Origin of the sequence: Micromonospora sp. NPDC001898, assembly GCF_042891255.1 — a bacterium.
GTDB lineage: Bacteria > Actinomycetota > Actinomycetes > Mycobacteriales > Micromonosporaceae > Micromonospora.
Window position 1 is genome coordinate 115,066 of sequence record NZ_JBIATC010000014.1, and the last position, 44,726, is coordinate 159,791.

Below are 44,726 nucleotides of genomic sequence, written 5' to 3' on the forward strand. Positions count from 1 at the left end.
CGTCGTCCCCGCCAACGACACCCTCCGCACGATCACCCTCACCGGCGGACCGACCAGGATCGAGCACCTCGCCTGGAGCAGCTTCAACCCCAGCCCGGCCGCCACCGCATTCCTCGGACTAATCCACACAGCAGAACCGTCGGCCTGATCCACCGGCAGACGGACCTGAGCTGCATCGGTCGCTCGCTGTTGCCTCCGGCGTCCTTGAACGACTCGGCACCGACCGCGACGGGAACCCCGCATCCGGAGCGCACAAGGATACCCGTGAATGACAAACCTGGTCGCCGGACCCGGTGATTGAGGGGGTTTCGGGGGAGGTTCGAAAGTTCATAGGCAAACATCAAAGTCCTGGCCAGCATTTCTGCTGGTCAGGACTTTGCATCTGTCAGGTCGACCGGATTCGAACCGACCACCCTTGACCCCCAGGACGATTTGCTAAGCGTTGCCGCACGTCACGCACGCTATCCCCATGATCAGACCGTTCAGCCGACGGCCCATCGTCCGTCATCACGCATCACGTGTGATCCCCACGTGGTCCCCGAGATTTGCGCAGACGGCTGCACGTCGCACGGTTCAGAAAAGAACACCATCACGTATAGCAAAAGATTGTATAAGGGTTGTAGTAGTCGTGGTAGCCCCAATGCGGGGTTGAACGCTGCGTCGCACAAGCAGTAGTGAAATTAACGTACGAGTCGCTAGTCGTCGGGCCGCTGGTACACCGCCATCCGTTGATGTTGTTGTACCGGATCACGGAGTGCATTCCATAGGTTCCTTGACAATAACTCTCGACGTTCACTCCACCGACTATGCCAGCATGTGCGGCAGAAGCGCCGACCACGGGGGCCACGGCCGCCGTGGTCGCGATCACTGCGATGTGCAGCGCTGTGCGGATCTTACTCATCAAACCCACACCCCTTCCATCAGTGAGCCGAAATACCCTTGATTGCCAGAACAGTGATCAGTGCATCTTCTCACAGGGACGGGCTGACCGGCAAGAGCCACGCATCGATGTGTTCGGGCCGAGTGGGCCCCGAATGATCCCCAACCATGGTATATTTTTGGACAGCTTCACTTCACCAGGCCGAACGGCCCATCACGGTGGTAGCGCGCTGTTGAGCTAACGCGAACCCGGCCAGCACGATAATGATTTTCGAGGCCATTGGCCACCGCCTGACGCCCCCGGACTATCACCGAGACTCGAACCTGAGTCCGCAGTTTAATACGCGCCGAGTGGCTGCGGTGACGGGCCAATGAGGGCGGTTGCCTTTCCATCGTGCTGCTTGAATAGCGCCACGCCCCCGGAGGTGAACGGGCTATAGATCCTCTTGTCAAGCACCACGCCCCGGTCCACATGCGGGCGCAACTCCGACACGAGATCAATATCGGGGAAGACTGAAGTCGCTGCCAGCCAAAGAAGCGCTCGAAGGGAATGCCAGGATAGTTCAGGTAGCGGGAAAAAGCGTGTCGCCGCCGGCTGCCCGCCAGTGGCGTACAAGGTCGACAACGACAGGAACGATGTGCGCTGACTACTCCCGCACGAATCCTTTTTGCATGTCGGTCACGACAAGCACATGGCGATCCGATGTCATTTGACTCAACCGCGGTCCGTGTCACGGAGAGTTTCGATGGCTTGGTCCAGGGCTGGCATTAGGTCACACGCCCGCAGGATCACCCGGCGCATCGCCTGATGCTGTCCGGGCTTCCTCAGGCGAGAAACAGTGAGCCATTTTCATCGTGGCGGGCGGTGCTTCGTATCGATAGCTTGAGACAGGACGACTGGGCGGGCTACAGCCCGGTGAACGGGAAGATTCATTTGGCGTGCGCTGCGGAGATCACCTGCACCCAGGCATCCTCGACGATCGCCCCTATCCGACAGGAACTGGGTGCGGGACTTCCCGTGGTGGCACCGTTAGAGGTCGAGCCGGATCTGCCGGATCGCCTGCTGAATCCAGCGGTTCCCGTCGGATGCTTCCAACCGCGCGAGCTCCCGCTGGAACTCTGATGCCCTGGGCTCGGGGACGTTCAGGAGTTCCAACGCACCGATCCTTGCTCCGACATGTGATGAACACAGCCAGGGGTAGTAGGCCGCCCGACCGCTGTGGATGATGGCCCGGGTCCGGGTGACGAACTCGGACAGGTGCGTGTCATCAGGGCGCAGGGGCGCGGGGTGGAACGGGCCGTCGTCGCCGACACAGCTCAGCAGGAGGCTGAGCGCCTCGGCGGCCACCTCGGGCCGTTCACTGCGGCAGAGTTGCCGGCGTGGCGGAGGCCGTCTTCGGCATAGGCGAGGGCGTCGCGGTGGTTGCCGGTGTAGAAGGCGATCAGGCTTTGGGTGGCGCGGGCCCAGGCCCGGGTGTCGGGTTGTCGGGCGGCGTGGGCGAGGTCGAAGGCCTCGGCGGCGTAGGCGTGTGCGACGCGGAAGGCGCGTAGGTCCAGGGCGAGGGCGGCGAGGAGCCCGGACAGGTGCGCGGCGGCGCTGTAGAGCCGGACGCGTTGTGGAGGGTGCTGCCGGGCGGCCATCAGCTGGTCGACGCAGGCCCGCAGTGGACGCAGCCGGGCGACGAGGGTGGCTGGTGGGCAGCGTTCGTTGTCGGCGATCGCCTGCCGGATCTCGTGCTCCAGGCGTGCCAGCCGCGCGTCGTCGTCGGTGGCGGTGGTCAGCGTGGTCCGGCGGGCGGTGATGGTGTCCTCAGGCTCCCACCACACCGCTGCGCTGTCGCTGATCCTGCTGTCCGGAGCCGCCGGGCGGCGGCGGTGGTTCAGGTCGGCGATGCGGTCGTACTCGGCGGTCAGCACGCCACCGGTGCGCAGCGCCTGGTCGCAGCGGGTCCAGAATGGCCGTTCGGGGTGCTGCCGCCCGGTTTCGGTGTTCGCCACCGAGCTGCGCCCGTACTGCACTAGCCGGGCGAGCCGGTGCTGGGTGTGGCCGGCGTCTTTACGCAGGTGGGCGAGGTGGCGGCCGAGCGCGCGGCGGGCGGCGTTGATCTCGTCGTGGTCGGCCATCGTTGCCACCCCCGTCGCCGCGGTCACGATGAGCGAACACCATAGCCGCCCCCGGTGACAATTTCCGAGCTGCCGGAGACGGCCCCGCCCCGCCGTCGGCGGTGGTCGCGTGGTTCTCGGCGCCGGTGTCGGCAGGTCGGGGCGGCGGTGCTATCGACGTCGGGGTGGCGTCGGAGATGGCGTCGGCATCTGCCGACAATGTCGGCGCACGGCGCTGCGGGCGTGTCGCCCCTGCCGCGCCCTACCGTCCCTGCATGCCCTCCGAACGCCGCGATGTCACCGCAGACCTGCCTCGTAAGCGGATGGCCGCCGGGCTGCTGATCACCGACGCGGACGAGCGGGTTCTGCTGGTCGAACCGGTCTACAAAGCCGAGTGGGAGATCCCCGGCGGATGCGTCGAGGCTGACGAGTCGCCGTACCAGGCCGTGATCCGGGAGTGCCGGGAGGAACTCGGTCTGGCCCTGTCGCCAGGCCGGCTACTCGTCGGGGACTGGGTGCCGGCACGCGAGGGGCGTACCGAGGGCCTCATGGTCATCTACGACGGCGGCACCCTCGACGCCACCGAGGCTAATCGGATCGTGGTGCCGCCGGGCGAGTTGAAGGGTTGGGCGTGGTGCGACCCGCCACGGACCGGCCAACTGGTACGGCCGCTGCTAGCCCGCCGGATCGCCGAGGCGCTGCGCGCCCGCGCTGACGGGTGTTGCTACTACCTCGAAGACGGCGTCAGGGTCACCTGACCGCAGGCAACCTGGGGCTCTTCCTGCGAAAGGCGCAGCTTCGGCGGTGCCAGCCGAGATCGCCGACGGGGCCTGTGCGTCCCGCCGTCCGCCATCGAAACACCGCCGCCGTCGTTCACCCTGCTCACCTCCGGGAGGTACCGCCATGACCAAAACCGTTAACCCCGATCGGACGTCCGCCCGTCTCGAACCGCCACAGCGGGATTCGGTGCTGCCGGAGTTGCGGGAAGTGTGGTGGGAGACCGGGGTGCGGGCCAGGGCGCAGGCCGGCCTGTTCGCCGTCTTCTCCGAGCTGCCGCGGCTGGTCTGGGCCGCGCTCGTGGTGAGCTGGCGCGCCGACCGGGTACGGACGTCGGTGGTGGCGGCCACGACGGTGGGCGCGGGCGTGATGGCGGCGTTCGGGCTCCTCGCCACCCAGCGCGTGCTGGTGGAACTGTTCGCCGGCGGACCGACCGCCGACAAGGTCACCGCCGCGCTGCCCGCCCTGGCCACGCTCGCGGCGGTGACCGCGTTGCGCGCCGGCATGGCCACGGCCATGGGGTACGCGCAGAACGGCCTGACCCCGAAGGTGGACCGGGAGGTCGAACGCGGCCTGTTCGAGGTGACCACGGCGGTACGGTTGGAGGCTTTCGACGCCGACGCGTTCGCCGACGACATGGAACGCGCCTCCCGCGGCGCGAACTCCACCACCGGCCTGGTGCAGGCGTCGATGAACCTGCTCGCCGGCCTCGCCGGTGTCCTCGCCGTCGCCGTCGCCGTGGTGGTGGTCCACCCGCTGCTGTTGCTCGCCCTGCTCGTGGCGACGGTGCCGAACGGGTGGGCGTCGCTGCGCGCCGGGCATCTGCGCTACCAGACCTACGCCGCCGGGTCGGTACGCCGCCGGCGGTTGTGGCTGCTGCACCGGCTGATGGCCGAACGTGACTCCGCCCCCGAACTGCGCTCCTACGGGCTGCGCGGTTTCCTGCTCGACCAGTACGACCGGGTCATGGCCGTCGAGACCGGCATCCAACTCGCCCTGGCGCGGCGGGTCACCACGACCACCACCGTCGGCGCGATGATCGGCGGGATCGCCACCACTGCGGTCTACGTCCTGCTCGGCCTGCTGCTCATCGACGGGCAGATTCCCCTCGCCGCCGCCGCGACCTGTGTCATCGCCGTCCAGTCCGCGCAACGCTCGCTGTCCGTGGTCACCTTCCAGGTCGACCGCGTCTACACCGAGGGCCAGCATTTTCGCGACTACACCGGCTTCATGACCCGCGCCGCCGACTACCTGCCACCACACACCGGCCCGGCCGCCGAGACGCCGGCGACAGACCGGCTGCGGGAGATCACCGTAGACGCGGTGAGCCTCCGCTACCCCGACCGCGACACCGCCGCCGTCGACCAGGTCACCCTGACGATCGAGGCCGGGCAGACAGTGGCGTTCGTCGGGGAGAACGGCTCCGGCAAGTCCACCCTTGCCACCATGATCGCCACTCTCCGCACGCCCACCGGAGGCGGCGTCCGTTACAACGGCCGACCAGTCGACGAGTGGGGCGTCGACGCGCTGCGGGCGCGGATCGGGGTCGTGACGCAGGAGTACCACAAGTGGCCGTTCACCGCCGCCACGAACATCGCCATCGGCGACATCACCACCACCGCCGAGCAGGACCGGATCGAGGCCGCCGCCGACCGCGCCGTCGCCCACGACATGATCACCGAACTGCCACACGGGTACGAGACGCTGCTCGACCGCACCTTCGCCGGGGGCCAGGACCTCTCCGGCGGTCAGTGGCAACGCATCACCGCCGCCCGCGGGTTCCTGCGCGACGCCGACCTGCTCATCATGGACGAACCGTCATCCGCCCTCGACCCCCGCGCCGAGGACGCCCTGTTCCAGGCCATCCGCGACCGGCAAGGACGTGGCATCACCATCCTGATCACCCACCGGCTGGCCAACGTCCGCCACGCCGACCGCATCTACGTCCTGCACCACGGCCGCCTCGTCGAGGCCGGCACCCACGCTGACCTCATGAGCGCCGACGGACGGTATGCCGAGCTGTTCACCCTCCAAGCCGCCGGCTACGACACCACCGCGCCAGCCGCGACGGTGCCCCGACAGACCGCAACCGCCTGACGGAGCACGCCATGACGACGTCGAACCCCACGAAGCTCGTGCCCCCAACGTTGGTGATCATTCGGGGAAACTCCGGCAGCGGGAAGACCACGGCCGCCCGCGAGGCCCGACGCCGCTTCGGGCGCGGTGCGGCCCTGCTGGAGCAGGACTACCTGCGGAGAACCGTCCTCCGGGAACACGACAGTGCCAGCATCGACCCGGTAGCCCCGGCGTTCATCACCGCGACCGCCCGCACCGCACTCGACCTCGGCTACCACGTCATCCTCGAAGGCATCCTGCACACCGAACGCTACGCCACCGCGCTGCACCAGCTCATCACCAGCCATCCCGGACCGGTCGCCGTCTTCTACCTGGACGTGTCCTTCGACGAGACCGTCCGCCGCCACCTCAACCGGGCCGAACCCATCCCCGTAACCCCCGACGAGATGCGCCGCTGGTACACCCACCGCGACCTGCTCGACATCCCCGGAGAAACCGTCATCCCCGAGACCAGCACCCTCGCGCAGACCGTGACCACGATCCTGCACGCCAGCGGCCTCACCGACGCCTCCCCGCAGACGCCCTGCCCACGACGGTGCCGACACTGCGTGGGCAAAGCCGACCAGACGACCCGGACGACAGGGAGGCAGGTCATACCGGGCCGGGCGACCGAGGTCCCCGGCTGGGGACGGTCAAAAAGGTAACGGGGCTACCACATCACACGATGCGGGCACCCCCGGCACCTCCCTCGCTCCGTAGATCATCATGCCGATACGACCCGAACGGGTTCAGAAGAGTCCCTCCCGAGAAGCTCACCGTGATCAAGGCCTCGTTGCACCGGTCTGTCGGGGGTGTTGCTGCAACGATGCAGGACGTGGGAACTGCGGAAACTACGATGCCTGCCATCTCGCCCCTTGCTGGCGAGCCGATCAAGCGTGCCGATGCCGAGCGGCTCGCGGGAGTGCTGAAGGCCTTCGCCGACCCGGCCCGGCTGCGACTGCTCAGCCTGATCCAGTCGTCTCCGGAGGGCGAGGCGTCCGTGACTGACCTCACCGCGCCGCTTGGGCTCTCCCAGCCGACCGTGAGTCATCACCTTCGGATCCTCACCGAGGCCGGCCTGCTCGAGCGTGAGAAGCGCGGTGTCTGGGCGTACTACCGCCTGGTGCCGTCCGCGATCGCGGCGATCGCCGACCTGCTGACGCCACCGCGCAAGCGGGCGACGAAGAAGACCCGCTGACTGGCGCCGTCGAAGACCGGTGCCATGCCGCCTGACCCGGGGTCGTGCTCGCCTGCTCCCGGGCCTGGCACCGTCAGACGGAGGCTACGCCGCAGAACGCCGCAGGGAGATCGCAAATGACCGTCGGAGGCCGTCCCGCGATGCTCGCGGGACCAGGCGAACCAACGGCGTTCCGCCGTGCCGCCTCGGCAAGCAGCATCCGCAGGCCTCCGGCGACGCCGGCCCACCCGGTGACTGGGCTCGCGAACGGCAGTCGGACGTCGGTGTGACCGCCGACCGCCTCGGCGCGGAGCACGATGCCGTCGGCGTCGACAGCAACCGGGATGACTCGCGTCGACCTGGCTGTCAACACCGGATCGATCAGGGTCGCGAGTTGGTCGAGAACGTCGTTGTGCTGTAGGGCGAGGTGCGGTAGATAGACGGCTTCCATGGTGGCGAGCGGATCCGGTCGCGCAGCACGGTAGGCACTGACGCTGACGTTGGCCTCGTCGAGGTTGCGGAGGAGGCCGACCTCGACCGGTTCCACCGCCCACAGCGCGACAGGAGGCAGATCGAGCAGGGACATGACGGTGTCGCCGTCGCACGCGTCCAGGCTGACCGGATCGAAGCGATGGGCCGTGCCCAACACCCACACCTTGGCCCGTACCCGGGACCGCGCGGCGACCGGAACAAGCTGGGTCACGTCGAGCCGTACCGCACCCGGCCGACCACGCGCGGCGACCAGCAGACCGCCGGTTCGGGTCATCGCATCGACCGCGAGGATCACCGTGCCGTCGGGCAGGACGGCATGTGCCCCCATGAGGTCAACGGCGGTGTCGCCGAGCCGGAGTCGCAGGGAGGGCGCAGCGGACAAGGCAGAACGGGCTGTCACCGCGCCTGAATCAGTCAGTACGGCGCGTGCTGCTGGCACCCCTGCTGTCGCGTTGGCGGCACCAGCGGAAGCGCCCGCCAGTGCCGCCGGCCGCCCGGCTGGATGGAACACCATGTCGGGCCCCCTTGGCCATGACGTGAAGAAAAACCTGACCCAGGGGGACGACATTAGTAGGTAAGGCTAACCTTGCCAAGCCGCTGTGTGCCGTGGAACTCCGCCTGCCGGCCGTCAGGCAGGCTGGTAGGTGAGGCAGTCGCTGACGGTGGCGCCGGGACCGACGGTGATGGACTTGGCCTTGCAGGCGAGGTTGGTGTTGTAGACGCACTCGGAGCGCGCGCACGCGCCCACGGAGCCGGTCACCTCCGCGATCCCGGCGGACACCGAGGACTCCACGAACGTCGCGCAGGAGGCGGCATCACCCGCCGAAGCCACGGTGATCGCTGGAGCGTGACAACCGTTGTCATTGAAACTGCACGCCGTGGCGGTGCACTCCTGCACCGGGGGCGACTGTAGCAACGTTTTCATTGGTGCCTCCTTCATCTGATCCTGGACAACGGAACATTCCACCCCGGCGCATGCTTGGCGGTTAGTCAGTCTTCGCCGCGCGACCGGGAGGTAAACCATCGCCGGTGCCCATCAATCCGCACCTGAGTTGCTCAGTTGCCACCTTAGCAGCGGACCGTCGACCGGGCAGGCTTGTCTCAATTCCAGTCGGGTGCCGCAGTCGGCAAGATAAGCCTTACCTTTGTTAGGTCAGGCTTGCTTTGTTTTTGGTATTGAAGCCTTGCCGGCCACCCAATTCAAGGAGGAAAGCGATAACTCGGCGGAGGCCGCCACCGACGCAATGGCCAGGCGACGTCGCCGGGATCCGCGTGGCGCTGGGCCCCTGGCAGTGGCACCGAGGTGCGGCTGCGGGTGCTTCAGGCCGGCCCGGACGCTGCCGCGCCCGCACGACCTGCTTCGGCGGTCAGCTTCGCACCCGGCGCGATCGTCATCCGGACCGGCCGGGACTACTCGCGTTGGTGATGGCTGCCCGGAGCGACGCGGGCGAAACTGATCAGGCGGTTGGTGGGGGCGGAACCCGTTTACGCAGCGGCCGGAGGGGACAACATGACCGCGGTTTCCCTGCGTCTGAGAGACCATTCGTACGACGTACTCATCGGCCCGGGCGTCCGGACGGCGCTCGCCGGCGTCATCCGGCGGCTGGGCGCCGAGCGAGCCGTCGTCGTGTCGGCCCGCCCCCGGGAATGGGTGCCCGACACCGGGGTGCAGAGCCTGGTGCTGCCCGCGCACGACGGCGAGCACGACAAGACCCTCGGTACGGTGGAGGCATTGTGCGGTGAGTTCGCCCGGTTCGGGCTGACCAGGTCGGACGTGGTCGTCTCGTGCGGCGGCGGTACCACCACCGACGTGGTCGGGCTGGCGGCCGCGCTGTACCACCGGGGCGTACCGGTGATCCATCTGCCCACGTCCCTGCTCGCCCAGGTGGACGCCAGCGTCGGCGGGAAGACGGCGGTGAACCTGCCCGCCGGCAAGAACCTGGTCGGCGCGTACTGGCAGCCCAGCGCGGTGCTCTGCGACACCGACTACCTGTCGACCCTGCCGCTGCGGGAGATGCTGAGCGGCCTCGGCGAGATCGCCCGCTGCCACTTCATCGGCGCGCCGGACCTGCGCGGGCTCACCCTCGCCGAACAGATCACCGCCAGCGTGACGCTCAAGGCCCGCATCGTGGAGGCGGACGAGCGGGACACCGGAGTGCGGCACCTGCTCAACTACGGCCACACGCTGGGCCATGCGGTGGAGAGAGCCACCGGCTACGCCGTACGCCACGGAGAGGCGGTGGCCATCGGAACGGTGTTCGCGGGACAACTCGCCGGGGCTCTCGGCCGTATCGGGCAGGCCCGGGTGGCCGAGCATCACGACGTGGTCCGGCACTACGGGCTCCCCGCCGCGCTGCCGGCCGAGGCCGATACCGCCGCCCTCCTCCGGTTGATGCGACACGACAAGAAGGCGCTCCGGGGGTTCACCTTCGTCCTGGACGGACCGCAGGGCGCGGCGCTGGTGAGCGACGTCCCGCCGGACGTCGTCGCGAGCGTGCTGGATCGGATGCCGCGAACGCCCGTGGCCGACCTGGTCGCTTCGCCCGGCGGGGCTCGTCGATGACGCACTTTCCCCCGCTGGACGGCCTTCTCGCCGGGCGGCTGGAAGCGGCGTTGCGCAAGCCGGCGGCGCAGCAACCGGTGTGGCCTGATCCGCGCCGGGCACGGGACGCGGTGGCCGCGCTGAGCCGGGCCGAGCCGATCGTGGCGCCGGACGAGACCGCACGGTTGGCCCGTCAGCTGGCCGCGGTGGCCCGGGGCGAGGCGTTCCTGCTGCAGGGAGGCGACTGCGCGGAGACCTTCGCCGACAGCACCGAGGCCCATCAGCGCGCCAATCTCCGAGCGCTGGCCTCCATGGCCTCGGTGCTCGTCCACCGGGCCGGATTGCCCGTCGTCAAGATCGCTCGAATGGCCGGGCAGTATGCCAAGCCCCGCTCCCAGGCCGTCGATGCCCGGGGTCTGCCCGTCTACCGCGGCGACATGGTCAACTCTGTCGAATCCACGCCCGCGGCCCGGGCACCCGATCCTGACCGGATGCTGCGAGCCCACGCCGGCGCCGCCGGCACCATGGGGCTTGTCCGCGAATTCCGTCGGGGCGGCCCCGCCGGCAGCGAGATCTACGTCAGCCACGAGGCGCTTCTGCTCGACTACGAACGGTCGCAGCTGTGGGTGGACACCAGCGGGCCGGAGCCTCGCTTGTCCAGTGGACTGGGGCACTTCCTGTGGATCGGCGAGCGCACCCGCCAGCTCGACGGCGCCCATCTCGCCTTCGCGGAGCTGTTGTCCAACCCCATCGGCATCAAGATCGGTCCGGCGACGACCCCGGAGCAGGCGGTCGAATATGTGCGCCGGCTCGACCCGCACGGCGAGCCCGGGCGAGTCACGCTGGTCAGCCGCATGGGGCACTCCCAGGTCCGTGACGTTCTACCGCCGATCGTGGAGAAGGTCACCGCCTCCGGCTGCCAGGTGATCTGGCAGTGCGACCCCATGCACGGCAACACCTACATGTCGGCGAACGGCTACAAGACCCGCCATCTCCGTCAGATCGTCGACGAGCTCACCGGCTTCTTCGAGGTGCACCGGCGGCTGGGCACCCACCCCGGCGGCATCCACGTGGAGGTGACGGGCGACGATGTCACCGAGTGTCTCGGTGGTGCGCCGGCCGTCGCGGAGAAGGATCTACCTGCCCGGTACGAGACGGCGTGTGATCCCCGCCTGAACGCGCGGCAGGCGGTGGGGCTCGCCTTCGTGGTCGCGGAGATGGTCGGGGCGTCCCGGACGTAGCGGACGCGAACTCAACTCGGGCAGCTGGGCGACCCGGAATCGCCGTGCATCCCGTCCGCGAGTTCGTTCCACATGACCGCCAGCTCCAGCCGGGACTTGACGCCGATCTTCTGGAATATCTTCCGGAGGTGGAACGCCACGGTGTGCCGGGAGAGGAACATCTGGGCCGCTGCCTGCCCGTTGGTGAGGCCGATGGAGACCAGCCGGGCCACGGCGTATTCGGTGTCGGTCAGACCACGAACACCGCTGGACGGCCAGAATCTCGCCTGCGGATCCGGGTTGGATTTGATGCCTCGCAGCTTGCTCCGGACGCGGAGGGAATCCCGCAGCGACCCCATTTCGGCGAACGATCGCATGGCCAGATCGAGGTTCCTCACCGCCTCCGGGTTCCCCTCGTCGTCCTCGGCCAGGACCAGGCCGATGTCCTCGATCGCCAGCGCGCGCGCCCACGGATCGGTGTGGGCCTCGGCGGCCAGGCGGAGCTTCTCGACATCGCGGGCCAGGAGGCCCGCCGCGTGTGCCGCGGCCGCGCGTAGTTCGGGAATGTCGGGATTCTCGGTGGCGACCCGCTCGGACAACTGCACACCGCAGCCGGCCAGGTCGGTCTGCCCCTGGCCGATCAGGAGCCGGACCAGCCACGGGATCGCGGCGGGCTCGTCGGCGAGCAGGGAGCAGACTGCCGCTTCCGACTCGAGCACCTTGCCGGCCAGCGAGGCGGCCTGCTCCGGGCCCTTCTCCGCCTCGGCGATCTGAATGACGATCCACATGGCCTGACCGGTGGGCACGATTTCGCGGCCGAAAACCGCGTCCTCCTTCAGCTGATTCGCATGATGAATGCTCTTCAACAACTCGCCGCAACGCAATGCCGTGGTGGCCAGGATGGCGTTGCCGAGTGGCGTCCAGGTCGTCTGATGAGCCTCGTTCGCCAGCTGCATTCCGATTTTTGACTGGCTGGCCGCACCCGCGATATCACCGTTCGCGAGTTTAATCTTTGCTTCGACCAGTGTGGCGATGGCGGCAGATTTGCGGTGCTCGACCAACGCGGGACTGGCGCGTACCTCGTCGATGATCTGCTGCGCCGCACCGGTCCGCCGGATCAGGGTGTAGAGCAGCGCCTGTTGCAGACGCGCGTGCAGGGCGCAGGGCTCGCCGCACCGATCGCAGGTGGTCAGGGTGGCGGCCTCGGTGTAGGAGAGGCCCAGGCCGAGATCGCCGGAGCGCCAGCTCGCCCGGGCCTGCGCGAGCATCTGAGCGGTCATGCAATTGTCGGAAGAAATGTCGTGTGAATCGTTCCGGGCGGACCTTGCTCGCCGTAAGATGATCAAATCCAATCCCCCAAATTGATCATGCCGATCCGGGCGGGTCAGTCATTACCCGCCGCCCACAGTCAGGCCGCCTTGCCCACCATGGTGCGCTTCCGACGTTACGACGTTACCATCGAAAGGGATGGATCAAACACTGTTTTCTCACTGTTGAAGGGCGAATTCCAGGGGTGTTGCGTGGCGCGGTCGGCGCACGATCGCAAAGGTGCTGGTCAGCGCGTCGAAGGCGCGTACGTGCGGGCGGCGATCGGATCGCGGACCAGGCCCGGTGGGGTCGGTTAGTCCGAGCATCATTCACCTTGGCAGTTCGATGCCCGTCAAATGTGATGGGTGCTTCGTCCGTGGCGACGGCCGGTAACCGCCGACGAATGACCTCCATCAGCGCATCGCGATCGCCGGTGAGCATGGCAACCGGGCAGTCCAGGACGGCGGACGGGTCGTGCCGACAGGTCTCCACCGCGTGGTGGTCGTCGCGGACGAGGGGGAGGACCATGGTGGTGGGGGCGCCGGTCAGCAGACCGGTCCACCGGCGACATGGATGATCTGGCCGGACACGAACGACGCGTGGTCGCTCGCCAGGAAGGCCACCACATCGGCGATGTCCCTCGGCTGACCGACCCGGCGCAGCGGAATCGCCGCCGCCGCCTGCGCCTGGTGCTCCTCGACCGTACGGCCGACCCGCGCCGCCAGTGCCGCGGTCATCTCGGTGGCCACGTAGCCGGGCGCCACGGCGTTGACGGTGACGTTCAGCGGGCCGAGTTCCAGGGCCAGCGTCTTGGTCAGGCCCTCGATCCCGGCCTTCGCCGCCGAGTAGTTGGCCTGGCCGACGTTGCCGACCGCGGCGATGCTCGACAGGTTCACCACGCGGCCCCAGCCGAGCTTGGCCATGTGCTCGGCGACCGCGTGCGTCATCAGGAACGTGCCGCGCAGGTTCACGTTGATGACCAGGTCCCAGTCGGTCGGTGAGAGATGGAAGAGCAGGTTGTCCCGGGTGGTGCCGGCGTTGTTGACCAGGATGCCGGGCGCCCCGAACCGGTCGACGACCTCGTCGACCGCCGTGCGGACCGAGTCGGCGTCGCTCACGTCGACCGCGATGGCCGTGGCGCGGCCACCCGCCCGGTCGAGGCTGGCGGCGGCGGCCTCCGCAGCCGCCGGATCGATGTCGAGGACGGCGACATCGATGCCGTCCTCGATCAGCCGGCCGGCCACCGCGGCACCGATGCCCCGGGCCGACCCGGTGACGATGGCGACGCGGTTCACGCCGGCTCGGGCGTCAGCGTGACCGGCAGCGAGCTCATGCCGTGCAGGATGCTGGAGTAGATCCACCGCTCCGGCCGGGTCTGTTCCGCGGACGACACGAGCGTACGCAGCGAGTCGAGCACCTCCTCCACCTCGATACGTGCCAGCGTGTGCCCCAGGCAGATGTGCGAGCCGAAGGCGAAGGTGAGGTGCTTGTTCGGCGTGCGGCCGAGGACGAAGCGGTCCGGATCGGCGAATACCTCGGGATCCCGGTTGGCCGAGGAGATCCACACGCTGACGATGTCGCCCTTCTTGACCGGCTGCCCGTTGACCACGGTGTCGCCGGAGGCCTTGCGTCCGCCGTGCAACGAGGGAACGGTCCAGCGCAGCACCTCGTTGGCGGCGGTGTCGAGGCCGACGGTGCCCTCCTTGAGGGCGCGCCACTGGTCCGGCCACTCGATCAGTGCCTGGAGGCCGCCGGAGATGGCATGACGTCCGGTCTCGTCCCCGCCGATCATCAGCCCGTAGCAGTTGGACATCAGGTCGGCGTCGCTCAGCGGGCGACCGTCGACGTGGCAGTTGGCCAGCAGACTGACCACGTCGTCGGAGTCACTGCCGCGCCGGGTCTGCGCCAGGTCGGCGAAGTAGAGCAGTATCTCGCTCTTGGCCTGCCAGCTCTCCTGCGGCGGGGCGTCCGCGTAGTCGGAGCTCCACGCGTGCGAGGTGAGGCCGAGCAGATAGCGGCGGTCCGCCTCGGGCACGTCCATCAGACCGCAGATCGCGCCCAGCGGAATGTTCGCGGACACGTCGTGGACGAAGTCGCACTCGCCCTTGTCGATCGCCGCCCGGACCAGGTCGTCGATCGTCCGCCGGATCGCCTCGCGGATGCTCTTGAGCCGGCGGGGGGAGAACGCCGCGTTCAGCACGTTGCGCAACTGGGTGTGCTTGTCGCCGTCGGTCACCGCGAGCATGGAGCGGGACGCGGAGTCGCCACCGGTGAGCAGGGTCGCCAGCGCGTTGCCGCCCTCGGTGGTGAAGTGTTCCTTGTCGCGGTAGACCGTCATCGCGTCGGAGTAGCGGGTGAAGACCCAGAAGCCGGGACGGTCACCCTTGGGCGGGTGCCAGTAGTGGGGCCGCTCCTCGCGGAGCGCCCGCCACACCTCGGAAAGTTCGTTCTCGGCGTGCAGCACCGGGTCGGCGAGGTCGAGCGAATCGAGGAGCTCAGGGCTGACTTCTGGGCGGGTCATCGGCGGCCTTCCACGTGAGGAGTCGGGGCGGGCGGGGACGGCAGTGGGGTCGCCACCGAGGCGAGGGCACCGATCGTGGGGTTCCCTATGATCTCCGCGGGGGAGATGGCCAACCCCGCCTCGCGAGCGCGCCGGATCAGCGAGATGGCCAGCATGCTGTCGCCGCCCAGCGCGAAGAAGTCGCTGTCGACACCGACCTCGGCGGCCTCCAGCAGCTCCTGGAAGATGGCGACCAGCGCGCGCTCCGTGGGGGTACGCGGGGCCTCCCGCGCAGGGTTGTCCTGTTCGGCCACCTCGGGGAGCGCGGCCAGGTCGAGTTTGCCGTTCGGCGTCACCGGAAGGGCCTCGACGACGACGTACCCGGTCGGCACCATGTGCTCCGGCAACCGGCGTGCGGCGTGCTCGCGGAGGTGCTCGCGGGCGGGCGCCTCCCCGTCGGCGGCCACGACCCAGGCGACCAGCCGGGTGCGGCCGGTGCCGTCCTCGCGTACGCCGACCACCGCGCGGGCGACCGCGGGAAGTTCCTCGAGCACCGCCGCCACCTCGCGCGGCTCGATCCGGAAGCCCCGCAGTTTGATCTGGTCGTCGGCCCGGCCGTGGAAGTCCAGGTTGCCGTCGGCGCGCCAGGAGGCGACGTCGCCGGTGCGGTACATCCGGCTGCCGGGCGGGCCGAACGGGTCCATCACGAAACGTTCGGCCGTCAACGCGGGTCGGTTGAGGTAACCCCGGGCGACACCGGATCCCGCTACGTAGAGCTCCCCGCGGAATCCGGGTGGCACCGGCTGCAGCCCGGGACCGAGCACGTAGACGCGGGCACCGGCGATGGGCCGTCCGATCGGGGGACGGCCACCTCCCGTGAGCGGCCCGCTCTGAGTGGCGCAGACGGTGACTTCGGTGGGCCCGTAGGCGTTGACCATCCGGCGGTTCGCGGACCACCGCGCGGCCAGCTCGGCCGGGCACTCCTCGCCGGCGCTGATCAGGCCGCGGAGCCCGGGCACGGCTGCGGGGTCCATGCTGGACAGCGCCACCGGCGGGAGGATGGCGTGGGTGATCCGCCGCTCGACCAGGACCGCCGTCAGCGGTTCTCCGGCGAGGGGGCCCGGCGGCGGCACGACCACCGTCGCCCCCGCGGTGAACGCGCCCATCAGCTCGGCGACGAACGCGTCGAAGCTCGGTGACGCGAACTGCAGCACCCGGGCGGTGCTGTCCAGTCCCAGGCCCTCGCGCTTGGTCGCGGCCAGGTTCGCCAGCCCGGTGTGGGTGACCACGACGCCCTTCGGCCGGCCGGTCGTGCCGGAGGTGTAGATGACGTACGCCGGATCGGTCAGTCCCGGGGTGACCCGCGGAGACTCGTCCGTCCGTCCGCCGGTCCCCGGGTCGTCGACGAGGACGCGCGGCCAGGGACGGGTCAGCGGGAGGTCGGCCGACGCCGTCGTGCAGACCGCGATCGGGTCACAGTCCTCCAGCATGGCGGCGATCCGCTCGCGCGGATATCCGGGATCGACGGGGACGAAGGCGGCACCGGTCCGGGCGGTCGCCAGGAGCGCGGTGATCAGGTCCAGGGATCGTGGCAGCACGAGGGCCACCATCCGGCCCGGTGCCGCACCCGCCTCGGCGAGGGCCGCCGCGAGCCGTCCGGCCCGGCGGTCGAGTTCGGCGTACGAGGTCACGACGCCGTCCTCGTCCACCGCCGGCTGCCCGGCGTGCTCGTCGACGGCGCGCTGCCACAGCCGGCCCAGCGTCGCGGCGGGCTGCGGCTCTCGGAACTCGTTCCACTCGCGGAGCACCTGGCGGCGGGTGGCCGGGTCGAGGAGGTCCAGCCCGGCGACCGGTTGGCCGGGCGCCTCGCGGAACGCGCGGAGCAGGCGCACGACCATGTCGAGGAGACGCCCTGCGGGTTCCGCGCCGATCCGCCGCGGGTCGGTGACCAGGGTCAGGACGAGTTCGCCCGCGTCACGGTCCACCCTGAGTTCGGCCGTGGGCGGCCGAACCGGGTCGGGCGGCGGGTCCCCGGCACGGGCGAAGCTGACCACGGTGTCGAACAACGCCTCCGCTGCGGCGTCGAGCACGGCCTGCCCCCGCGGTCCCAGCCGGGCGTGCCCGGCCGAGGCGGCCACGGCGTCCCCGACGCGGTCCAGGACGGCGCCGATCTCGTCGTCCGGCGCGACGTCCACCAGGAGCGGCCGGAGCCCGGCCCCGAAGACCACCGGAGAGCCGGCGCCCAGCAGGTGCAGCAGTACCGCCCAGACCCCGAGCAGCGTGTTCTCCGCGGACGGGAACTCCGGGACCCGCCGGACGAGCGTCGGTACCCCGGCCGCGTCGTCGCCCGGCCGGGCGAGCCGGTCCCGCAGCAGGGAATCGCCGTCGACACCGTCCAGCGACGACTGCCAGAACTGCGCGCCCAGCGCCTGCTCCCGCAGCAGGGTCCGATCCGGCTTCGCCGATCCCAGCAGGAGCAGTTCGGGTCTGACCTCGATGTCCACCGGAGCGTGGCGGTCGCCGAGCGCGTCCGCCACGTACCCCCGCAGGTCGTCCGGTCGTGGTGTGCAGCCGGACGTCGGCGTCACCACCGCGTGGACCAGCGCCAGGCGGTCCTCGTCTTCGATCCCGAACACCGCCGCCTGGGCCACGTCCGCGTGTTCGAGGAGCGCGCGCTCCACCGCCTCCGGGTAGATCCGGACGCCGTGGCCCTTCAGGACGCCGTCGAGCCGGCCGTCGAGGGTCAGGTATCCCGACTCGTCGAGCCGTCCGACGTCGCCGGTGTGCACCCACCCGTCGCGGACCGTCCGCGCGGTCTGCTCCGGGTCGTTCCAGTAGTGGCTCATCGCCCAGCCCCCGGACGAGCAGATCTCGCCGGCGACGCCCGGCGGAAGGACCCGGTCGTGGTCCTGCGGATCGCGGATGGTGATCCGGACGTTCGCCGGGGGCCGTCCGACGGTGCGGCGCAGGTCGGGGTCCAGGTGGTCCTCCGGGGTGAGCAGGCTGACCATGCCGGTCTCGCTCGTGCCGTAGACCTGGAACAGCACCGGGCCGAGCGACTTGGCGGCGGCCGCCAGCCGCTCCGGCGCGGCCGGGCTCCCGGTGTAGAACACCTCGCGCAGGCTCGAGAGGTCGTAGTCGTCGAACGCGCGGTGCTCGGTGAGGGCGTAGACCTCAGGAGAGGCGAGGACGAGCCGGGTGACGCGGTGCCGTTCGACGGCCCGGAGCACCACCTCGGCGTCGAACCCGTGGTGCAGCACGACGCTGCCCCCGGCGATGATCGCGTCATCGGCGGAGAAACCGCTGGAGTGGGTCAGCGACCCGGTGACCAGGCAGACCGCCGGCCGGGCCCCGGCGGCGGCCGCGGCCATGTCGTTCTTGACGGCGAACGGCCAGCTGATGCCCTTCGGTCGTCCCGACGAGCCGCTGGTGAACGTCACCACGGCGACCTCCGGCGGCTCGGCCGTCGAGTCGTCGAACGGCGTCTCCGGGGGCCGGGTCATGTCCAGCACGTTCGGCCCGGACGGACCCGGGGCGGCGAGGGCGAACGCAGATCCGGCCGCGGCACGCAGCCCGCGCGCCCGGTCGAGGTTGTCCTGGTCCACCGCGAGCACCGCCGGCCGGAGGTCGGCGAGGATCTCGGCCTGGATGCGAGGACCCAGCTCGTCCCGGGGGTCCGCGGCGTTGACCCCGCGGATGTGGACCGCCGTCGCGCCGACGAGGTTCACCCCGTAGCGGTAGACCAGCGTGGCCGGCGTGTTGGGGCTGGTCAGCACGGCGACCGAGGTGCCGGGGCCGACACCGGCCGAGCGCATCCAGGCGGCTGTCGTGCGGATCGCCCGGGCGAGGCGCTCGGCCGAGAACGGCTCGTCTCCGAGCGTGACGGGAACGGCGGCAGGATCAGCGTCGAGCCGGCCGAGGATCTGGCGGACGTAGTGTTCATGCCCCCGCAACGGTGATCTCCAATGCAGCTCGACGATCGCGGCCGACGGATCGGCCGCGAGGCTGGGCGCCGGCGCAGGCCAGGCCGTCGTGACGGTTTGCAGGGCAACGCTAGGTGCCGTGCCGGCCGTCGTGGATCCCTCGCGTTGACAGTGGTTGCCGGTGCCGGGTGCTGTTGCCCGCAGGCGCTGTCAAGGCAAGCGATGGGGCTCTCCGAGTCCCCTGCGTATGGTCGCGAGACATGGCTACCCTGACCCCGCGCGCCGACGTCCTCGTGGTCGGCTGCGGTCCGAGCGGTGCCGTGCTCGCGAGCCTGCTGGCCCGCCGTGGCCGGCGGGTGACCGTGCTCGAGCGGCATCGGGAGGTCTTCGGGCTGCCCCGGGCCACCAGCTTCGACGGCGAGACCGCCCGTCTGCTGGCGGCGGCGGGTGTCGGCGCCGGCCTGCCCGGGATATCGGTGCCCGCGACCGGCTACCAGTGGCGCGGCGCGGACGGGCAGGTCCTCCTGGACATCGCCTTCAGCGAGGCCGGCCGGTACGGGTGGCCGGACGCCAACACCATGCACCAGCCCGCGCTGGAGCAACTGCTCGGCGCTGCGCTGGCGGCCGAACCCGGGGTCGAGGTCCGGCGTGGCCTGTCCGTCGTCGGCATCAGCCAGACCGACGACGGCGTCACCGCGATCGCCGAGGACGAAACCGGCGCCACCCACACCTTCCGGGCCGGCTGGCTGGTCGGCTGCGACGGGGCCAACAGCGTCGTCCGCGAACTGGCCGCCGTGCCGATGACCGACCTGGGGTTCTCCTTCGAGTGGCTGCTGTGTGACGTCGCGCTGCACGAGCCCCGCGAGTTCGTACCGACGAACCTGCAGCTGTGCGACCCGGCCCGGCCGACGACGCTGGTGGGCAGCGGGCACGACCGGAGGCGCTGGGAGTTCATGTGCCTGCCGGGGGAGTCCGCCGCCGAGCTGGACAGCGTCGAGACGGCGTGGCGGCTCCTGGCGCCGCACGGGGTCACGCCACAGACGGCGACGCTGCTGCGGAGCGGGGTGTACCGATCCCATGCCCGGTGGGCCCAGCAGTGGCGGCAGGGCCGGGTTCTTCTCGCCGGGGACGCAGCCCATCTGATGCCTCCGTTCGCCGGCCAGGGCATGTGCTCGGGCATCCGCGACGTCAGCAACCTGGCCTGGAAGCTGGACCTGGTTCTCGGCGGCCGGGCCGACGAGCGGCTGCTCGACTCGTACACGATCGAGCGGCGCGGCCACACCAAGGCGGCCGTCCTCGCCTCGGTCAAGCTTGGCCGGGTCATCTGCGTGACCGATGCGGCCGCCGCGGCCGACCGCGACGCGGCCATCCGGGCCAACGGCGGTGGCCGCCGGACGCCACCACCCGAGGCGACACCGCTGGTCACCGGACTGATCCAGCCCGGGGGCGGTGACGTGATCGGCACCGGCCGGTTCGACGACCTGATCGCGGCGGGCTTCTTGCTGATCACCACCGAAGAGCCGGACGCCGTCGGCGAGACCCGGCGCGCCCTGCTGTCCGGGCTCGGCGCCACCGTCGCCCACATCAAACCCGGCGGACAGGCGGACGGTGGGTACCTGGACTACCTGCGGGCCCGGGGTGCGGCGTCCGTTCTGGTCCGGCCGGACTACCACGTCTACGGCACCGCTGCCGCGGGTGCGATGGCCGCCTTGGTGGACGGTCTGCTCGACCGGCTGGGGCCGCATCGCCCGTCACTCTGAGGGATCCCGGCCGCCCGGCCGCGCCCCTAGCGTTGATTGACGTGAGTACCTCTGAGCAAGATCTCATCCGGGCATTGCGCGAGTCGGTCAAGGAAACGGCCCGGCTGAAGCAGCGGAACAGCCAGCTGCTTGCCGCGGCCTCGGAGCCGATCGCGGTGGTCTCGATGGGGTGCCGCTTCGCCGGGGGCATCGCCGGGCCGGAGGACTTCTGGCGGGTGGTGTCCGAAGGCGTGGACGTCTACACGCCGTTCCCCGAAGACCGGGGCTGGGACCTGGTCAACCTGTACGACCCGGACCCGGACACCCCGGGTACGACATACGTCGACCAGGGCGCCTTCCTGCACGACGCCGCCGAGTTCGACGCCCGCTTCTTCGGCATCTCGCCCCAGGAGGCGACGGCGATGGACCCGCAGCAGCGGCAGCTGCTCGAGGTCTGCTGGGAGACGATCGAGCGCGCCGGGATCGACCCGGACAGCCTTCGCGGCACCACCACCAGCGTCTACGCGGGGATCGTGCACCAGGACTACGCGCCCGACATCGCGGGCGCGGAGGGTTTCCTCAGCCTCGAGCGCGCGCTGGGCAGCGCCGGTGGCATCGCGTCCGGCCGGGTCGCGTACTGCCTCGGGCTCGAGGGGGCCGCGGTCACGGTCGACACGATGTGCTCCTCGTCGTTGGTCGCGATCCACCTGGCGAGCCAGGCGCTGCGCCGGGGGGAGTGCACGATGGCGCTCGCCGGCGGTTCGACCGTGATGGCGACGCCGGGCGGCTTCGTCGGGTTTGCCCGCCAGCGGGGCCTCGCTCGCGACGGCCGGTGCAAGTCCTTCGCCGCCGCGGCGGACGGCAGCAGCTGGGCCGAGGGCGTCGGCGTCGTGCTGCTCGAGCGCCTCTCCGACGCCCAGCGCAACGGGCACCAGGTACTCGCCGTGATCCGCGGCTCCGCGGTCAACCAGGACGGCGCATCGAACGGCCTCACCGCCCCGAACGGGCCCGCGCAGCAGCGGGTCATCCGCGCCGCGCTGGACGCCGCCGGGCTGTCCGCGGACGAGGTCGACGCCGTCGAGGCGCACGGAACGGGGACCACGCTCGGCGACCCGATCGAGGCGCAGGCGCTGCTGTCGACGTACGGCCGGGGGCGTGATCCGGAGCGGCCCCTGCTGCTCGGCACGGTCAAGTCGGTCCTCGGCCACACCCAGGGCGCCTCGGGCGTCGCGGCCGTGATCAAGACCGTGCTGTCGCTGCGCAACCGGTACCTGCCGGCCACGCTGCACGTCGACGCTCCGACCCCGCAGGTCGACTGGTCGCCCGGCACCGTCGAGCTGCTCACCGAGGGGCGCGCGTGGCCCGGCACCGGGCGTCCGGCCCGCTCCGGCATCTCCTCGTTCGGCGCCAGCGGGACCAACGTCCACATGATCGTGGAGGAGGCTCCGGCCGCCCCCGAACCGGGCGAGCAGGTCGCCGACACCGCGCCAGGGAGGGCGCTTCCGTTCGTCGTCACGGCCAAGACCGCGACCGCGCTGGCCCACCTCGGCCGGCGGCTCGGGGACACCGTGGACGAGAGCGTCGCGCTCGGCGACCTCGCCCACGCGCTGGCGACCGGACGCGCGGTGCAGAGCCGCCGGGCGGTGGTGGTTGCGGCGAACCGCGAGGAGCTGCGCGCGGGGCTCGCCCTGGTGGCCGAGGGCCGGACCGGGCCCGGGGTGATCGCCGGGTCGGCCGGTACGAGCGGGCCCGGCAAGGTCGTCTTCGTCTTCCCCGGCCAGGGCACCCAGTGGATCGGGATGGGCCGTCGGCTGCTGGACACCTCGCCGGTCTTCGCCGCCCGGATCGCCGAGTGCCAGAAGGCGTTCGAGCCGTGGGTCGACTGGTCGCTGGTCGACGTCCTGCGCGACGGGGCTCCCGAGGAGCTCGAACGCGTCGATGTCGTGCAGCCGGTGTGCTTCGCGATGATGCTCGGCATGGCGGCGGTCTGGGAATCGCTCGGCGTGGTCCCGGACGCGGTCGTCGGCCACTCGCAGGGTGAGATCGCGGCCGCCTGCGTCTCGGGCGCGCTCTCACTGGCGGATGCCGCCCGTGTGGTGACATTGCGCAGCCAGGCGATCGCCGAGCTGCTGCCGGCCGGGGGCGGGATGGCGTCGATCGGGCTGGCCGAGGACGCGGTACGCGCCCTGATCGAGCCGTGGGGAGCGCGACTGCAGGTGGCGGCGCTCAACGGACCCTCGTCCGTGGTGGTCGCCGGCGAGGGCACCGCGCTGGACGAGCTCGCCGCGCAGTTGGCCGACAGCGACATCCGGTTCCGTCGGGTTCCGGTCGACTACGCCTCCCACAGCCACTACGTGGAGAGCTTGCGAACCGCACTGCTGGCCGACCTCGCCGCCGTCACGTCCTCGGCGCCGCGCATCCCGTTCTATTCGACGGTCGAGCCCGGCTGGCGCGACGAGCAGCCGTTCGACGCCGACTACTGGTACCGCAACCTGCGTCAACCGGTCCTGTTCGAGCCGGCCGTCCGCGAGCTGATCGCCCAGGACCACCGGGTCTTCATCGAGCTCGGCGCCCATCCGGTGCTGGTGCCGTCGATCACCGGGACCGCGGCGGAGCTGGACGCGGACGTGCTCGCGGTCGGGTCGATCCGGCGGGACGAGGACGGGCCCGCCCGGCTGGCCACCTCGGCGGCCGAGGTCTTCGTCCGCGGCGTGCTGGTGAAGTGGCCGGTCCTGCTGCCCGAGGGCGCCGGAGCGGTCCGGGTCGAGCTGCCCACCTACCCGTTCGACCACCAGCGGTACTGGATCACCATGCCGACCACCGCGGCGGGCGCCGAGTCGCTGGGGCAGGTGACCAGCGGCCACCCGCTGCTCGGTGCGGTGGTGGAACTCCCGCAGACCAACGGCGTGGTCTGCACCTCCCGGTTGTCCCTGGCGACCCACCCGTGGCTGGCCGGTCACCGGATCCAGGACAACGTGCTGGTGCCCGGCACCGCCTACGTCGACCTGGCGATCCAGGTCGGCGACGAGCTCGGCTACGGCGTGCTCGACGAGCTGGTGATCGAGGCGCCGTTGGTGCTCGATGCGGACGCGGCCGTCAGCCTGCAGGTCGCCGTCGGCGCGCCGGACGCCGCCGGTCGCCGCCGGGTGGAGGTGCACAGCTCCCGGGGCGGCGAGTGGACCCGGCACGCCGCCGGCCTGCTGTCCGACGCGTACGACCAGACGTCGGGCAGCGGCTTCGACTTCGGTCAGTGGCCGCCCCCCGGCGCCGTTCCGGAGCCGGTCGACGACTTCTACGACCGTCTGGCCGACCGTGGATACCAGTACGGGTCGGCCTTCGCCGGGCTGACCGCCGTGTGGCGGCGTGGCGAGGAGATCTTCGCCGAGGCGGCGCTGCCCGCCGACCACCGGGACGACGTGGACCGGTTCGGCATCCACCCGGCTCTCTTCGACGCCGCCCTGCACGCGAACGCCTTCCACCGGCGCGCGGACGACCGCAACGTCCTGCCGTTCGCCTGGAACGGCGTCCGGCTGCACGCCGGTGGCGCCGTCGCGCTGCGAGTCCGGGTCGCGCCGTGCGGTGCGGACGCGTTGTCCTTCGACGCCGCGGACGGGACCGGTGCGCCGGTGCTGTCCATGGAATCACTGGTCTCTCTCCCGATCACGGACGTGGGCGGGCAGCCGGGCGGCCGGACGCCGGACTCGCTCTGGCAGGTCGACTGGACGCCGCTGCCCCTGCCGGCGCCGGCTACGACGCCGGAGCACCAGGTCGTCGTCGAGAGCTCAGGCGATGTGGTGCGGCTGGCGCTGGCCGACGAGCTCGGCGATCCCCGCCCGGACGTCGCCGTCCTGGACGTCGCGCCGGCCGCTGGCGCGGAGGCCGAGCCGCTGCCGCTGCTGGGCCGGGTGCTCGAGGTGGTGCAGGCTTGGCTGGAGGAGCCGGCGCTCGCCTCGGTGCCGCTGGTGGTGGTGACCCGCGGTGCGGTCCCGGCGTCGGGTCCGATCGTGGATCCGGCGGGTGCCGCGGTCTGGGGGCTGGTGCGGTCGGCGCAGGCCGAGCACCCGGGCCGGATCCTCCTGGTCGACGTGGAGCCGGGCGGAGACCGCGACGAGGCGGTCGCCGCGGGCCTCGCCGCCGGCGAGGCGCAGGTCGCGGTCCGTGGGGACGCCGTCCTGGCCCCGCGGCTGGGTCGTGCCGTCCTCACCGGGGAGGTGGTCGCGCCAGGGTTCACCGACGGCGGCACCGTGCTCATCACCGGCGGGACCGGCGTGCTCGGCGCGCTGCTGGCCCGGCATCTGGTGGCCGAGCACGGCGTCCGCCGGCTGGTCCTGGCGGGCCGGCGCGGCGCGGCCGCCGACGGGATGGCCGAACTGGGTGAGCTCGGCGCGTCGGTCGAGGTGGTCGCCTGCGACGTGACCGACCGGGACGCGCTCGCCGCGCTCCTCGCCGCCGTCCCGGCCGAGCACCGGCTGACCGGCGTCATCCACGCGGCCGGGGTGCTGGACGACGCCGTCATCTCAAGCCTCGACCCGCACCGCCTGGCCCGGGTGTTCGCCCCGAAGGCGGCGGCACTGCGGCTGCTGGACGAACTGACCCGCGACGATCCACCCGAGGTCTTCGCCGTGTTCTCCTCGGCCGCGAGCGTCTTCGGCTCGGCGGGCCAGGGCAACTACGCGGCCGCGAACGCGTACGCCGAGGCGGTCGTGTCCGCGCGCGCCGCCAGCGGTCTGCCCGCGGTGGCGCTGGCCTGGGGACTGTGGAGCCCGGCGACCGGGATGACCGGCCGGCTGGCCGACGTCGACCGGACCCGGATGAGCCGGGGCGGCGTACGGCCGATGCCGGCCGACGAGGCGCTGGCCAGTTTCGACGCGGGCATCCGCTCCGGCGCCCCGCTGCTCGTGCCGATCGGTCTCGACCTCGGCGCGGTCCGGGCCGAGGCGGGTGCCGACGGCACCGTTCCGGCGCTGTTCCGGTCGCTGGTCCGGCCGCCACGGCGGACGGCGCGGGCGGGCGCCAACGAGCCCGGGGGCGCGCTGGGCCGCCGGCTCGCCGGGCTCACGACCGAGGAGCAGACCGAACTGGTCCTCGCGCTCGTGCGCACGGAGGTCGCGACCGTGCTCGGCATCGCCGACCTCGACCCTGCCTCCGACGACAGCCGCTTCGGCGAGATCGGGTTCGACTCGCTGACCGCGGTCGAGCTGCGCAACCGGCTTACCGCGGAGACTGCGGTCAAGCTCTCGGCCACGCTGATCTTCGACTACCCGACACCGCGCCAGTTGGGCCACTACCTGCTCGAGAGGGTGCAGGGGTCGGTCGACAGCGGTGCCACGCCTGTGCCCCGGGCCCCGGAACGTCCGTTCCCGGCCGCCGACGATCCCGTGGTGATCGTCGGCATGGCGTGCCGGCTCCCGGGCGGGATCAGCACGCCGGCCGAGTTCTGGGACCTCGTGGCCGAAGGCCGGGACGGCATGTCGCCGCTGCCGGCCGACCGCGGCTGGGAGGTCGACCGCCTCCTCGGCACCGACCCCGATCAGGCGGGGACCACCTACGCCCGGCAGGGCGGCTTCCTGCACGACGCCGGCTACTTCGACGCGGCCCTGTTCGGCATCTCGCCGCGCGAGGCGACCGCCATGGACCCCCAGCAGCGGCTGCTGCTCGAAACCACATGGGAGGCCCTGGAGACGGCCGGCCTCGACCCCTCGTCGCTGCGCGGCCAACCCGTCGGCGTGTACACGGGCATGTCCATCCACGACTACCTCGGCGACCTGGCGCGCGTTCCGGCCGAGTTCGAGGCCTTCACCACCACCGCGACGGCCGGCAGTGTCGCGTCCGGCCGGGTGTCGTACGTGTTCGGTTTCGAGGGCCCGGCCATGACCGTGGACACCGCGTGCTCGTCCTCGCTGGTGGCGATCCACCTGGCGGCCCAGGCGCTGCGCCAGGACGAGTGCGAGATCGCGCTCGCCGGTGGGGTCGCCGTGATGGGCTCCCCGGTCGGCCTGACCGGGTTCTCCCGGGCCCGGGGGCTGGCTGCGGACGGCCGGTGCAAGGCGTTCGCCGCGGCGGCCGACGGCACCGTGCTGTCCGAGGGCGTCGGCGTCGTCGTGCTGGAACGGCTTTCCGCCGCCCGGCGCAAGGGCCATCGCCCGCTCGCCGTCGTCCGCGGCTCCGCGATCAACCAGGACGGCGCGTCCAACGGTCTGACCGCCCCGAACAGCCTGGCCCAGCAGCGGGTCATCCGGGCCGCTCTCGCCGCGGCCGGCGTCGGTGCGGACGAGGTCGACGCGGTGGAGGCGCACGGCACCGGCACCACGCTCGGTGATCCGAGCGAGGCGCAGGCCATCATCGCCGCCTACGGTCGTGACCGCCCGGCCGGGCAGCCGCTGTGGCTCGGCTCGGTGAAGTCCAACCTCGGCCACACACAGGCCGCGGCCGGCGTCACGGCGGTCATCAAGATGGTGGAGGCGATCCGGCACGGGCACCTGCCTCCCACGCTCTTCGTCGACGAACCCACCCCGCACGTCGACTGGTCCGAGGGTGCCGTGGAGCTGCTGACCGAGGGCCGGGACTGGCCCGACGCCGGCCGGCCGCGGCGCGCCGGGATCTCGTCGTTCGGCATCAGCGGCACCAATGCCCACCTGATCCTGGAACAGATCCCCGAGCCGGCCGCGCCGGAGGAGGACCGGGACATCGCGCCGGCCGTGCTGCCGTTCGTCCTGTCCGCGCAGAGCGCGGCGGCACTCGCCGGCCAGGCGGGACGGCTGCGAACCGCCGTGGCGCAGGGGGTGCCGCTCCCCGGTGCGGCCCGGACGCTCGTCGCCGGCCGCGCGCTGCTCCCGCACCGGGCGGTCGTCGCCGCGGCCGGCCGGGACGCTCTGCTCGCCGGCCTGGACACGGTCGCCGCGGGCGAGGCCGGCCCGGGCACGGCGCTGGGCGCCGTCACCACCGGCGCCGCAGCGTCGGTGGTGTTCGTGTTCCCGGGCCAGGGGGCGCAGCGGACCGGCATGGGCCGCGAACTCCACGACCGGTTCCCGGTCTACGCCGCCGCCTTCGACGACGCGTGCGCGAAGCTCGACGAGAGGCTGGCCGGCGCCGTGGACCGGTCCGTCCGGGACGTGGTCTTCGCGCCGCCGGACAGCGCGGAGGCGGCCGCGCTGGACCAGACCGTCTACACCCAGGCGGCGATGTTCGCGGTCGAGACCGCGCTGTTCCGGCTCGTCGAGTCCTGGGGCGTACGACCCGCTCTACTGCTCGGGCACTCGGTCGGCGAGATCACCGCGGCGCACGCCGCCGGAATGCTGTCGCTCGACGACGCGGCGACCGTGGTGGCCGCCCGCGGCCGCCTCATGCAGGCGCTGCCCGCCGGTGGGGCGATGGCCGCGGTGGCCGCAACGGAGGAGGAGGTCCGGCCGTTCCTGGGCGGGGGCGTCTCCCTCGCCGCGGTGAACGACCCCGCGTCGGTCGTGCTGTCCGGCGACGAGGACGCGGTGGACGCCGCCGTGCGGGCGCTGCGGGAACAGGGCCGCAAGGTGCACCGGCTGACGGTGTCCCACGCGTTCCACTCGGTGCGGATGGACCCGATGCTCGACGGGTTCCGGTCCGCGATCGCGGACGTGATCTGGCGGCCGGCCCGGATTCCGGTGGTCGCCCCCGACGGAGCCAACCTGACGGACCCCGGCCACTGGGTCGACCACGTCCGGCGCACCGTGCGCTTCGCCGACGGCGTCCGCGCCGCGCTGGACCGGGGTGGGCGGCTGTTCGTCGAGCTCGGGCCGGGGGCCGGCCTGTCCGCGCCGATCCTGGAGACGGGGGCGCGGTCCGGGTACGAAGCGGTGTGCGTGCCCGCGCTGCGGGACGGACAGGCCGAGCCGGAAACCGTGATCGGCTCGTTGGCCGCGCTGTTCGTGCGGGGAGTGCCGGTGGACTGGCACCCGCTCGTCCCCGCGGACGCCCCGGACGTGCCGCTGCCGACGTACGCGTTCGACCGCCGGCACTACTGGCTGACCTCGGCGCCCGGCGCGGTGAACGCGGCCGATCTCGGGCAGGTCGAGGTCGACCACCCGCTGCTGTCGGCGATCGTGCCCGTCCCGGACACCGGTGGCCTGATCGGCACGGCCCGGCTGGCGCTCACGACCCATCCCTGGCTCGCCGGGCACCGGCTGCACGAGGTGGCGATCCTGCCGGCCGCCGCGCTCGTCGACCTCGCCGTCCGGGTGGGTGACGAGCTCGGCTGCGGCGTCCTGGGAGACCTGGCGCTGGAGGCGCCGCTCGCGATCCCCCCGGAGACGACCGTCCGGCTGGAGATCGTGGTCGGAGCCGAAGCCGGCGGCAGCCGCCCGTTCACCGTCTACGGCGCGCGGGACAGTGGAGGAACGTGGGTCCGGTATGCCGGCGGCACCCTGGAAGCCGGGGCCGTCACCGACCCCGGGCCGGTGCAGCCGTGGCCGCCGTCCGGCGCCGAGCAGGTCGCGATCGACCCGGAGGCCGCCGGGCGCTCGGAGCTGCTCGGGCTGTGGCGTCTCGGCGAGGACACCTTCGTGGAGGTCGCGCTCGCCGACGAGGAGGAGCCCGCCGCGTTCGGCCTCGACCCGGCCCTGCTCGACGCGGTGACCCGGGTGGTGCTCGACCCCGGTTCGCTCGCGACGCGTTGGGAATCGGTGGTGCTGCACGCCACCGGGACGCGCCGGCTGCGGGCTCGTCTCGCCCGGCTGGACCACGATCGCTGGAGTCTCGAGGCGGCCGACGAGACCGGCCGGCCGGTGCTGTCCGCCCGGTCGGTCGACTCGACGCCGGTCCGCCCCGAGGATGTGGGCGGCCGCCCCGCGACGGACGCCATGTACCGGGTGGTGTGGCATCCCGTGGCCACCGAGGAGGTTCCGCCCGGCCATCCGGCGACCGTCGGCATCGACAGCGCCGAGGGTGTGGCCGCGCTCGCCGCCGACCCCGGCCGGCCGGCGGCCGCCGTGTACGACGTGCCGGCCGGCCCGCCCGCGGGAGCCGTCCTCGCCGAGGTTCTCGCCGTGCTCCAGGCCTGGCAGCGCCACGCCCCCGCGGACACCCGGCTCGTCGTGCGGACCGAGGGTGCCGTCGACGGCGGGACCGGCGGCCTCACCGACGCGACCGGTGCCGCCGTCTGGGGCCTGGTTCGCGCGGCCCAGGCCGAGATGCCCGGTGTGCTGCTGCTCGACGTGGAGCCGGGCCTCGACGCCGGAACGGTCCTCGGTACGGCACTGGCCGTCGATGAACCACAGCTCGCGGCCCGGGCCGGCGGTTTCCGGGTTCCCCGCCTCGCGGCGGCCGGGGCCCTGGCCGCGGAGCCCGCCTCGTGGCACCCGGACGGGACGGTGCTGATCACCGGTGGCACCGGGTCGCTCGGCGCTCTCGTCGCGCTTCACCTGGTGCGGACCCGCGGTGTCCGGCGGCTGCTCCTGGTCAGCCGGCGTGGACTCGCGGCCGACGGCGCCGAGGCGCTGGTGGCCGAGCTGTCCGAACGGGGCGCCGAGGCGTCCGTGGTCAGCTGCGACGTCGCGGACCGGGACGCGGTGGCGGCGTTGCTCGCCGCGATCCCGCCGGAGCACCCGCTGACCGCGGTCGTGCACACCGCCGGTGTCCTGGACGACGGGCTGGTCGCCGCGATGACCCCGGATCGGCTGGGCGCCGTGTTCGGCTCGAAGGCGGACGCCGCCCGCCAACTGGAGGAGCTGACCCGCGACCACGACCTCGCCGCGTTCATCACGTTCTCCTCCGCCGCCGGGCTGCTCGGCTCGGCCGGGCAGGCCAACTACGCCGCCGCCAACGCCTACCTGGACGGCCTCATGGCGATCCGGCGCGCGAACGGCCGCAACGGCGTGTCGCTGTCCTGGGGCCTGTGGGCGCAGGACGGCGGCATCACCCTGAACCTCGGTGACGCGGACCGGGCCCGGATGCGCCGCGCCGGTGTGTCGCCGCTGCGCCACGAGGAGGGGCTCGCGCTCTTCGATGCGGCCGTGGACAGCGGTGAGGCCCACCTCGTGCCGATCAAGCTCGACCTTGCCGCCGCGCGGGCCGACGCGGCCACCGGCGGACCGGTGCAGCCGCTGCTGCGTGACCTGGTGCGCGTCCGCCGCCGGGCGGGCCGGGCGGCGGCCGCCGGTGACCTGGCGGGCTCGCTGGCCGGCCGATCGGTGGCGGAGCAGGAGCGCAGCCTGCTGTCCCTGGTCCGGGCCCGGGTGGCGCTGATACTGGGGTACGCCTCGGCCGAGGACATCGCGCCGGACGCGCCGTTCCAGTCCGCCGGGATGGACTCGCTGGGCGCGGTCGAGCTGCGCAACCGGCTCAGCGCCGAGGCCGGGTTCGCCATGCCCGCGACGCTGGTCTTCGACTACCCGACGCCGGTGGAGCTGGCCCGGTTCCTCCGGGAACGGCTCACCGGCCGGGACGCGCCGGCGGCGGTCGAGGCCGTCGCGGCGGCGAACCCGGCCGATCCGATCGCGGTGGTCGGGCTCGGCTGCCGGCTGCCGGGCGGCGTGCGGGACCCGGACGGGTTCTGGGACCTCCTGGCCACGGGCGGTGAGGGCCGGTCGGCAGTGCCCACCGACCGCGGCTGGGACCTCTCCGCGTTCCCGGTGGAGGCGGCCGGCTTCCTGACCGACGCCGCCGAGTTCGACGCCGGGTTCTTCGGCATATCCCCACGCGAGGCGACGGCCATGGACCCCCAACAGCGGCTGCTGCTAGAGGTCGTGTGGGAGGCCTTCGAGGACGCCGGGCTCGACCCGGCCGCGTACCGGGGTTCCGATGTCGGCGTCTTCGTCGGCGTGATGGGCGAGGGCTACGGGATGCACGGCGGTGACCCGCAGACCGACGGCCTCCGGGTCACCGGCGGTGCGCTCTCGGTGGCGTCCGGCCGCGTGTCCTATGTGTACGGCTTCACCGGGCCGGCGATCTCGGTCGACACGGCGTGCTCCTCGTCCCTCGTCGCGATGCACCTGGCCATGCAGGCCCTGCGCAACGGTGAGTGCTCGCTCGCCGTGGTCGGGGGCGTGACGGTCATGGCGACGCCCAACGCGTACATCGAGTTCGCCAAGGCCGGCGGGCTGGCGGTCGACGGGCGGTGCAAGGCCTTCGCGGCGTCGGCGGACGGGACCAGCTGGTCGGAGGGCGTCGGCGTGGTCCTGCTGCAGCGCCTGCCGGACGCCGAGGCCCAGGCCAGTACGGTGGGTGCCGTGATCCGGGGCTCGGCGGTCAACCAGGACGGCGCGTCGAACGGCCTGACCGCCCCGAACGGGCTCGCGCAGCAGCGGGTCATCCGGCGGGCCCTCGCGGTCGCCGGGCTCGCGCCGTCGGACGTGGATGTCGTCGAGGCGCACGGTACGGGCACCCGGCTCGGCGACCCGATCGAGGCGCAGGCCCTCCAGGAGACCTACGGCAGGCGCGAGACGGCGGAGCCGCTGTGGCTGGGATCGGTGAAGAGCAACGTCGGGCACACCCAGGCGGCGGCCGGTGTGGCCGGCGTGATCAAGATGGTGCTGGCGTTCCGGCACCAGGCGCTGCCGGCGACTCTGCACGCGGACGCACCGACCCCCGAGGTCGACTGGTCCGGTGACACCATCCGGCTGCTGACCGAGGCCCGGCCGTGGCCGGCGCGCCCGGACCGGCCACGCCGCGCCGGAGTGTCCGCTTTCGGGGCCAGCGGCACCAACGCGCACCTCATCCTCGAGGAGCCGCCCCGGCGGACGCCGGTCACCGCGACCGGCCCGGCCGAGCCCGGCGCGGGAGGCATCCTGCCGTTCGTCGTGTCGGCGGGCGATCCGGGCCGCCTCGCCGTGGTCGCGACCCGGCTGGCGGACGCCGTCGAGGACCGGCAGCCTCCGCTGCCCCAGCTGGCCGCCGCGCTCGCGTTCGGCCGGACGAAGCACCGGGAGCGAGCCATCGTGCTCGCGGCCGACCACGGCGAACTGGCCGGGCGGCTGCGAAGCCTCGCCGCCGGAGAGACCGGGCCGGACGTGGTCACCGGACGGTCCGGGCCGGGCACCGGCGCGGTGTTCGTCTTCCCCGGCCAGGGCAGCGGTTGGGCCGGCATGGGCCGCGAACTGATTGCCGAGTCGGCGGAGTTCCGGGCGTGGGTGCACCGATGCCAGGAACTGCTCGACGAGTACGACTGCGACTGGACCCTGGAAGAGGCGCTCGGCGGTGCCAACGACCTCTCCCGGACCGACGTCGTCCAACCCGCCACGTTCGTGATGATGACGGGGCTGGCACAGCTCTGGGTCCGGGCCGGGGTCACCCCCGAGGTGGTGATCGGGTCGTCGCAGGGAGAGCTGGCCGCCGCCTGCGTGGCCGGGGTCCTTTCGCTGGACGACGCGCTGCGGATCTGCGTCGTGCGCTCCCGGCTGGCCGCGGCACTGCCCCCCACCGGCGGAATGCTCGTTCTGGGCGTCAGCCGCGCGCGGGCGGAGGAGCTGCTGCTCGCGTACGAGGGCCGGCTCGAGCTCGCCGCGGTCAACGGACCTGCGATGGTCGGCATCTCCGGTGAGGTCGCCGCCATCGAGCAACTCGAGGCTTTCGCCGCGGAGCAGGGGTTCTGGTGCCGCAGGCTGCGGGCGGACTACGCGTCCCACTCCTTCCTCGTGGACGAGCTGGAGCGGCCGATGCTGTCCCAGCTCGACGGGGTCGGCGAGCGCCCGGCGCGCGGGCTCGGCGGCTCGTGCCGGTTCTACTCCACGGTCGAGAGCCGGTGGATCGGCCCGGACGAGGTTCTCGACGCGGGCTACTGGTTCCGGAACCTGCGCCGGCCGGTCGAGCTGGAAGGGGCCGTCCGCGCGGTGACCGCCGACATGCGGGCCGTCGTCGAGGTGTCCCCGCATCCGGGCCTGGTGCCGTCGATCCTCGACATCGTCGCCGACGCGGGTCGGCCGGTCGGGGCGATCGGCACGCTGCGCCGTGACCAGGGTGGCGTACGCCAGGTGTTGACCGCGATGGCCGAGGCGTTCGCGATCGGGCTGCCGGTCGACTGGTCGGCGGCCGTCCCGGGCGACGGGCCGGCCTGGCGTGAGCTGTGCCGCGACCTGCCCACCCATCCGTTCGCGCATCGCCGGTACTGGCTGCGGGGCGGCGGCGCCGTCGCGACCGCGGAGGAAGCGGTTCACCCGCTGCTGACCACCGTGGCCGGTTTGCCGGATTCCGATGGCGTGCTCGCCGTCGGGCGGCTGTCCACGCACCAGCAGCCGTGGCTCGCCCGTGCCGCGGGGCCGGGCCCGGTCGAGGTACCCGCTTCGGTCTGGGTCGAGCTGATCATCCGGGCCGGTGACGAGCTGGATTACGGCACGATGGCGGAGCTCGACCTGATCGAGCCGGCGTGGCTGGACCGGGGAGCTTCCCTGTCGGTGCAGGTCTGCGTCGGTGGGACGGACTTCGCCGGCCGGCGATCGGTGACCGTGCGGTCCGCGCCGGCCTCGGCCGATGGCGACCGGTCGGGCTGGACCCTGAACGCGACCGGCCTGCTCGTCTCGTCGAGCCTGGCCGGCACCGACGCGGCGGAGTCCGGTCTGACGGTCTGGCCTCCGGCCGATGCCGAACCGGTGACACCGGCCGACCCGCGAGACGAGGTACGTGGCGTCTGGCGGCGAGGCGACGAAACCTTCCTGGAGTTGGTCCTGTCGGACGAGCACCGCGAGGACGCCGCCGCCTTCGGCATCCACCCGCTGCTGCTGGACGCTGCGAGCCGTGCGATGGACCGGGCACCGGGGAGCGCGGCCCGGTGGCGCGATGTCGAGTTGCACGCGACCGGCGCCGCGTCGTTGCGGGTCCGGCTGCGACCGGCCGAGAACGGTATCGCGCTGACCGCGGCCGACGAGACCGGCCAGGCGGTGCTCACCGCCGGCCGGATCGCGGCACGGCCGGCGCGCGAGCCCCGGCTCGGCAGGCCGGGCGGCGCGCTGCGGACCGAGTGGGCCGAGCTCGACCGGGAGACCGCGGCGGCCCCGCCGCGGACCGTTCCGGTGGACAGCGACGATGCGGTGCTCGACCTCAGCGGCGATCCGTCCGCCCTGGCCGTCGCGGTCGCGGTCCTCGACGTGCCTCTCGGCGACCTGCCCGTGGCGGCTTGCCGTCGCGCGCTCGCCGTCGCGCAGACCTGGCTCGACGAGCCCGAGCTGGCCGGCCTCCGGCTGGTGGTGCGGACCCGGAACGCGGTTCCGGTCGAGTCCGTCGCGGTGCTCGACCCGGCCGCCGCGGCCGTCCGAGGCATGATCGCCGCCATCCAGGCCGAGTACCCGGATCGTTTCGTGCTCGTGGACGTCGAGCCGGACGCGGATCCGGACGCCGGGCTGGGCCCGGTGCTGGCCGCCGGCGTCGCACAGGCGGCGGTGCGGGCCGGGCGCGTCCACGTTCCACGGCTGGTGGCCGTCGACGGGGCCGGACCGGCTGTCCAGCCGCTCGACCCGGCCGGCACGGTTCTGATCGTGGGCGGCACCGGCGCGGCCGGATCGCAGGTGGCCCGGCATCTGGTCGCCGAGCACGGCGTCCGCCACGTGGTCCTGGCGGGTCGGCGTGGTCCGGACGCTCCCGGGGCGGCGTCCCTGGTCGACGAACTCGCCGCTCTCGGCGCGTCGGCGACCGTCGTGGCCTGCGACGTGACCGACCGGGACGCGGTCCACCGCCTGCTGTCCGGGATACCGGCGGACCATCCGCTGACCGGCGTGGTGCACGCCGCCGGGATGGCCGACCGCACCCCGCTCGCGGAGCTGGACCCGGAGCGGCTCGGCGCCGTCCTCGACGCCAGGGACGAGTCGCTGCGGCACCTGGCCGAGCTCGCCACGGATCAGGACCTCGCCCTGTTCGCGGTGATCACCGCGGCGGCCGAACTCACCGGCCCGGCCGATCAGGCGGCCACGGGAGCGGCTGAGGGGCTCGCCCGGGCGGCCGCCACACGCTGTGGCGCTCGCGCGCCGATGCTGCCGTTCGCGGACGGCTCGGTGCTGTCGGCCCTCTCGGCGGCGATCGACACCGCCGAACAGTTCCCGGTCCCCGGCCGGCCCGATCAGTGGGGCGCACCCGCGCCCGGCCGGCCGGTCCCTCCGCTGCTACGCGGGCTGGTCCGCCCGCGGCGGCGGTCCGCCTACCGGGCGGCGGTCGGCGCGGACCCGGCCGACCGGTGGACGGAGCTCCTGAGTGCGCAGGTCGGTGCGGACCGGGAGAAGACAATGCTGGACCTGGTGCGGACGCAACTGGTTCGCGTGCTCGGACTGAACCCGGACGACCCGGTCGAGCCGGAGCGCGGCTTCTTCGAGGTCGGCCTGGACTCCGTGATGGCACTCGAACTGACCCGGCGACTGAGCAGCCACGCCGGCACCGCGCTCACCCCCGCCGCGGTGTTCAACAACCCGACCCCGGCGGCGCTGACCCGATATCTCGTCGAGCGGCTCGAGACGGCCGGGCAAGAGGCCCGGAACTGAGGAAGAGGTAAGGGTATGCGATTCCTGCTCACGACGTTCGCCTGGCCGTCGCACTACTACCCGATGGTGCCGCTCGGCTGGGCGTTACGGGCGGCTGGGCATGAGGTGATAGTAGCGAGCGCGCCGTCGCTGGTCGACGCGATCATCACGACCGGGCTGCCGGCGGTGGCGGTGGGTAAGGACGTCGACATCGCGGGGAGGGCCAGGGACGGCAAGCTGCACGATCACCAACGGTGGCCAACCGATCCGGGCAGGTTGAGCGACGTACAGCAGAATCTGGTCAGGCAGATGTCGCACACGATGGTCGATGTCGCCGACGCGATGACAGACGATCTTGTCAAGTTCGCCCGGAGCTGGCAGCCGGACCTGATCGTGCACGAATCGATCACCTTCGCCGCTCCGGTCGCCGCCGAGGTGCTCGGCATTCCGACCGTCGCGCATGCGGTCGGAATGCCGCTCGCCCCGGGAATGATCGTGAGGAAGGACCGCCCAGCGCCGTCGCCGGCGTATGTGCGTCTCTTTGAGAAGTTCGGCGTCGCGCCGAGGACCGCCCCGTCGGCGTGGATCGACCCCTGCCCGCCCAGCATGCGCATGCCGGGAGAGACCTCGGCCCCGCGGCTGTCCGTCCGATATGTGCCTTACAACGCCCCGGGTGCGATGCCGACGTGGCTTGTCGAGCCGCCCACACGGCCTCGGGTGTGTATCACCTGGGGCACCTCGACGGTGGGGATGATCGGTGACGCGGTGACCGGTCTGCTGAGCCAGGCGATCGAGGCGGTCTCCAGCCTCGGAGTGGATGTCGTGCTCACCGTCTCTGCGGCCACTCGTGCGGCTCTCGGCACGGTGCCGGACGGAGTGCGGGCGGCGGAGTCGCTGCCCCTGCACATGCTGCTGCCGAGCTGTCGGGCAATCGTGCACCCGGGCGGGGTGGGCACCGCGCTCACCGCGGGCATCTACGGAGTGCCACAACTGGCTGTCACCCAGTTCTCCGACCAGATGACCATCGGCGACGTGTTCGCGGCCAGCGGTGCCGGTCACCATCTGCTCCAGGAAGAGACCACCGTGGAGCGGATCAGGTCCCACGTCGTCGAGTTGCTGGATGACCCGGAGTGCCGCACCGCCGCCAAGCGCCTGCAACGGGAAATCGCATCGCAGCCTGCGCCGGCCGAGTTGGTGCCGAAACTGGTGGAGCTGGCGGGCAGGCGCGCGTCGGCTCGGGCGTTGGCGGAGACACTCTGATAGCCCTTTCCCCGGAGAACGGCGGCGCGCAGGCGAGATGCCCGGGGTCATCGCGTTGTCGCGGGTGCGGTCCCTGGTCGGCCCGGATCGTGGCCCGGGGCGGTGCTGTGGGCGGGGCGGTCGATGTCGTGGGGCGGCGCTTGCGGTCGCCGAGCACGCCGAGGGTGGCTGATGTCGTATCCGACTCAGCTCCACAGGCGCCCGGGAGGCGCACCCTGCCGTGGAGTGGCACCCAGGCCAGAACCCCGAGACCTCCTGACCGAAGCGCTCCCGCCCGACTTCGCCGTAACGGCACCGCACCCCTATCCCGCCCGCGCCGATCGCCGAGGGTGAACAGGGCGGGCCGCTGCACGCATTGGCTCGCGGTGGTCCTCGCCGGCTGGCTGCGTACCCGGACCCAGCTGCCGGTCACATCCCGGCGACGGCGGTGCCGCACCGTGATCGCCACCGACGGCAAGACAACGCGCGCCACACGCCGGCCTGTTGGCGGCCAGGTGCATGTGCTGTCCGCGCTGGACCCCAGCACCGGGATCGTCCTGGCGCAGGTCACCGCCCGCGCCACCGCAAGGGCGTGCTCGCGAACTTCCCCGCCGTCGGTCTCCGCTCGCAGCGCCACCTTGGTGCCGCCGAGATCGATGCCGAGCCAGGTTCCCGGCCGTGCAGTCCGGCCCGTCACCACCGACCCGGAACCGAGACCGGCGGGCACACCGGCAGCAGCTCATCGGGGGAGTGGATGACCAGATCCGGGCCGGCCGCCATCAGGTCGTCCTCGTCCACGGTCGCCCAGGTCGCCGCCACGGAGGTCACTCCGGCGGCGCGGGCGCTGCGGATGTCGGCCGGGGCATCGCCGACCATGACGGCCGCGTCCGGTTCCGCGCCGAGCAGGCTGAGCGCGCGCAACACGATCTCCGGAGCGGGTTTGGCGTTGGCGACCTCATCCGAGCCGACCACGTGGTCGAAGTGCTGGATCAGGTTGAGCGTGGTCAGCAGGGAGCGAGCCCGGGGCCCGGCCTTCCCGGTGGCCACGGCGAGCCGGAATCCGCGCGTCCGGAGCGTCTGGAGCAGGTCGGCCACCCCGTCCACCACGGGCACCTGGTCCGCGAGCCGGTAGCTCTCCCGGACGAACGGTTCCTCCATCTCCGGCGGAAGGCCCATCCGTCGCATGATCTCAGGGAAGTACAGGCCCTGGTAACGCTGGTACTCGGCGAACGGCGCCGGTCCGGCACCGACCACTTCCGCGTACGCCGCGGTGAAGGCCCGGCCCATCACCTCGTGACTGTCCACCAGGACGCCGTCGAGGTCGAAGATCACCACACTGCGCACCGGTACGTTCTCCATCACGTCGCCGCCGAGGTCGCGACCGGCCCGGTGGGCAGCAGCGGGGTCGCCGAGGCCGCGTACAGCGCCTCGATCGTGCCGACGATCCGCCGCGCGCCCGCGATCGCGGATCCGCACGCCGACGGATCGGCGAGGCGGGCCCTGAGGTCGTCGAGCTGGCGGGAGTACTCCGTGCCGATCGGCTCGGCCGGGACCGCGACCTCGCTCGCCCGGCCCCGCCGGACGACGTCGAGCCGCGGCCGTGGCTCGCGGTTCGGGCTGAAGCCGAAGGTGGTCCGGAGCGTCGCGGCACCGCCGCTCCCGTCGATCCGGATCTCGGTGACGTCATGGCTCGCCGAGTGCGTGGCCCAGCTGGCGTGAAGGCCAACCGACAGACCGGTGCCGGTGACCAGGAATCCGCGCACGGTGTCCTCGACGTCCGCGTCGAGTTCCGGTGCCGGCTGGTCGTGCCGCCAGGCCGCCGTCCAGCGCGGGTCGTTGACGTGGTCGTGCGAGGTGGACGCGGCGACCTGGTCGAAGGCCACCGGGCCGGCGATGGTCTCCAGGACGTCGAGCAGGTGCCAGCCGAGATCGAACAACACCCCGCCGCCGGCCTCCGCCCGGCTGGTGAACCAGCCCTGGGACCGGGGCACTCCGCGGGCCCGTTCCCACCCCAGGTCGATGTGGCGCAGGTGGCCGAGCTCGCCGGCCAGATCTGCCAGTTTTCGCACGTCGGCGCGGTACCGGCAGGCACTCCCGGCCAGCAGCGGGCCGCCGCCCGCCCGCTCGGCTTCGGCCAGCGTGTCCGCCTCCGCGCTCGAGAGGCAGACCGGCTTCTCCACGAAGGTGGCGAGACCTCGGGAGAGGAGACGTCGCGCGATGGCCGCGTGCAGGTGGTTGGGCGAGGCGACCAACGCGAGGTCGGCGTCCTCGGCTCGCAGCGCGTCGACGTCGCCGAAGGCCGGGCGGTCGGTCGCCGCGGTGAACGCCGCCCGCTTGGCCGGATCGGGGTCGACCGCGGCCACCACCTCGTAGTCGCCGCTCGCCATCAGGCGGGGAAGCCAGATCTCCCGGCCGGACCACCCGAACCCGACCAGTACGGTGCGGATCCTCATCCGGCGGCCACCACGTCGGCCACGATGGCGGCGGTGTCGGTGAGAGCCTGCTCCGACGCGAGCAGGGTGCGGTGGTGCAGCCAGACGCAGTCCTGGCTGATCGCGTCGGCGTTCGGGCACCGCTTGGCGACCGCGTCGACGGACTCCGCGGGTGCGCCGGTTTCCCAGAACGCCGCGGTGCGGTAGATGGCGCGGAAGCCCGCGAAGGCCGGGATCCCCGCGTCGACCAGACGATCGACCAGGAGGTTGCGCCGCTCCTCCGACCAGCCGGGAAGCCGGAACATCGCCATGTAGTGCGGATTCCGGTCGGCCCGCGAGTCGCCACCCTGCGGCCGGACGCCGGGGATCTGGGCCAGCAGCGCCGACAGGAACCGCCACCGCTGCTCCCGCACCTCGATCTGACTGTCGAGGCGGCCCAGCTGAGCGCGCAGGACGGCGGCCGAGAACTCGTTCATCCGCATGTTGGTGCCGGCCACCTGGTGGTGATAGCCGCGGTCGGCGCGTGGCCGGCCGCAGGAGTGGCGCAGGAACGCCTTCTCGTACTCGTCCGAGTCCGGGAACAGCACCGCGCCGCCCTCACCCGCGGTCATCAGCTTGCCGTTCTGGAAGCTGAACGCCGCGACCGAGCCCAGCTCGCCCACGCGCTTGCCCTGCCATCGGGCACCGTGCGCGTGGGCCGCGTCCTGCAGGACCCGGGCGCCGGCATCCGAGGCGAGCTTGTCGAGCGCGTCCATGTCGGCCATGAGACCCGCCATGTGCACCGGCATGATCACCCGGGTCCGCGGCGTGATCGCGTCGGCGGTGGCGGTCACGTCGATGTTGTAGGTGTCCGGATCGACGTCCACCGGCACGGCGACGGCCCCGAGCCGCTGAGCGGCCTGGGACGAGGAGATGAAGGTGAACGCCGGCACGATCACCTCGGTGCCCGGTCCCGCGCCCAGCACCTGCAGGGCGAGTTCCAGCGCGTGCGTGCCGTTGGTGACGGCGAGGGCGTGACGGCCACCGTGGTATCCGGCGAACTCCCGCTCGAAGCTCTCCACCTCGCTGCCACCCATGCGCCACCACTGGCCCTGGGTCAACGCCCGATCGAGAGCTCGCCGTTCGGTGTCGTCGAATTGCGGCCAATCCGGAAAGGTCGGCCCGGGTCGCGGACTCATTTCTGCCTGGCTCCTTCTGCTCGATTGGCCTCACGGTACGAAGTCCGGCGCGGGCGCCACTATCCCTCAACCTGACAGCGATTTCGGAATTCGCCGTCGTCCCATTCTGCGAATTCGAGATGAGTGGGACGACTTTCGGAGAACATTCGCTCGGGAAGGATGGTCAGGTGCGGGTGATCGCGGCCAGCCAGGCCGGCGCCCCGTTGATGTCTCGGTTGTTCTCCAAGGTCACCGATTCGATCGAATCGACCCGCCAGCCATCGGCGAAGGTGGCCCGGATATCGTCCTGGCTCACCCGCAAGGCGCGGATCCCGCCCTGGCTCTCCTGTCGCGGTCCACTGCCGGGGTGATGGCGGTCGCTGATGCAGAGCAGGAACAACTGTGCGCCCGGCGGCATGACCGTGGCCAGGCTGTCGGCGTAGCGGACCCGCTCGGGGCCACTGAACGCGTGGAACAGGGCGCAGTCGAGCACCGTGTCGAACTGCTCGCCCAGGTCGCCGAGTTCGAGCGCGTCCCCGACCTGGAAGCGCACTTCCAGGCCGCGCTCGTGTGCCTTGCGTCGCGCGGCCTGGATCGCTGTCGGCGCCGAGTCGATGCCGACCGTCGGGAGGCCGAGGGCCGCTGCCATGAGCGCGACCTCGCCGGTGCCGCAGCCGATCTCGAGTACCCGGCCGCGGAACGCGCCTGCCTCGGCGAGGTTGCGCATGGCCAGTTGTGGGCGGCCGAGGTCCCAGAGCGGTGTCCCGCTGTAGTGCGCGTCGTAGCTCTCCACCCTGCTGCCACCCATGTCTGCTGGCTCCTTCTGGTCGATTGGCCTTACGGTACGAAGCCGGCGTCGACGCCGGACTATCCCCCAACCTGACAGCGATTTCGGAATTCGCCGCCGTCCCGCTCTACGAATTCGGCGTGCACGGGACGCCATTCCGGGGAAGTTCGCTCGGGAAGAGGGTGGTCAGGTGCGGGTGATCGTGGCCAGCCAGGCCAGTGCCCCGTCGACATATTTGTTGTTCTCCAACGTCGCGGGTTCGATCGAGTCGACCCGCCAGCCGTCGGCGAAGGTGGCCCGGATCTCGTCCTGGCTCACCCGTCGCGGCCCGATGTCGGGTGGATGGCGGTCGCTGAAGCAGAGCAGGAACAACCGCGCGCCCGGCGGCATCACGGTGGCCAGGGTGTCGGCGTAGCGGACTCGTTCGGCGTCGCTGAACACATGGAACAGGCCGCAGTCGAGCACCGTGTCGAACTGCTCATCCAGGTCGCCGAGTTCGAGCGCGTTGCCGACCAGGAAGCGCGCCTGCAGGCCGCGCTCCCGTGCTTTGTGCCGCGCGATCTCGATCGCCGTCGACGCCGGATCGATGCCGACCGTGGGTAGGCCCAGGGCCGCCGCCATGAGCGCGACCTCGCCGGTGCCGCACCCCACCTCGAGCACCCGGCCGCGGAAGGCGCCCGCCTCGGCGAGGTCGCGCAGCGCCGGTTGCGGACGGCCGGTCTCCCAGGGCGGCGTACCCGAATACCGCGCGTTGAAATGCTCGGGCGACAGGGCATCGGTGAGCTGGCGCGCCAGTTTTTCCAGCGTCTCGACCAGTTCCTTGGCCTGGCCGGGGTCCTGGATCCCGGCGGCCGCGGCGAGTCGATCGTCGATCCGCGTGGCGGCTCGATCAGCGGCTCTGTGCCGGGCGACCTGCCGGACGAACGTGTGTCCAGGGTGGGCCGGGTCAGCCGCGGTGGTGACCGCGCCCCGGTCGCGCAGGGTGGCGACGCTCGTCTCCACGTGACTCGCCGGGAAGCCGGTGCGGTCGGCGATCTCGGCGATTGAGGTGTCCGGGTGTTTGAACACATCGGTCATGATTTGACGCACGCCGGGGGACATCTGCCGCATGCCCGTGGGGTCCGGGATAGCGTCCTCGCCGATGCGCATCAGCTTGCGCGCGAGGTCGTGCAGTTCGAAGCCGTCCATGATCGCAAAGTGTTCCCGACGCCGGATAGCGCACGCCATCACGCAGGTTGACGGTGTGTTCGGCGTTTCTTCGCGACGGCTGGACGACTAGCAGTGTGAGGGATGCCAGGGCCCCGCAGTCCGGATCTACCGTGGCTTGCGGTTATCGCGGATTCGGACCGTACGAGAGAAGTGGGTTTCATGAGTGTGAAACAGTCCGAACGGACGCTGTCCAACTTTCTCGCCTATCTCGACGGGCTGCGCGAGCGCGGAGCCGTGCACTTCGACGACAAGATCAAGGCGTGGCACGTGCTCGGTTACCACGACACCCTCCAGGTGCTGACCGACTCGGCGACCTTCTCGTCCGACGTCTCCCCGCTGGCCCCCAAGCAGGAAGACTTCGACCTGTTCAAGAAGGGCAACTTCGTCCGGGCGGACGATCCGGTGCACCGCCGGCTGCGCGGTCTGGTCAGTCGGGCGTTCACCCCGAAGATGATCGCCGGACTCGAACCGCGGATCACCGAGGTGACCCTGCAGTTGTTCGACGACGCGGACGCCGGCGGCGACCAGTGGGACCTGATCGAGCAGCTGGGCTACCCGTTGCCGTTCATCGTCATCGCCGAGATGCTCGGCATTCCGGTCACCGACCGCGCGTTCGTCCGGCGGCTGTCCGACACCTTCTTCGAGGTGCACAACGTCGACCCGGAACAGTCGCTGGATTCCCTGGGGGAGAGCGCGGTCAACAATGTCGCGCCGCTGCTGCGCGAGTTGAACACCCACCTGCTGGAGTTCGTCCGCGCCCGTCGCAAGACCCCAGGCGACGACCTGACCAGCAAGCTTCTGGAGGTCGAGGTCGACGGTACGCGGATGGACGACGAGGAGACCGTCGGCTTCCTCGGCCTACTGCTGCTCGCCGGCCACGTCACCGCGACGTCCACGCTGGGCAACACGGTTCTCGCGTTGCACGAGAACCCCGAGGTCTGGGAGCAACTGCGGGCCGATCCCGCGCTGATTCCGGCCGCGGTCGAGGAATCGATGCGCTACCGGCCGCCGTTCCCTCGTCTCGGTCGGCAGGCGATGAAGGACGTCGAGATCGGCGGGCAGATGATCCCGGCCGGCGACTTCGTCCTGGCGTGGCTGACCACCGCGAACCGCGACGAGCGCGTCTTCGCCGACCCGGACCGGTTCGACATCCACCGGAACCCCAACCCTCACCTGACGTTCGGCAAGGGTATGCACTTCTGCCTTGGCGCGCCGCTGGCGCGGCTGGAGGTGGGCATCGCCATGCGCCTTCTGATGGAGCGGTACAGCGACATCCGGGTACGCGACGACGTGCCGGTCAACCTGCGCAATCCCTGGGCGATGATCGGCGTCAACCGGCTGCCCATCGAGGTCCGCCGGTCCTGACGAACCGGAGCGCGGGCTCAGCGGCGGGGCAGTTCCGAGGTGCTGCCCACCTGCCGGGCCCGGTTCCGTCCAGCAGCGCCCTGGCCGATCGTCGGGGTGGCTGCTGGCCGGCACCGCCAATTGCGCTCCTCGACGACCCGATCGATTAGCGCTTCACCGGTCGCGAAAGGTGGTGCACGGGCCGGCGGGCTTGGCGTGAAGGGGACTTTCCGCGCGCGCGATGCGGGGAAAGTCCCCTTCACGCTTTCTCGGGTAGGCGACTAAAGGATGTCTCGTAACTCGGTGAAGCGTTGCCTGGCAACGGTGCTGGCGTCACCCCGCGAGGATGATGTTGTGGAGGTGGGCGATGCCAGCA

At 71.7% G+C, this 44,726-nt stretch carries 24 protein-coding genes (1 of these 24 running past the window's edge); 11 read left to right on the forward strand and 13 right to left on the reverse strand.

Annotation, left to right across the window (positions count from 1 at the left end; genetic code table 11):
* Positions 1-148, forward strand: partial view of a LysR family transcriptional regulator gene (locus tag ACFYZF_RS24300; RefSeq protein WP_387024382.1) — the final stretch only. Its footprint begins 734 nt before the window's first position; the window shows 148 of its 882 coding nt (coding positions 735-882); the start codon falls outside the window, past its left edge; its stop codon occupies positions 146-148.
* Positions 149-1,909: 1,761 nt separating this feature from the next.
* On the opposite strand, the gene ACFYZF_RS24305 is transcribed toward ACFYZF_RS24300, so the two are convergent.
* Together ACFYZF_RS24305 and ACFYZF_RS24310 are read right to left on the reverse strand one after the other, a co-directional pair.
* Positions 1,910-2,227, reverse strand: coding sequence for a hypothetical protein (locus ACFYZF_RS24305; protein WP_387024384.1), 318 nt, complete (start codon positions 2,225-2,227; stop codon positions 1,910-1,912).
* A complete protein-coding gene (locus ACFYZF_RS24310; protein WP_387024443.1) occupies positions 2,197-3,003 on the reverse strand; it encodes a helix-turn-helix domain-containing protein in 807 nt (268 codons plus the stop codon). Before ACFYZF_RS24310 ends, ACFYZF_RS24305 begins: the two co-directional genes overlap by 31 nt.
* A 254-nt stretch (positions 3,004-3,257) precedes the next feature.
* Here ACFYZF_RS24310 and ACFYZF_RS24315 point away from each other — a divergent pair, with 254 nt between their 5' ends.
* The 4 genes from ACFYZF_RS24315 (at position 3,258) to ACFYZF_RS24330 (ending at position 7,072) form a co-directional block, all read left to right on the forward strand.
* Positions 3,258-3,740, forward strand: a complete 483-nt coding sequence (locus ACFYZF_RS24315; protein WP_387024386.1) for an NUDIX domain-containing protein — start codon at positions 3,258-3,260, stop codon at positions 3,738-3,740.
* Positions 3,741-3,885: 145 nt separating this feature from the next.
* Positions 3,886-5,856 carry an ABC transporter ATP-binding protein gene (locus ACFYZF_RS24320; protein ID WP_387024388.1) on the forward strand — a complete coding sequence of 657 codons (1,971 nt, stop codon included), beginning with the start codon at positions 3,886-3,888 and terminating at the stop codon, positions 5,854-5,856.
* An 11-nt stretch (positions 5,857-5,867) separates the two neighbouring features.
* Positions 5,868-6,539 (forward strand): AAA family ATPase, encoded by a 672-nt coding sequence (locus ACFYZF_RS24325; protein ID WP_387024390.1) that lies wholly within the window; start codon positions 5,868-5,870, stop codon positions 6,537-6,539.
* Positions 6,540-6,700: 161 nt separating this feature from the next.
* The gene (locus ACFYZF_RS24330) at positions 6,701-7,072 is read left to right on the forward strand and encodes an ArsR/SmtB family transcription factor (protein WP_387024445.1); all 372 of its coding nucleotides are present in this window, start codon (positions 6,701-6,703) and stop codon (positions 7,070-7,072) included.
* Between the two features lie 73 nt (positions 7,073-7,145).
* Here ACFYZF_RS24330 and ACFYZF_RS24335 read toward each other — a convergent pair whose 3' ends face one another.
* Complete coding sequence (locus tag ACFYZF_RS24335) at positions 7,146-8,057, reverse strand: DUF2470 domain-containing protein (protein WP_387024392.1); 912 nt, start codon at positions 8,055-8,057, stop codon at positions 7,146-7,148.
* 114 nt (positions 8,058-8,171) lie between these two features.
* Positions 8,172-8,468 carry a DUF1540 domain-containing protein gene (locus tag ACFYZF_RS24340; RefSeq protein ID WP_387024394.1) on the reverse strand — a complete coding sequence of 99 codons (297 nt, stop codon included), beginning with the start codon at positions 8,466-8,468 and terminating at the stop codon, positions 8,172-8,174.
* Positions 8,469-9,053: 585 nt separating this feature from the next.
* Between ACFYZF_RS24340 and ACFYZF_RS24345 the strand changes: the two genes are divergently transcribed.
* Together ACFYZF_RS24345 and ACFYZF_RS24350 are read left to right on the forward strand one after the other, a co-directional pair.
* Positions 9,054-10,106 carry a 3-dehydroquinate synthase family protein gene (locus ACFYZF_RS24345; RefSeq protein ID WP_387024396.1) on the forward strand — a complete coding sequence of 351 codons (1,053 nt, stop codon included), beginning with the start codon at positions 9,054-9,056 and terminating at the stop codon, positions 10,104-10,106.
* Positions 10,103-11,326, forward strand: coding sequence for a 3-deoxy-7-phosphoheptulonate synthase (locus ACFYZF_RS24350; protein WP_387024398.1), 1,224 nt, complete (start codon positions 10,103-10,105; stop codon positions 11,324-11,326). The genes ACFYZF_RS24345 and ACFYZF_RS24350 overlap by 4 nt, the downstream gene beginning before the upstream one ends.
* Positions 11,327-11,337: 11 nt before the next feature.
* Here the strand turns inward: ACFYZF_RS24350 and ACFYZF_RS24355 are convergent, their stop codons facing one another.
* The 4 genes from ACFYZF_RS24355 to ACFYZF_RS24370 all read right to left on the reverse strand — a co-directional run bounded on the left by ACFYZF_RS24355 (position 11,338) and on the right by ACFYZF_RS24370 (position 19,066).
* A complete protein-coding gene (locus ACFYZF_RS24355; protein WP_387024400.1) occupies positions 11,338-12,585 on the reverse strand; it encodes a LuxR C-terminal-related transcriptional regulator in 1,248 nt (415 codons plus the stop codon).
* 573 nt (positions 12,586-13,158) lie between these two features.
* Positions 13,159-13,908 carry a 3-oxoacyl-ACP reductase FabG gene (fabG, locus tag ACFYZF_RS24360; RefSeq protein ID WP_387024402.1) on the reverse strand — a complete coding sequence of 250 codons (750 nt, stop codon included), beginning with the start codon at positions 13,906-13,908 and terminating at the stop codon, positions 13,159-13,161.
* A complete protein-coding gene (locus tag ACFYZF_RS24365; protein WP_387024404.1) occupies positions 13,905-15,134 on the reverse strand; it encodes a cytochrome P450 in 1,230 nt (409 codons plus the stop codon). The genes fabG and ACFYZF_RS24365 overlap by 4 nt, the downstream gene beginning before the upstream one ends.
* Complete coding sequence (locus ACFYZF_RS24370; protein WP_387024406.1) at positions 15,131-19,066, reverse strand: amino acid adenylation domain-containing protein; 3,936 nt, start codon at positions 19,064-19,066, stop codon at positions 15,131-15,133. Before ACFYZF_RS24370 ends, ACFYZF_RS24365 begins: the two co-directional genes overlap by 4 nt.
* Before the next feature lie 230 nt (positions 19,067-19,296).
* Here ACFYZF_RS24370 and ACFYZF_RS24375 point away from each other — a divergent pair, with 230 nt between their 5' ends.
* Genes ACFYZF_RS24375 through ACFYZF_RS24385 form a run of 3 tightly spaced genes read left to right on the forward strand, consistent with a single transcriptional unit; the run spans position 19,297 to position 37,442 of the window.
* Positions 19,297-20,796, forward strand: coding sequence for a bifunctional 3-(3-hydroxy-phenyl)propionate/3-hydroxycinnamic acid hydroxylase (locus ACFYZF_RS24375; protein ID WP_387024408.1), 1,500 nt, complete (start codon positions 19,297-19,299; stop codon positions 20,794-20,796).
* A 41-nt stretch (positions 20,797-20,837) separates the two neighbouring features.
* The gene (locus ACFYZF_RS24380) at positions 20,838-36,203 is read left to right on the forward strand and encodes an SDR family NAD(P)-dependent oxidoreductase (RefSeq protein ID WP_387024410.1); all 15,366 of its coding nucleotides are present in this window, start codon (positions 20,838-20,840) and stop codon (positions 36,201-36,203) included.
* Positions 36,204-36,218: 15 nt separating this feature from the next.
* The gene (locus ACFYZF_RS24385) at positions 36,219-37,442 is read left to right on the forward strand and encodes a nucleotide disphospho-sugar-binding domain-containing protein (RefSeq protein ID WP_387024412.1); all 1,224 of its coding nucleotides are present in this window, start codon (positions 36,219-36,221) and stop codon (positions 37,440-37,442) included.
* A 672-nt stretch (positions 37,443-38,114) separates the two neighbouring features.
* On the opposite strand, the gene ACFYZF_RS24390 is transcribed toward ACFYZF_RS24385, so the two are convergent.
* The 5 genes from ACFYZF_RS24390 to ACFYZF_RS24410 all read right to left on the reverse strand — a co-directional run bounded on the left by ACFYZF_RS24390 (position 38,115) and on the right by ACFYZF_RS24410 (position 42,985).
* Positions 38,115-38,780 carry an HAD-IA family hydrolase gene (locus ACFYZF_RS24390; RefSeq protein WP_387024414.1) on the reverse strand — a complete coding sequence of 222 codons (666 nt, stop codon included), beginning with the start codon at positions 38,778-38,780 and terminating at the stop codon, positions 38,115-38,117.
* Entirely contained in the window at positions 38,780-39,874 is a 1,095-nt protein-coding gene (locus ACFYZF_RS24395) for a Gfo/Idh/MocA family protein (RefSeq protein WP_387024416.1), read from the reverse strand. The genes ACFYZF_RS24390 and ACFYZF_RS24395 overlap by 1 nt, the downstream gene beginning before the upstream one ends.
* A complete protein-coding gene (locus tag ACFYZF_RS24400) occupies positions 39,871-41,031 on the reverse strand; it encodes a DegT/DnrJ/EryC1/StrS family aminotransferase (protein WP_387024418.1) in 1,161 nt (386 codons plus the stop codon). Before ACFYZF_RS24400 ends, ACFYZF_RS24395 begins: the two co-directional genes overlap by 4 nt.
* 163 nt (positions 41,032-41,194) lie before the next feature.
* On the reverse strand, positions 41,195-41,803 hold the full coding sequence (locus tag ACFYZF_RS24405; protein ID WP_387024421.1) for a class I SAM-dependent methyltransferase: 609 nt from the start codon (positions 41,801-41,803) through the stop codon (positions 41,195-41,197).
* A 180-nt stretch (positions 41,804-41,983) separates the two neighbouring features.
* A complete protein-coding gene (locus tag ACFYZF_RS24410; RefSeq protein WP_387024423.1) occupies positions 41,984-42,985 on the reverse strand; it encodes a methyltransferase domain-containing protein in 1,002 nt (333 codons plus the stop codon).
* 180 nt (positions 42,986-43,165) lie between these two features.
* Between ACFYZF_RS24410 and ACFYZF_RS24415 the strand changes: the two genes are divergently transcribed.
* On the forward strand, positions 43,166-44,371 hold the full coding sequence (locus ACFYZF_RS24415) for a cytochrome P450 (protein ID WP_387024425.1): 1,206 nt from the start codon (positions 43,166-43,168) through the stop codon (positions 44,369-44,371).
* Positions 44,372-44,726 lie beyond the last annotated feature (355 nt).

Bases quoted from the DNA above. Each gene is read 5' to 3' on its own strand.
- ACFYZF_RS24310 (WP_387024443.1), bottom strand. From the start codon at position 3,003: ATGGCCGACCACGACGAGATCAACGCCGCCCGCCGCGCGCTCGGCCGC.
- ACFYZF_RS24315 (WP_387024386.1), top strand. From the start codon at position 3,258: ATGCCCTCCGAACGCCGCGATGTCACCGCAGACCTGCCTCGTAAGCGG.
- ACFYZF_RS24320 (WP_387024388.1), top strand. From the start codon at position 3,886: ATGACCAAAACCGTTAACCCCGATCGGACGTCCGCCCGTCTCGAACCG.
- ACFYZF_RS24325 (WP_387024390.1), top strand. From the start codon at position 5,868: ATGACGACGTCGAACCCCACGAAGCTCGTGCCCCCAACGTTGGTGATC.
- ACFYZF_RS24330 (WP_387024445.1), top strand. From the start codon at position 6,701: ATGCAGGACGTGGGAACTGCGGAAACTACGATGCCTGCCATCTCGCCC.
- ACFYZF_RS24335 (WP_387024392.1), bottom strand. From the start codon at position 8,057: ATGGTGTTCCATCCAGCCGGGCGGCCGGCGGCACTGGCGGGCGCTTCC.
- ACFYZF_RS24340 (WP_387024394.1), bottom strand. From the start codon at position 8,468: ATGAAAACGTTGCTACAGTCGCCCCCGGTGCAGGAGTGCACCGCCACG.
- ACFYZF_RS24345 (WP_387024396.1), top strand. From the start codon at position 9,054: ATGACCGCGGTTTCCCTGCGTCTGAGAGACCATTCGTACGACGTACTC.
- ACFYZF_RS24350 (WP_387024398.1), top strand. From the start codon at position 10,103: ATGACGCACTTTCCCCCGCTGGACGGCCTTCTCGCCGGGCGGCTGGAA.
- ACFYZF_RS24355 (WP_387024400.1), bottom strand. From the start codon at position 12,585: ATGACCGCTCAGATGCTCGCGCAGGCCCGGGCGAGCTGGCGCTCCGGC.
- ACFYZF_RS24365 (WP_387024404.1), bottom strand. From the start codon at position 15,134: ATGACCCGCCCAGAAGTCAGCCCTGAGCTCCTCGATTCGCTCGACCTC.
- ACFYZF_RS24375 (WP_387024408.1), top strand. From the start codon at position 19,297: ATGGCTACCCTGACCCCGCGCGCCGACGTCCTCGTGGTCGGCTGCGGT.
- ACFYZF_RS24385 (WP_387024412.1), top strand. From the start codon at position 36,219: ATGCGATTCCTGCTCACGACGTTCGCCTGGCCGTCGCACTACTACCCG.
- ACFYZF_RS24390 (WP_387024414.1), bottom strand. From the start codon at position 38,780: ATGGAGAACGTACCGGTGCGCAGTGTGGTGATCTTCGACCTCGACGGC.
- ACFYZF_RS24395 (WP_387024416.1), bottom strand. From the start codon at position 39,874: ATGAGGATCCGCACCGTACTGGTCGGGTTCGGGTGGTCCGGCCGGGAG.
- ACFYZF_RS24400 (WP_387024418.1), bottom strand. From the start codon at position 41,031: ATGAGTCCGCGACCCGGGCCGACCTTTCCGGATTGGCCGCAATTCGAC.
- ACFYZF_RS24410 (WP_387024423.1), bottom strand. From the start codon at position 42,985: ATGGACGGCTTCGAACTGCACGACCTCGCGCGCAAGCTGATGCGCATC.
- ACFYZF_RS24415 (WP_387024425.1), top strand. From the start codon at position 43,166: ATGAGTGTGAAACAGTCCGAACGGACGCTGTCCAACTTTCTCGCCTAT.